At 41.2% G+C, this 57,671-nt stretch carries 49 protein-coding genes (1 of these 49 running past the window's edge); 11 read left to right on the forward strand and 38 right to left on the reverse strand.

All coding sequences use genetic code 11. The features are described from left to right. Positions 1-508 precede the first annotated feature (508 nt). The 11 genes from NH454_RS05630 to trmJ form a co-directional block, all read right to left on the reverse strand. Positions 509-1,936, reverse strand: coding sequence for an NAD-dependent succinate-semialdehyde dehydrogenase (locus NH454_RS05630; protein ID WP_253038462.1), 1,428 nt, complete (start codon positions 1,934-1,936; stop codon positions 509-511). A gap of 387 nt (positions 1,937-2,323) precedes the next feature. Next, a complete protein-coding gene (locus NH454_RS22325) occupies positions 2,324-2,455 on the reverse strand; it encodes a hypothetical protein (protein WP_290442523.1) in 132 nt (43 codons plus the stop codon). Between the two features lie 350 nt (positions 2,456-2,805). Further along, positions 2,806-3,309, reverse strand: coding sequence for a hypothetical protein (locus NH454_RS05635; RefSeq protein WP_253038464.1), 504 nt, complete (start codon positions 3,307-3,309; stop codon positions 2,806-2,808). Positions 3,310-4,253: 944 nt separating this feature from the next. Further along, complete coding sequence (gene fdx, locus NH454_RS05640; RefSeq protein ID WP_135923331.1) at positions 4,254-4,592, reverse strand: ISC system 2Fe-2S type ferredoxin; 339 nt, start codon at positions 4,590-4,592, stop codon at positions 4,254-4,256. Between the two features lie 11 nt (positions 4,593-4,603). After that, the gene (hscA, locus tag NH454_RS05645) at positions 4,604-6,466 is read right to left on the reverse strand and encodes a Fe-S protein assembly chaperone HscA (RefSeq protein WP_253038466.1); all 1,863 of its coding nucleotides are present in this window, start codon (positions 6,464-6,466) and stop codon (positions 4,604-4,606) included. Between the two features lie 46 nt (positions 6,467-6,512). Further along, positions 6,513-7,040 (reverse strand): co-chaperone HscB, encoded by a 528-nt coding sequence (hscB, locus tag NH454_RS05650; protein ID WP_135923329.1) that lies wholly within the window; start codon positions 7,038-7,040, stop codon positions 6,513-6,515. Positions 7,041-7,117: 77 nt separating this feature from the next. Next, entirely contained in the window at positions 7,118-7,441 is a 324-nt protein-coding gene (gene iscA, locus NH454_RS05655; protein WP_054552502.1) for an iron-sulfur cluster assembly protein IscA, read from the reverse strand. An 11-nt stretch (positions 7,442-7,452) separates the two neighbouring features. Continuing rightward, complete coding sequence (gene iscU, locus NH454_RS05660; protein ID WP_054552501.1) at positions 7,453-7,836, reverse strand: Fe-S cluster assembly scaffold IscU; 384 nt, start codon at positions 7,834-7,836, stop codon at positions 7,453-7,455. 41 nt (positions 7,837-7,877) lie between these two features. Beyond that, on the reverse strand, positions 7,878-9,095 hold the full coding sequence (locus tag NH454_RS05665; RefSeq protein ID WP_135923328.1) for an IscS subfamily cysteine desulfurase: 1,218 nt from the start codon (positions 9,093-9,095) through the stop codon (positions 7,878-7,880). Positions 9,096-9,117: 22 nt separating this feature from the next. Then, positions 9,118-9,609, reverse strand: a complete 492-nt coding sequence (iscR, locus tag NH454_RS05670) for a Fe-S cluster assembly transcriptional regulator IscR (protein WP_063701779.1) — start codon at positions 9,607-9,609, stop codon at positions 9,118-9,120. A gap of 192 nt (positions 9,610-9,801) precedes the next feature. Next, positions 9,802-10,524 carry a tRNA (cytosine(32)/uridine(32)-2'-O)-methyltransferase TrmJ gene (gene trmJ, locus NH454_RS05675; RefSeq protein ID WP_135923327.1) on the reverse strand — a complete coding sequence of 241 codons (723 nt, stop codon included), beginning with the start codon at positions 10,522-10,524 and terminating at the stop codon, positions 9,802-9,804. A gap of 867 nt (positions 10,525-11,391) precedes the next feature. On the opposite strand from trmJ, the gene suhB reads away from it, so the two are divergent. Continuing rightward, entirely contained in the window at positions 11,392-12,195 is an 804-nt protein-coding gene (gene suhB / locus NH454_RS05680; protein ID WP_135923326.1) for an inositol-1-monophosphatase, read from the forward strand. A 65-nt stretch (positions 12,196-12,260) separates the two neighbouring features. On the opposite strand, the gene NH454_RS05685 is transcribed toward suhB, so the two are convergent. From NH454_RS05685 to NH454_RS05705, 5 genes are all read right to left on the reverse strand, one after another. Continuing rightward, positions 12,261-13,091 (reverse strand): transporter substrate-binding domain-containing protein, encoded by an 831-nt coding sequence (locus tag NH454_RS05685; RefSeq protein ID WP_135923325.1) that lies wholly within the window; start codon positions 13,089-13,091, stop codon positions 12,261-12,263. Between the two features lie 82 nt (positions 13,092-13,173). Continuing rightward, on the reverse strand, positions 13,174-14,964 hold the full coding sequence (locus NH454_RS05690; protein WP_253038468.1) for a GGDEF domain-containing protein: 1,791 nt from the start codon (positions 14,962-14,964) through the stop codon (positions 13,174-13,176). An 87-nt stretch (positions 14,965-15,051) separates the two neighbouring features. Continuing rightward, positions 15,052-15,588, reverse strand: a complete 537-nt coding sequence (locus NH454_RS05695) for a hypothetical protein (protein WP_253038470.1) — start codon at positions 15,586-15,588, stop codon at positions 15,052-15,054. Positions 15,589-15,715: 127 nt separating this feature from the next. Continuing rightward, positions 15,716-16,672 (reverse strand): sugar-binding transcriptional regulator, encoded by a 957-nt coding sequence (locus tag NH454_RS05700; RefSeq protein WP_135923322.1) that lies wholly within the window; start codon positions 16,670-16,672, stop codon positions 15,716-15,718. Between the two features lie 468 nt (positions 16,673-17,140). Continuing rightward, entirely contained in the window at positions 17,141-18,496 is a 1,356-nt protein-coding gene (locus NH454_RS05705) for a carbohydrate porin (protein WP_253038472.1), read from the reverse strand. A gap of 499 nt (positions 18,497-18,995) precedes the next feature. On the opposite strand from NH454_RS05705, the gene NH454_RS05710 reads away from it, so the two are divergent. Both NH454_RS05710 and NH454_RS05715 read left to right on the forward strand, forming a co-directional pair. Further along, entirely contained in the window at positions 18,996-20,720 is a 1,725-nt protein-coding gene (locus tag NH454_RS05710) for a hypothetical protein (RefSeq protein ID WP_253038474.1), read from the forward strand. A gap of 3 nt (positions 20,721-20,723) precedes the next feature. Beyond that, positions 20,724-22,232 carry a mannitol dehydrogenase family protein gene (locus tag NH454_RS05715; protein ID WP_253038475.1) on the forward strand — a complete coding sequence of 503 codons (1,509 nt, stop codon included), beginning with the start codon at positions 20,724-20,726 and terminating at the stop codon, positions 22,230-22,232. Positions 22,233-22,350: 118 nt separating this feature from the next. On the opposite strand, the gene secF is transcribed toward NH454_RS05715, so the two are convergent. The 5 genes from secF to queA form a co-directional block, all read right to left on the reverse strand. Continuing rightward, positions 22,351-23,298 carry a protein translocase subunit SecF gene (gene secF / locus NH454_RS05720; protein WP_135923319.1) on the reverse strand — a complete coding sequence of 316 codons (948 nt, stop codon included), beginning with the start codon at positions 23,296-23,298 and terminating at the stop codon, positions 22,351-22,353. A gap of 8 nt (positions 23,299-23,306) precedes the next feature. After that, positions 23,307-25,166, reverse strand: coding sequence for a protein translocase subunit SecD (secD, locus tag NH454_RS05725; protein WP_135923318.1), 1,860 nt, complete (start codon positions 25,164-25,166; stop codon positions 23,307-23,309). Between the two features lie 22 nt (positions 25,167-25,188). Next, positions 25,189-25,527: a preprotein translocase subunit YajC gene (yajC, locus tag NH454_RS05730; RefSeq protein WP_036973302.1), complete on the reverse strand. Its 339-nt coding sequence runs from the start codon at positions 25,525-25,527 to the stop codon at positions 25,189-25,191. 29 nt (positions 25,528-25,556) lie between these two features. Next, positions 25,557-26,684 (reverse strand): tRNA guanosine(34) transglycosylase Tgt, encoded by a 1,128-nt coding sequence (gene tgt / locus NH454_RS05735; RefSeq protein WP_058583935.1) that lies wholly within the window; start codon positions 26,682-26,684, stop codon positions 25,557-25,559. 150 nt (positions 26,685-26,834) lie between these two features. Beyond that, on the reverse strand, positions 26,835-27,866 hold the full coding sequence (gene queA / locus NH454_RS05740) for a tRNA preQ1(34) S-adenosylmethionine ribosyltransferase-isomerase QueA (protein WP_135923317.1): 1,032 nt from the start codon (positions 27,864-27,866) through the stop codon (positions 26,835-26,837). Between the two features lie 169 nt (positions 27,867-28,035). Between queA and NH454_RS05745 the strand changes: the two genes are divergently transcribed. Further along, a complete protein-coding gene (locus tag NH454_RS05745; RefSeq protein WP_253038478.1) occupies positions 28,036-30,546 on the forward strand; it encodes an EAL domain-containing protein in 2,511 nt (836 codons plus the stop codon). Between the two features lie 233 nt (positions 30,547-30,779). After that, the gene (locus NH454_RS05750) at positions 30,780-30,983 is read left to right on the forward strand and encodes a hypothetical protein (RefSeq protein ID WP_135923315.1); all 204 of its coding nucleotides are present in this window, start codon (positions 30,780-30,782) and stop codon (positions 30,981-30,983) included. Between the two features lie 29 nt (positions 30,984-31,012). Here NH454_RS05750 and NH454_RS05755 read toward each other — a convergent pair whose 3' ends face one another. The 10 genes from NH454_RS05755 to NH454_RS05800 all read right to left on the reverse strand — a co-directional run bounded on the left by NH454_RS05755 (position 31,013) and on the right by NH454_RS05800 (position 41,991). Next, positions 31,013-31,921 (reverse strand): hypothetical protein, encoded by a 909-nt coding sequence (locus NH454_RS05755; protein ID WP_253038480.1) that lies wholly within the window; start codon positions 31,919-31,921, stop codon positions 31,013-31,015. A gap of 1 nt (position 31,922) precedes the next feature. Beyond that, positions 31,923-32,522 (reverse strand): hypothetical protein, encoded by a 600-nt coding sequence (locus NH454_RS05760; RefSeq protein WP_253038482.1) that lies wholly within the window; start codon positions 32,520-32,522, stop codon positions 31,923-31,925. Then, on the reverse strand, positions 32,515-33,057 hold the full coding sequence (locus NH454_RS05765; RefSeq protein ID WP_253038484.1) for an RNA polymerase sigma factor: 543 nt from the start codon (positions 33,055-33,057) through the stop codon (positions 32,515-32,517). The genes NH454_RS05760 and NH454_RS05765 overlap by 8 nt, the downstream gene beginning before the upstream one ends. Positions 33,058-33,175: 118 nt before the next feature. After that, entirely contained in the window at positions 33,176-34,102 is a 927-nt protein-coding gene (locus NH454_RS05770) for a hydrogen peroxide-inducible genes activator (protein WP_135923311.1), read from the reverse strand. A 248-nt stretch (positions 34,103-34,350) separates the two neighbouring features. Beyond that, positions 34,351-35,619 carry an inorganic phosphate transporter gene (locus NH454_RS05775; RefSeq protein ID WP_135923310.1) on the reverse strand — a complete coding sequence of 423 codons (1,269 nt, stop codon included), beginning with the start codon at positions 35,617-35,619 and terminating at the stop codon, positions 34,351-34,353. A gap of 41 nt (positions 35,620-35,660) precedes the next feature. Then, positions 35,661-36,338 carry a TIGR00153 family protein gene (locus NH454_RS05780; protein WP_135923309.1) on the reverse strand — a complete coding sequence of 226 codons (678 nt, stop codon included), beginning with the start codon at positions 36,336-36,338 and terminating at the stop codon, positions 35,661-35,663. Between the two features lie 150 nt (positions 36,339-36,488). Then, positions 36,489-37,190 carry a phosphate signaling complex protein PhoU gene (gene phoU / locus NH454_RS05785; RefSeq protein WP_054552476.1) on the reverse strand — a complete coding sequence of 234 codons (702 nt, stop codon included), beginning with the start codon at positions 37,188-37,190 and terminating at the stop codon, positions 36,489-36,491. 47 nt (positions 37,191-37,237) lie between these two features. Beyond that, positions 37,238-38,065, reverse strand: coding sequence for a phosphate ABC transporter ATP-binding protein PstB (gene pstB / locus NH454_RS05790; protein ID WP_135923308.1), 828 nt, complete (start codon positions 38,063-38,065; stop codon positions 37,238-37,240). Between the two features lie 26 nt (positions 38,066-38,091). Next, positions 38,092-39,741: a phosphate ABC transporter permease PstA gene (pstA, locus tag NH454_RS05795; RefSeq protein ID WP_135923307.1), complete on the reverse strand. Its 1,650-nt coding sequence runs from the start codon at positions 39,739-39,741 to the stop codon at positions 38,092-38,094. A gap of 15 nt (positions 39,742-39,756) precedes the next feature. Further along, positions 39,757-41,991 (reverse strand): ABC transporter permease subunit, encoded by a 2,235-nt coding sequence (locus NH454_RS05800; RefSeq protein WP_135923306.1) that lies wholly within the window; start codon positions 41,989-41,991, stop codon positions 39,757-39,759. Between the two features lie 344 nt (positions 41,992-42,335). On the opposite strand from NH454_RS05800, the gene NH454_RS05805 reads away from it, so the two are divergent. The 3 genes from NH454_RS05805 to ppx all read left to right on the forward strand — a co-directional run bounded on the left by NH454_RS05805 (position 42,336) and on the right by ppx (position 46,553). After that, positions 42,336-42,842 carry an ACT domain-containing protein gene (locus tag NH454_RS05805; protein WP_135923305.1) on the forward strand — a complete coding sequence of 169 codons (507 nt, stop codon included), beginning with the start codon at positions 42,336-42,338 and terminating at the stop codon, positions 42,840-42,842. A 149-nt stretch (positions 42,843-42,991) separates the two neighbouring features. Continuing rightward, a complete protein-coding gene (ppk1, locus tag NH454_RS05810) occupies positions 42,992-45,073 on the forward strand; it encodes a polyphosphate kinase 1 (protein WP_253038486.1) in 2,082 nt (693 codons plus the stop codon). Then, positions 45,066-46,553, forward strand: coding sequence for an exopolyphosphatase (ppx, locus tag NH454_RS05815; protein WP_253038488.1), 1,488 nt, complete (start codon positions 45,066-45,068; stop codon positions 46,551-46,553). Before ppk1 ends, ppx begins: the two co-directional genes overlap by 8 nt. 15 nt (positions 46,554-46,568) lie before the next feature. Here the strand turns inward: ppx and NH454_RS05820 are convergent, their stop codons facing one another. From NH454_RS05820 to NH454_RS05850, 7 genes are all read right to left on the reverse strand, one after another. After that, entirely contained in the window at positions 46,569-47,024 is a 456-nt protein-coding gene (locus NH454_RS05820) for a hypothetical protein (RefSeq protein WP_135923302.1), read from the reverse strand. A 142-nt stretch (positions 47,025-47,166) separates the two neighbouring features. Continuing rightward, a complete protein-coding gene (locus tag NH454_RS05825) occupies positions 47,167-50,271 on the reverse strand; it encodes an efflux RND transporter permease subunit (RefSeq protein ID WP_253038490.1) in 3,105 nt (1,034 codons plus the stop codon). Then, complete coding sequence (locus NH454_RS05830; protein ID WP_253038492.1) at positions 50,268-51,725, reverse strand: efflux RND transporter periplasmic adaptor subunit; 1,458 nt, start codon at positions 51,723-51,725, stop codon at positions 50,268-50,270. Before NH454_RS05830 ends, NH454_RS05825 begins: the two co-directional genes overlap by 4 nt. Beyond that, positions 51,718-53,040 (reverse strand): TolC family protein, encoded by a 1,323-nt coding sequence (locus tag NH454_RS05835; protein WP_253038494.1) that lies wholly within the window; start codon positions 53,038-53,040, stop codon positions 51,718-51,720. Before NH454_RS05835 ends, NH454_RS05830 begins: the two co-directional genes overlap by 8 nt. Positions 53,041-53,144: 104 nt before the next feature. Next, positions 53,145-53,498, reverse strand: coding sequence for a hypothetical protein (locus tag NH454_RS05840; protein WP_253038496.1), 354 nt, complete (start codon positions 53,496-53,498; stop codon positions 53,145-53,147). 43 nt (positions 53,499-53,541) lie between these two features. Beyond that, positions 53,542-54,156, reverse strand: coding sequence for a paraquat-inducible protein A (locus NH454_RS05845; RefSeq protein ID WP_135923297.1), 615 nt, complete (start codon positions 54,154-54,156; stop codon positions 53,542-53,544). 53 nt (positions 54,157-54,209) lie between these two features. Further along, complete coding sequence (locus NH454_RS05850) at positions 54,210-55,487, reverse strand: HDOD domain-containing protein (protein WP_235383126.1); 1,278 nt, start codon at positions 55,485-55,487, stop codon at positions 54,210-54,212. A gap of 112 nt (positions 55,488-55,599) precedes the next feature. Between NH454_RS05850 and NH454_RS05855 the strand changes: the two genes are divergently transcribed. The 3 genes from NH454_RS05855 to NH454_RS05865 all read left to right on the forward strand — a co-directional run. Beyond that, positions 55,600-56,355, forward strand: a complete 756-nt coding sequence (locus NH454_RS05855; protein WP_171040379.1) for a transporter substrate-binding domain-containing protein — start codon at positions 55,600-55,602, stop codon at positions 56,353-56,355. A gap of 80 nt (positions 56,356-56,435) precedes the next feature. Then, positions 56,436-57,002: an alkylphosphonate utilization protein gene (locus NH454_RS05860; RefSeq protein WP_135923295.1), complete on the forward strand. Its 567-nt coding sequence runs from the start codon at positions 56,436-56,438 to the stop codon at positions 57,000-57,002. A gap of 112 nt (positions 57,003-57,114) precedes the next feature. Further along, positions 57,115-57,671 carry the 5' portion of an META domain-containing protein gene (locus NH454_RS05865; RefSeq protein WP_235383129.1) on the forward strand. It continues 253 nt past the right edge of the window, so the window shows 557 of its 810 coding nt (coding positions 1-557); it begins with the start codon at positions 57,115-57,117; its stop codon lies off the right edge, out of view.

Raw genomic sequence — 57,671 nt, forward strand, 5'->3', positions numbered from 1 at the left:
AACTGAAGTAGTTTTTGTCTAGATACTTCTTTGTTGTATATAACTTGTCGCTCTTTACCTATTTTACAAACTTGATAATTATTTTTTGCTAAATCAATCGCAATAACGTTAAGATTCACCATGTATGGACTCCTTTTGTAAAAGTTTTGTCGCTTATTACGTTACCCCCCTGTGGGAGGGGAGTCCATACATCTCTGTGGTTCAATTTATTTTGCACAAAGAGAATTGAATGAGAAGAAAATGAGGAAACCAAAAGATCATTTTTTTTACTTCCTCTAAAGCGTAGCGCCTCTTAGCCTCTTTGTGCGATTAGTTCTCTTGAATGTAGGCGTGAAATTTATTTCGCGCGAAAGTAATTGCACAAAGAGGAGAGAATGAGGAAACCAAAAGATCATTGTTTACTTCCTCTAAAGCGCAGCGCCTCTTAGCCTCTTTGTGCGAATAGTTCTCTTTAATGTAGGCGTGAAATTTATTTCGCGCGCAAGGACTTAGTTATCAGTCTGATGGCTTAAATTTTAACACAAAGATACTTCTCTTCTAGGTACTCATCTAGACCTTGGTGACCGCCTTCTCGACCTAAGCCTGACTGTTTAACACCGCCAAACGGCGCTACTGGGTTTGAGATAAGACCTTCGTTAATACCTATCATGCCGTATTCAAGTGCTTCGCTTACGCGATAAACTTGCTTGATGTTTTCACTATAAAAATATGCAGCTAAACCGTAAGGTACGTCGTTCGCAAGCTGAAGAACTTCTTCTTCATCATCAAAAGCGATGATGCTAACTACAGGGCCAAACACTTCATCATGATAGATATCCATCTCTGGAGTAACATCAGTTAAAATTAATGGTGCTTGGAAGCTACCTTCAAGCTCGCTGTTATCACCGATTAACGACGCCCCTTTATCAACTGCATCTTGCACAAGTGTTTGCACTTTTTCTTTTGCTTTAGGGTAAATTAATGGGCCAATATCCACCCCGTCATCAAGACCATTGCCAACCTTTAACTCAGCTACTTTGTCAGTGAGTTTTTCAAGCACCGTTTCAAGCACTGAGCGCTGAACAAAAATTCGGTTAGCGGCAACACAAGTTTGCCCTGCGTTTCTGAATTTAGCCCCCATTAAGCCAGCAACCGCTTCATCTAAGTCAGCATTTTCGAAAATAATAAACGGAGCATTACCGCCAAGTTCCATAGACGTTTGTTTAATTGTTGAAGCGCACTGAGCTAGTAACTGCTTACCTACACCGGTTGACCCTGTGAATGTGAACTTACGCACACGCTCAGATTCAGTCATGATCTCACCCACCATTTTTGCGTTTTCAGAGACCACTACGTTCAGCGCTCCTTTTACAAAACCTGCTTTATCTGCAAGGTAGGCTAAGGCAATAGCGCATAATGGCGTATGCTCCGAAGGTTTAATCACAAAACTACAACCCGCGGCATAGGCAGGTGCCACTTTACGAGTGATCATAGCAATCGGGAAATTCCAAGGTGTAATACCAGCCACCACACCAATGGGTTGCTTTATCGTTGTTAAACGATGCTTGCTGTCAGTGGCAGGAATTGTGTCGCCATAACTGCGCTTTGCCTCTTCACTAAACCATTTAATAAAGCCTGCACCGTATTCAACTTCACCCAAGGATTCTTTTAAAGGCTTGCCTTGCTCTTTAGTCATCAATTCAGCAAGTTGTTGCTTGTGCTCAATGACTAAGTCGTACCAACGGCGCAACGTTTCACTGCGCTCGGTTGCTGTTGTTTGCTTTAGCTTACTAAATGCCTCGTCAGCACTTTTTATAGCCAGTTCAACCCCTGCTTCATCAATATTAGAGACCTGAGTAATCGCTTCTGCGGTTGCAGGGTTATCTACACTAAAACGCTGGCTCGTAGAATAAAAGTCACCGTCGATAAACGAATCAGAAAAAACTAAATCAGACATAGAACCTCCAAAATCAGCTTTAAGTCACAAGCTTTAAGCGATAAGTAAATTGAACGTACACCTGCTTTACAGGGAGTAAAAATAGCAACTTAAGGCATAAGACTTACAATTTAAAGCTCTAAAAAAAAACAAAAAACCGCTTTTAAGACCTAGTAACTACAGCGGTTTTACGAAATCAAAGCCATTAGAGTTAATCAACTTCATTAACAGTAATGATGATATGGTCACTTTGTGAAAATTAAACAACACAGGTAAAGTTTGATGTTCATGTAATTAACTACGTTTTAGACTTATCAACAAAAAACAGCAATAAGCCTCCATACACAAAACCCATATTATATAGATTAAAAAACCAATAAAAACAACATCATAAAACACAATACATACTTATGTTAATTTTAGCAATTTCCAAATTTTTTGTCCCTTATCATTGGCAATTGCCAGCGCTTTTAAAGCAATTACACAATGAGCTTGCTTGGTATCAGTAATAAGCATCTGCTCTGATACTAAATGTTCCATCGCTTAACTGATAACCTGAACATTTAATATAATTTATGCGCTTTTTATAATTATTATCTTGCTAGTTTCTATTATTGAATCATGGTCAACATTTATCACAAGATCAGAAAAATTTAGATTTCTTGGCAATCCAAACCAGTAGCTCGTTTGCAAATTCGTGTTAAACATGCCAAAACTCGGCATTCGATAAACGACTCCATATTACTTACACCCCCAATTTTAATCGTCGACATCTTAGCTCCTCCTGAGATAATAGACGCATAAAACATTGGCACAGCTGTCAGCGCTGGAGCAAACCCTATCCTCCCAATTCAGGTTGGTGTAGATAAGATTGGCAACTAAGTGAAATATCAACCTGAGCGCAAGTAAAAATAAATACTTATAACAAAGGTTATAGGTATTACTAAAATATTTGCAACCTCACTACTCATTAATGAAAATAAGCTATCTACGCTAATATCAATGTTTTTATCTTTTTTATAAAACTCGAACCATATCAACGGTAAAGAAAGGTAAAATAGCGAGTATAAAATTAACAACGGTACTTTACTGGAAAAAATAACATTCCCTTTAACAGATAATATCTTGTCAATATCCTTAAGTATTTGCAGTGAAGAAAGTGTTGAGCTAACTAATAAAAGCCAAAACAAATGCTCTAAATTAAATATGTCAATATCAAAGTAATCTTTAAAATTTGATATCATCCAAGCTAAGATAGTTAAAAATATAAGATTAAAGAAAAGCAAGTTAACATTCGTTAACCTTCCCTTTTGGTGTAAATATAATGTTGAAAAAGGAAAAAATAAGAAGCTTAATGCAATAAAAGCTATTTTCTCAATATTTGGCTGTTTCATTTGAGTATTCTCCTAACCAACATCATCAAATTTAGTTTAAAAAACCACTTTCAAGCAGCATAACTCACCTAACGAGTAAAGATAGTTATTATAGACACTCACTTTCATCAAGTGTTTTTCTAAGTCGGAAAACATGCAATCCAATAGCTATTAATATTAATAAATACACTTTCATATTAACCTACACACACAAGCCTTTTTTATTTTAAAATGCGCCCGCAATAGCTCTGCCAGCCAAAAAACCAATCTAAGTAGCCACGGCTATGGTCACTTTAGGAAAAAATTAATACGAAGGATTAAGCGCAAGCTATAACAGTTTAACCTTAGGGCCACCTGTCCAAATTAGAGATATACCTGTTACAACGAATATACTCGAAAATATAATCTCTGATATAGATTCAGGAATACTAGATAAAACATATAAAGGAGAAGATAGAACAGCCAAGCTAACAAAGCACTTCGTAACAATATGGCCTATTGGGATAATATCCAAGTTAAAAAAACCAACCAATACTGAAAATATTCAACTTTAAAATAGCAGATAAAGGTAACTGTATAGCTGAAGTAATATATAAACCAAGGCAAATAATAGCACTTAATAGCCAAATACGATGTTTGAGATTAACATAGCCAAAAATATAAACAAACACAGGGGGAAGCAGTGAAAAATAACTACCTTACACTCCGTCGACTGCTCTCGAAAGCACCTAAACATTTCTGATATATTCATTAACTACTTATTACCAGTAAATAACAACTCCCCCACTACTTCACTTGGTAATAGATTAGCTAATTGTGACTCATCAATTTCCAGCACTGCTTTACAGGGAGTAAAAATAGCAACTTAAGGCATAAGGCTTACAATTCAAAGCTCTAAAAAACAAAAAACCGCTGTAGAGACTAAGCAACTACAGCGGTTTTTACGAAATCAAAGCCGTTAAAAATTAATGCTCTTCATTAACGATATTGAGATTATACTTTGGAATTTCAACCACTAAATCTTCATCTTTAATGATTGCTTGGCAACCTAGGCGTGACTCAGGCTCAAGACCCCATGCTTTATCTAGCATATCGTCTTCAAGCTCATCGCTCTCATCTAAAGAGTCAAAGCCTTCACGGATGATTAAATGGCATGTTGTACACGCACATGACTTTTCACAAGCATGTGGAATGCTAATACCGTTTTTTAGTGCAACATCTAATACTGTTTCACCTGCAGGTGCTTCAATTGCTGCGCCTTCTGGGCATAATTCTGCATGGGGAAGAAAAATAATTTGTGGCATACCTTACCTCGTTAAACTTCGTCTACTGACTGCCCTTGCAGCGCTTTTTTGATTGATGCATCCATTCTGCGAGCAGCAAATTCGCTACTTGCATTGTCTACAGCTTCAATCGCTGCTTTAATTTCTGCAGGTGTTGTTGCGCTTTCACGTACGGCAACAAGTTTAGCAATTTCTGCTTTTAACGCACCTAATTCTTGTTCATCAAGTAATGCACTGTCGGTTGCGAGTGATGCTTCAAGCGCTTCAACAACGCGTAACGCTTCAACTTGCTGCTCTTTAAGCATACGCGCTTGCATGTCGTCTTTTGCGTTAGTCATTGACTCTTTAAGCATGTTTGCAACTTGATCATCCGATAAACCAAATGATGGTTTGACCTGAATTTCAGCTTGCACACCTGTTGACTTTTCCATTGCCGATACACTTAATAGGCCATCAGCATCTACTTTAAAGGTTACGCGAATATGCGCAGCACCGGCTGCCATGGCCGGAATACCTTTTAAGCTGAATTTTGCCAACGAACGACAATCGTCAACTAACTCACGCTCACCTTGTAATACATGGAGTGACATTGCAGTTTGACCATCTTTGAAAGTAGTAAACTCTTGTGCACGTGCAACAGGGATCGTGGTGTTACGTGGAATGATTTTCTCAACCAAGCCACCCATGGTTTCAAGACCTAGTGACAGTGGTAATACGTCTAATAGCAACATGTCTGAATCTGGCTTATTGCCAACCAGTACGTCTGCTTGTAATGCCGCACCGAGTGCAACTACGCGATCAGGGTCGATAGAAGTCAGTGGCTCTTTATCAAAAAATGCAGCAACTTGAGAGCGTACAATTGGCATACGAGTCGAGCCGCCAACCATTACAACTTGCAGCACTTCTTCGTTTTCGATACCCGCATCTTTAACCGCACGGCGACAAGAACGCAGTGTTTTCTTCACAAGGCCAAGAGCTAACTCATCAAACGTTTCGCGAGTAACTTCAACTTTGTGGCTTTGGCCATCAAACTCTAAGCCTACATTCACAGTTTGGTATTGGCTTAGTGCTTCTTTACACGCTTTTGCTTTATTGATGAATAAACGCAATACCGATGCAGAAAGCTCGCTCACACCTGTTTGCTTTTTGAAGTAATCAACTAATAGCGAGTCAAAATCATCACCGCCAAGGCTTGAGTCACCGCCAGTCGCAAGTACTTCAAATACACCTTGGTGTAAGCGTAAAATAGAAATATCGAAGGTACCGCCACCTAAATCGTATACGGCGATAATGCCTTCTTGGCCTGAGTCAAGGCCATAAGCTACAGCCGCAGCCGTTGGCTCGTTTAATAAACGTAAAACCTTGATACCAGCAAGCTCTGCGGCGTCTTTGGTGCTTTGACGCTGTGCATCATCAAAATAGGCTGGCACAGTAATAACTGCACCCATAATGTCTTGGCCTGCAAAGCTATCTTCTGCACGCAGTTTTAATGCTTTTAAAATTTCACTCGATGCAGTTACAGGGCTAATCGCACCTGCAACCGTGCTGATTGCTAACGAGCCATCATGCTCACAGAATTCATACGGTAGTTGACCATAGCTTTTTTCGATTTCGGCCTGAGTTTTACCTAAAAAACGTTTCACCGAAATTAAGGTGTTAGCAGGGTCTTGAGTGGCAGCTGCTGCCGCTCGTTCACCGACCACTATGCTATCAGCTTGGTATTGTACAACCGATGGTAGTATCGCATTACCTGCTAAATCAGTCAGTGTGCGTGCTTCGCCGCTTTGCACTGTTGCAACTAACGAGTTAGTTGTACCAAGGTCAATACCGACTGCTAATTTGTGCTCATGTGGTGCCGCGCTCTGCCCCGGCTCAGCAATTTGCAATAATGCCATAATGCTCTTTTAAACTCTTAAATAGCTGCTTTAAAACAACTAACGATTAATCATCAAATAAACTGTCTTCAATACGCTCTAGTTCATCGCGTAACTTATAAACAAACTTCAATTTACGAATATTGTCAGCGGCAGCTTGCCATTGTTGCTCATCATTACTTGCGAGCTGTTCGGCTAATTCGCTGCTGTATTGCTTATCGAGTTGTTTAATTTGCGCTTCAAACTGGGCAATTGCTGCATCAGGATCTGCGGCATTTTCAAGTTCTTCTAATTCTTCACGCAGTTCCATTTGCTGCATTAAGAATAGCGGGTCTTGTAATGTTTGTTGCTCGGCGCGAATATCAACACCAAGCTCGCTTAGCATGTACTCAGCGCGTTTTACCGGATGTTTTAAGGTTTGTAATGCATCATTGATTTCTGCTGCATTTTGCACAGCAAGTAATTTATCACGACTGCTAGAGCTTGCGTGGCGATCTGGATGAACTGCGCGTTGTAGCTCAAGGTAGTGTTTATTAATAGTCGCTAAATCAATGTTGTAATCTACTGGAATTGCAAATAACTCAAAGTAACGCATTACATAATCCAACTCGGTAAACAGGAAAGAACAAAGCCCTACATAGGCAGGGCTTCAAGCAAAGAAATTTTTTAAGCTTAAACGGTGAAGCTTTCGCCGCAACCACACTCATCGGCTTGGTTCGGGTTATTAAACTTAAACCCTTCATTCAAACCTTCTTTGGTGTAATCAAGCTCAGTACCATCAATGTAGACTAAGCTTTTGGCATCAACGATCACTTTCACACCACGGCTTTCAAAAATTTCGTCGCCGTCAGCTAACTCATCAACAAATTCAAGAACATAAGCAAGACCTGAACAGCCCGTCGTTTTAATGCCAACGCGTAGGCCAATGCCTTTCCCGCGATTTGCTAAAAATGATTCTACGCGGTTTGCTGCCGCATCTGTCAATGTCACTGCCATGAATTTATCTCTTACTTCGCTTGTTTGCTTTTGTAATCAGCAATTGCTGCTTGAATCGCGTCTTCTGCTAAAATTGAACAGTGAATTTTCACTGGCGGTAACTCAAGCTCAGCACTGATATCAGTATTTTTGATTGTTGCAGCTTCGTCTAATGTTTTGCCTTTTACCCACTCAGTTACAAGTGAAGAAGAAGCGATTGCGCTACCACAACCATATGTTTTGAATTTTGCATCTTCAATTACACCTTCTGGTGATACTTTGATTTGCAATTTCATTACGTCACCACACGCTGGTGCACCCACCATACCTGTTGCAACCGACGGATCATTTTTGTCTAAAGCACCCACGTTACGTGGATTTTCAACATGATCGATTACTTTATCACTATAAGCCATAATACTATCCTCACTACCTGCTAGCGGCGGCGATCACTAAATTAGTGATGCGCCCACTCAACTGAATCTAAATCAATACCTTCTTGATGCATTTCCCATAGAGGAGACATCTCACGTAAACGGCCGATCGAGTTTTTGATTAGTTCAACGGTGTAATCAATCTCTTCTTCAGTCGTAAAGCGGCCAATGCTGAAACGAATTGAGCTGTGTGCCAACTCGTCATTACGGCCTAATGCACGTAGTACATAAGAAGGCTCTAAGCTTGCTGAGGTACAGGCTGAACCTGATGAAACAGCAATGTCTTTAACAGCCATTAATAACGACTCACCTTCAACAAAGTTGAAGCTGATATTTACAATACCTGGAACTGACTGGCTTGGTTCACCATTAAAGTAAACTTCTTCCATATCAGCCATGATGCCATCAACCAAACGCTTACGAAGTGCGCTGATGTGTGCATGGTCTTTTTCGAAATCTTCTTTAGCGATTCTAAATGCCGCGCCCATACCAACTAACTGGTGAGTAGCCAATGTGCCTGAACGCATACCACGCTCATGACCACCACCGTGCATTTGTGCTTCTAAGCGAGCACGTGGCTTACGACGAACATAAAGTGCGCCTACACCTTTCGGGCCATATACTTTGTGGCCTGAGAACGACATAAAATCTACTTTTAACTGTTGCACGTCGATAAGTACTTTACCTGCGCTTTGTGCAGCATCTACGTGGAACATAATTTTGCGCTCACGGCACATTTCGCCGATTGTCGCGATATCTTGGATAACACCTAGCTCGTTATTTACGTGCATTACGCTCACAAGTACTGTGTCGTCACGCATTGCAGCTTCAAGCTTTTTAAGGTCAAGTAAACCGTTTTCTTCAACGTCCATATAGGTTACTTCGAAACCTTGACGCTCTAGTTCACGACACGTATCAAGTACTGCTTTGTGCTCTGTTTTAACAGTGATAACGTGCTTGCCTTTCTTTTTATAGAACTGCGCAGCACCTTTAATTGCTAGGTTATTTGATTCTGTAGCACCTGAAGTGAAAACAATTTCACGCGGGTCAGCGTTGATCAGATCAGCGATATCTGTACGTGCTTGATCAACCGCTTCTTCTGCTTGCCAACCAAAACGGTGTGAGCGTGATGCAGGGTTACCAAAATTACCGTCCATAGTCAGGCATTGCATCATTTCTTTTGCCACACGTTCATCAACAGGCGTGGTTGCTGCGTAATCTAAATAAATCGGTAACTTCATTTCTCTCTCCGCTTTCGTCAAGCTACAGTTGACAGCTTACTTGAATGTTTTCCAGTTGCTTAATTGCAGTGTTGATGCTGTTATCTTGGCGTGATGCGACTTCTTTCACATCTGACTTTTCAACCAATTCAGCAAGGGTAATACTATTTAAAAACTCTTCGATACGTGCGCTTAAGTCCGACCATAAGGTATGAGTCAAACAACGCATGCCGCTTTGGCAGCCACCCGTTGCGTTGTGGCAACGTGTTGCATCAACAGACTCATCAACGGCATTAATCACATCGCCGACAGAAATTTCGTTTGCTTCTCTACCTAATAAATATCCGCCACCTGGGCCACGCACAGAGGTCACAAGGCCATTTTTACGTAAACGGGCGAATAATTGCTCAAGGTAAGATAACGAAATCTCTTGGCGTTCAGAAATATCGGCAAGAGGCACTGCACCCACATTTGTATGTAGTGCAACATCCAACATGGCGGTTACTGCGTATCTGCCTTTTGATGTTAACTTCATGGAGCCCCCGATGTTACTGCACGCTAAGGTGTGCAAATTTTAATTACCAGACCAAAATAGTCAAGTATTATCACTTGATAAAAATTGATACTTGCCATTGATAAAACCGAATACTTGACAAAATTAGTCAAGTACTGGGTATATTGTAATTACCTGAGTAATTTAGTCAAGTATTATACTTATAACCTGTGATTATTTTATAGACTTATTAATGGAGGTAAGAATACCGCGTAAGATGTTCATCTCAGCTTCTTCTGGACGCGCGCGGTTAAATAAACGACGTAATTTAGTCATTACCATGCCAGGGTGTTGTTTGATAATAAACCCCGTGTCGTTTAGCGTTTGCTCTAAGTGCTCGTAGAACAGCTCAGTTTGCTTCGCATTTGGATAGGTTGCTTCGTCTTCTTCTTGTACTTTTGGCTGTTTATTTAAATAAGCCATACGTGTTTCATAACACAATGTTTGCACCGCCATCGCTAGATTTAGCGAGCTATATTCAGGGTTGGCAGGAATACATACGTGGTAATTACATTGTTGTAGTTCTTCGTTTGTTAAACCACTATTTTCACGACCAAATACCAGTGCAACAGGACCGTGCTCAGCTTCAGCTACTAATTTTTCACCACATTCACGCGGCTCAACCATAGGCCAAGATAATGTACGTGAGCGTGCACTGGTACCAATTGTTAAACTACAGTCAGCAATTGCATCTGCCAGCGTATCTACAACCACTGTTTTACCTAAAACATCAGTTGCACCGGCTGCAAGCGCACTGGCATGACTATCAATTTCACAAGCAGGATCAACAAGATATAAATTTGATAAGCCCATCGTTTTCATAGCACGTGCCGCTGAGCCAATATTACCAGAATGTGATGTGTTAACTAATACGATACGAATATCATCAAGTGTCATTGCGTTGTTACTTACTGAAAGTCAAAAATTGCGGGGATTATAACATGGCTGCAAGCGCTAGGCGATATGCTTTGAACGGTAAGCGGTAAGGCGCGATTTTACATCGCGCAATAATCCTATGACTCACAAAGAGGGTAAGAGGCGCTGCGCTTTAGAGGAACAAAAAAATCTGTGGTTTCCTCTTTATCTTCTCGTTCACTTCTCTTTGTGCATATTGTACAAAAACATTTGAACCACAGAGAACACAGAGGCGCTTCGCGCTACACAGAGAAATCCAAATGTTCACAAAGAGTGATAAGAGACGCTGCGCTTTAGAGGAAGAAAAAAATCTGTGGTTTTCTCTTTGTCTTCTCATTCACTTCTCTTTGTGAAGATTTTTTTCGCGCGAAAGAAATAAATTTCACGCCTACATCAAAGGCACCTAATCGCACAAAGAGGATAAGAGACACTGCGCTTTAGAGAAAACAAAAACATGATTATCGCTTCCTCTTTATCTTCTCATTCACTTCTCTTTGTGCATATTTTACAAAAACATATTTGAACCACAGAGAGCACAGAGGCGCTTCGCGCTACACAGAGAAAACAAAAACGTAATTACCACTTCCTCATTCTTTTCTCTTTGTGCACATATATTTGGTATTAACGTACTTCTTACGAGTTAGGCCTTGGGCAAAATGCTCAACCCGCAACACCATTCGACATCAAACTAATAGCTTACCGCTTGTAGTGCAATAGGATCCCCTTGCATTTCAACCCTGTACAAAAAACAACCTAATTTATTCGAGTTTATTGTTTACTTTACGCTAGAAATCGCTAGAATACGCCGGCTTAAAAATATTCGTTCTTTTACAACCCAAAGGTAATGCTATGCATCCAATGTTAAACATTGCGGTTCGCGCTGCGCGTAACGCAGGCAAAATTTTACTTCGCGCAAGTGAAGATTTATCAAAAGTTGATGTACAACAAAAAGGCACTAACGACTTAGTGACTAACATCGACAAAGAAGCTGAAGCCGCAATTCGTGACACTATTTTAAAATCTTACCCTGATCATTGTATCGTTGGTGAAGAGCTTGGTGAGCACAAAGGTAAAGATGCAGATTACCAATGGATTGTTGACCCACTTGATGGCACAACTAACTTCATCAAGGGTATCCCTCATTTCGCAGTATCTATTGCACTTAAAGTTAAAGGTCGTTTAGACCAAGCTGTTATCTATGATCCAATTCGCGGTGAATTATTCACAGCATCACGTGGTCAAGGCGCACAGCTTAACAGCAAACGTTTACGCGTAACTAAAACTAACGAGTTAGCAGGTTCTGTACTTGCAACTGGTTTCCCATTCAAACAAAAGCACCACTTAGACGCATACTCTGAAGCGTTTAAAGCGCTTTTCGTACATACTGCTGATATCCGCCGTGCAGGTTCTGCGGCATTAGATATGGCTTATGTTGCAGCAGGTCGTGTTGATGGTTTCTTTGAAATTGGCCTTAAGCCATGGGACACAGCAGCAGGCGAGCTTTTAGTTAAAGAAGCGGGCGGTATGGTTGTTGATTTCGCAGGTGGTATTAACTACAACCAAAGCGGCAACATCATTTGTGGTGCACCTAAGTTAACTCAAGCGATCATTCGTGAAATTCGCCCAGTGTTAACTGAGTCACTACTTCGCTAATAGCGGTTGTAATTATACCAAGCCGCAATATTACTCAATTAAGCGAATTGGTATCTAAAAAGGAGCTAAGGCTCCTTTTTTTGTGGCTGAAAATAATCGTTATCGAGTTTTATTTCTATGGCTTCACTTTCTTTAAACGGCAATTTAGCTAAGTCTTCAGCGAAGTAGCTAGCAAATAACTGTTCAAACTCGCCCGTGCTTTTCATCGTTGTCAGTCCTTTCATTAACACTTCAGCTAGTTCAGGCCTATGATTACTAACAAAAAAGTAAAATGCTGTTGGATAACTGATATATAAGTTTGGCACTATAACCAGCTCATCACTTTTCACTTGCTCTAGTTCAGAGATCACTTCAATGAACGAACGCGGAAAATAATCAACTCGTCCTCTGATCACTAAACTAAACATCGCTTGATAATTTGCCAGCGGCCTGACTGTTAGGCCATTTTGCGCAAGAATTTTTGTATCCGGCCAATCATGCCCTTGAATTGCCGTTAAAGGCGCTAAGTCTTGTTTAGTTTTTACTGATTCGAAAAGTGGTAAAAATGCACGTTTCGTTAGTAGAGCTCGCTTACCAATATAACCCTTGAACAAAGGCACAGGTACTGCAATGGCAAGGTGTTCTCGCTCAGGGCTTGTCATGCTCCAAAATATATCTGCTTGCTTTGCATCAAGCATCAGTAAGGTACGTTGTTGATGAGGGTGTACTAATACCTCATTAATTTCTGCTTGGTAATTACCAGCACGTAAAGCCGCTGCCAGTAATTCATGAAGATAATAATCACGCTTGTAGAGCGGGCGCTGTTCAATCGCTAAATTCACCACATTTTTTGCTTCTGTGGTAAGGCTGTATCCTAGGCTAAGCAATACTAAAATTGCGCTACATAGTCGCTTCATTGTTATTTTTTGATAGTGTTTTTTTTAAGCTACACCTACTCAAATGTAGACACAAGCAAAACTTACTAAACTTAAATTTTCTTCATAGTCCGACAGATGCACTGTCATCTTTCGCACAACTAAGGCGCACAACAGCTGGTGCTGGTCGCCTTCTTTGGCAAACAAATAAATGGCTACTTTGATAACGCTTAGCTTCTTTTTTTGCATCTGTCGCCAGCGCAGCTACCTGATGACTATTAATACATAGCTCTAAATCTGGCTTAACTAACCCTATCGATAGTGTAAGTAAAGGCACAAACTGCTTTTTACCTTCTCGATTACTTGCCCAATAACCCCCTTGCTCAATATGTTCTGGGGTGAAAAAGGCGCGAGATTGGTGCTCAAATTTATTAATGATGTCATGGCATACTTGCTCTGCATCATTTTTATCAAACACGACCATAAAATCATCCCCGCCAATGTGTCCCACAAAGCCTTTACTCGTGCTGCACGCCTCGACAATAACCTCAGCAAGCAGCTTTATTACGCTATCACCACTGGCGTATCCGTACAGATCATTGAATTGTTTAAAGTGGTTTAAATCAACATAGGCTAGCGAGAACGGATAATTATTGCGAAGCCTTAGCTCAATTGCTTCGTTAATCGCGACATTACCCGGCAGCATTGTAAGCGGGTTAGCATGTTGTGCATGGCGGATTTTTTCTTCAGTAATGTGCTTTAAAATATTACGTAGGGGTGCCAATCCTAAGTATTCACCACTTCGGGTGATCACAATGTGGCGTCGAATATCAAACTCAAATTCGGTAATTTGCTGACTCACCGTATCGAGTAACTCGTTTTCGTCTACCACTAACGGCTGTTTATCCATTAAAGAAGTAACGGGTTGCTTATCATAAAGCGCATGCCCATATGGGGCAGCAAATACTTCGGTAAGTTGATCTCGGTGTAATAAACCAACAGGAATATTATGCTCTAGTACCGCAAGGCTCGTTAAGGTTTTATCTTGCTCAAAAATTTTATGAGCATCTTTACAGCGGGTTGTTGATTCAATACTTGCATGTTCAACGGCTAACCAGCCAATCGCCATAGACTGTTCAAAATTACTTTCAGTATCTGATGATTCTAAATGCTTTAGGCAGTGAATATTGATTTCGTAACTGGGCTGTAAACTTGGCCTTTCTAACAAAAAGCCTTGTGCATGCTGTACCCCTAAACTTTCGAGTAAGCGAAGCTCCTCTACACGCTCAATGCCTTCTGCTATTACTTGCGTATTGGTTGCTTTAGCAAGCTCAATAATAGACTTTAAAAATTCTTTTTTAACCACACTCTGGTCGCAATGATCAATAAAGTAGCGGTCTATTTTTACAAATTCAGGACATAACTCAGACCATTGTTTTAAGCCCGAATAGCCGGCGCCTAAATCATCAATTGCAATCGAAAAACCTAGCTCACGATAATGTGCAATAGTCTTTAACAATAAAAAGCCATCATCGACTTTTTCTTGCTCTGTAACCTCGATAACCACACGATTAGCAGCTAAACCGAAGTGCTCAACAAGGTGCAAAGTTTCACCTTTTGGATGACACGGATCGAGTAAAGTTTTAGGGCTTACATTTAAGAATAACTTACCTTGTAGGTTAAGCTTAACAAAGTTCTCAATCGCTTTACTGCGGCAAAGTAACTCTAACTCAGAGATTTTATGACAAGCAATGGCTTCGCTGAACAATGCACTAGGCATTTCTAACTCAGAATCTTTAGGCCCACGACTTAACGCCTCATAGCCCAAAATATGTTGATTAGAAATATCAAAGATAGGTTGAAACAAGGTTTCAATTGCACTGTTATCTAAGATCTGCTGTAGTTGTGCGCTCACCTTACACCTAGCATCAGTAATACAAATAGGCGACTAAATTAGCAACCTTGTATGACAATTTTATGGCAAGGCTATGACTAGCAATGACTACTCAGCAGCAATCATTTCTATCTGCTTGATGCGTGCAAAACTATCAATCATTTTTAACTTTGCGTGTTGGTAATCACTCTGTGCTAAATCTGCTTGTTGAGTTAGTGTATAGACCGCAAGTGGATTAAGTAATAACTTTTGTGCGTGGTAGCAACTCGGCGCTGAGAATTCAGGTAGTTTGGGGAGCTCTTCTTGAGACCCGCCATTTTCTATCTCTATATGTTGCTGTTTAATCATGGCAATTTGCGCCATAACGTTTAGACTTTCTTCGCATTCTGGCAGTTGCTCTTTAAGATTTACAAACAACTGCTTTGATGAGCCGATTAAAGTTGTTACTGAGTCACTTATCTGCGTTGGCGTAGATTGGCTTTGTAATAAACTGACTACATGCCAAGCTAGGTTTTGATACATATCTAATTGCTGTCGCACATCACCACTTGTATTGCTGCTGCTTTCAGGCTGCTGGGGTGATGGTTCTTCTGTACATGCAACAAGCAAACAAAGTGAACACGCGCTCAGCATTAGCTTTTTCATAAGTTTTCTCATAAATAACAGTATATTACCGCCTCGTCATTTAATTTATCTTTGCAAGTGAGTGAATGAGATGCCTTCAAGTAAAAGCAACGCAAACTAACTAAGCAAGGCCTCTCGCTAATAGCATTTATAAATGCAATAACGCTTCAGCAGTAGACTCATTTGTAATGAGGGAATTGATCATACCAGACTCTATTGCCCCGGCAATGGCTGGAACCTTGTTCTGCCCTGCAGCAATTCCTATTACATGTTTGTCTCGACGAGTAGACAAAGCAACGCTCGTTACACGCTGGTTTATGTCAGATTGAACGAGTTTACCATTACTATCAAATATCCAACTTATTACTTCACCTGTGGCACCCATAGCCTCAAGTGCCGCAAGCTCATGTTGTGTAATAAACCCATCTAAATGTAAAGGGGAGTTTATCCCCAAGTCACCAACCCCGACAAAATATACATCTGCTTGTAGGGCGAGCTCATGAACATTTTTTACATGCGTCAGCTGTTGCCATTGAGCTTTATCTGCTTGCGTACTAGCAATAACAGGAACAGGCATAGGAAAATGTCTTGCCCCTAAACGCTCTGCAACATGAATAGCAACATCATAACGACTAGCAGAACCATCCTGCGCTATGTTTCCAACCAACGAGACAATACGGTGCTGAGGGCACTGCATATTTGTAAGTTCATTAGTGCAAGCACGTAAGGCTCGTCCGGTCCCAAAAGCAATCGTCTTAGCTTGTCGGCTTTTTGCGTACCGTTCAATTTCAGCTGCACCGGCTTGTGAAAGACCCACTACAGAATCAGCATCACCCGGCACACTTGGAACCACCTCACACTTGAGTAAGCCGAAGCGTTGTTGAAGTAAATCAGCCAGTTCCATGCAACGTTTAATTGGGTGTTCAAGTCGGACTTTTATTAACCCTTTTGATACGGCCATTGCCACTAATCTTTGCGCAGATTGTCGAGATGTATTGAGCTGTTTAGCGATCTCGTCTTGTGTTTTTCCTGCAACATAATAAAGCCAACCAGCTCTGGCTGCTTCCTCTAATTTTTGGTTTTCAGTAATAGGGGGCAAAGCCATTATTTATACCTGTTTTGGCCATTAATGAAAAAATTAACAGTAAAATGATTCACTGCACCAATCTATTCGTTTTTGCTATTTTTGCAGATTAACATACAGAATCAGGCTTATTGGTATCAAACCCAACTATGCGCCAGCTATTATTGAGTTCTGGCTACTGATTTAAAAGATACCATAAATTTTAATAACATAGCCTGTTTTAAACTTAATAGTATTACTACTCTAAAACAAAATTCAGGGTTCAAGGAAGTATTAGACATGATTTCTAACCTATTTTTTACAGAGTAACCACCAAGCAACGATTAAATAAAGCCTTACTGAACAACAAACACAGTGCGGTAAAACTTAAAAAAACAGCACGTTAACTTATAAATCGTGCTGAATTTTATTGGTTTTGCAAAAAACTAGCGGGATATTTCTTAACTATTTTTTACAGCCATCTATTGGCACGCAATATAAAGCTAGAGATTAGAAGTTAAAACTCAGCTGTAAACCCGCAATGATGGCATTCTCTTCTTCGCGATCACCATTTGGATGAATAATGAATTGAACACTTGGCATCAACTCAATCGCAGGCGTAATTGCATAATTGTAGTTAAGCTCAATCGGGTATTCATGACTACGCACATTAAAATCACTATTTATATGATTTACATTATATTTATGCTGTGCATCAGTTAACTCTTTACTGACGCTGTTTCGCCCAATAGCTAATCCAATACGGTCATTAGGGCGACTAGCATATGGCGCTGTAATAAACCCTCCTATCGCGATCACTTCACCCACTGCGCTAATACTACTATCTGCATGAATCATACTCGCAAATACCCGTAATCCACCACCTGATGGGTTGCGTGTTATTTGCTGTTCAAGGTTAAAATAAAATGCGTTATCCGTATCTTCAATCGCAACAGCATCAATAGTCGAACCGGCCGGAAAGCCTGCTTCATTTACAAGCTTGGCTTTATCTAAGCTGCTACGCACGACACCAACTCGGTAATCCCCTTGCAAGCCATGCCCATAGTTCACTTTATATTCTAACTCTCCCACCACGGTGGTGCCGTCAATACCACCTGATGTATGCAGCTTCAACCCTTGGTTCAACGACATTACTTGTGGGTTTGCATCGTAGCTACCTATTTTAAATAATAAGTTATCCGATAACTTATACGTTAATTGCGCCCCTAAAGTACTCAATGGATCACCATACCAACTACTACTCAAATAATTAGATGAACCACCACTGCAAAATGTTAAATGTTGAAAAGCGCAGCTCATAGCAAAAAAATCAGCGCTTGGATAAATTCGACCAACTTTAATACTGAGCTGATCATCGAACAGCTGTTGAGTTAATGAAAATTGTGTGAGACGAGTTACATTTCCTCGACCATAAATTTGCTGTGATTGAAGTAATGATGGAATACCTGCCTTGTTGTTTATTAGCTCACCATTTCGATTTGTAATTTCTACTTTAAACTCAGCCCCAGACCAACCAAAAAGCTTTTCAAGATCAATATATCCACCAACAAAAAATTGGTCAGCATAAGCCACCTCATTATCAAGACCGCCTTTCAAATTATGAGCAACCTGATTGAAATAGCCTAAACGAAAATCCATACCTCGCTGCGACAATTCAGATCGTGCCCCGCTCCAGTCACCTGTTATATATTTTTGTGCATCAAATGTTTCAGCCCCATGACTTGTAAAAGAACTTAAAACCAAAATCGCTGACATTGAAGGAATTAAACGTCGCTTTTTCACTGAACAACGAAAAAATAACATTTTTGATTTCTGTGTTACTGCAATCGATTGATTGTTATCCATGTATGTGTTCTCCATTTTAATTACGCTCGAGTGCTCTAAACTCATCGCCAAATTGTTACTACCACCTTTCACTTTGAGCAAACAAACACTAATTGAGCATATTCCCAACACATATAATATTTGTCAATAAAAACAGCAAGAGCTTGCCAAACATCGAAATGACTAATAACAGTATAAAATCACTAAAAAACAACATTAAGTCAGTTAAATATCACTAGAGTTATGATGAATGATGAACCTCCCTCTTTATCCACTCATTAACTTATTATTGACAAAACAATACACCAGTAGGATTATGCCCAAAGGCAACAACAATGCCCAAACAAATTATTTACCATGGAGTAGGTAATTTATTACAGTTGAATTAGACGCGTTGATCCATAACACACACCTTGTTTGAGTCGAGGTTTTCATATTTTTAGGAAGTTTTAATAAAAAAGAATCCCTTTAAAGAACATTAAAGAGCAGCACGTCATATGACTAACAGGGACAAGTACTTATGAAAAGTAATCAGGTCGATTTAAAAGGATTAGAAGAGGAACAATTACCGATTGCACAACACAAACTCAAAGGATGGAAGCACTTTTTAGGTCTATATGCAGGTGAACACGTAGCTGCAACGGAGTTTGTATTTGGTGCAACATTTGTCGCACTTGGCGCAACCATGACAGATATCCTCCTTGGATTACTGATCGGTAATATTCTTGCTGTATTGAGTTGGACGCTCATAACAACCCCCATAGCTGTAGAAACACGTTTAAGTTTATATACCTACCTACAAAAAATTGCTGGTGACTCGATGACCCGGCTATACAACTGGGCGAATGTAATTATATTTACTGTTATTTCTGCAGCCATGATTACAGTTTCTGCGACCGCAGTCCGCTTTGCTTTAAATATTCCGGCTCAACTTAACTGGTATCCAACTAACTCTTTATTTGTCATGGTTGTACTGGCTGTAGGGATCATTGTTGTACTTGTTGCCATGTATGGTTTTAACGCCGTATCACGCTTTTCAGGTATTTGCGCTCCTTGGTTATTCGTGATGTTTATAAGTGGTCCATTAGTGCTTATGCCAGAGCTTGCAAATGCTGTTATTGGCCAAACAGTCGTCTCTAGCTGGGGAGACTTTATGCATATTGGCAGCATCTCTGTTTGGACGGGTCTTGATGCCAATGGTGAACCCGGAATTGGTTTACTCGAAGTTATAGGCTTTTCTTGGGCTGCAAATACAATTACCCATTTTGGCTTAATAGACATGGCTCTTCTGCGCTATGCAAAGAAAAAAAGTTATGGGCTATGTACCTCTGCAGGCATGTTATTTGGGCACTATATAGCTTGGATCTCTGCAGGTATTATGGGCGCGGGAACTGCAGTTCTAGTGAAAAAGTCTATTGTTGAATTGGATCCGGGCGATGTTGCATTTCACGCACTAGGCTTATCTGGGTTAGTGATCGTTATTGTCGCAGGATGGACAACTGCAAATGCCAACTTATATCGTGCAGGCCTTGCTGCTCAAGCTATTTTTAGTAATCAATCTCGAACTAGAACCACATTTTTAGTAGGTATAGTTACAGTCATCATTGCATGTTTTCCGTTTGTATTTACCAAACTATTGCCATTATTAACCTATGCAGGTCTCTTAGTTGTACCTGTGGGCGCTATTGTATTTGCTGAGCACTTCTTATTTCCAAAACTTGGGTTAACTCGCTATTGGGTAACATACAAACAGCTTCAGCACAGCTCTGCGGCTGTTTTATCATGGGCTCTGGGACTCGTCTTTGGCTTTACGTTGAATGCGATAGACATTATGCCTTTTTACTACTTATTCATCCCAACATGGATATTTAGCATCATCGTTTATATCCAGTTAGCTAAAAGATACGGAGCTGCTGATTCATACCCAGAACAAGAAGCTGAACTTGCTGCGTTTGATACACGTGTAAAAGAATTTCATGCAGAGCAAGCAGCTAAAGAGCCTCATTTCGCCATTGATCAGCGTGGATTTACCAAACTATTGTCAACACTTGCGTGGTTAAGCTTAGGTGTAACGATAGCACTGGCTACTAAAACCATGTTCTTTTCACCTGATATCAGTTCATACGAGGCTAACCGAACATTATTTTTTAACATTGGATTTGCCTGCACAATTATCTATTTTGCTACAGCTTACTGGGCGATGCATCGTAGAAACCATTTTCAGCCAGCAAGTTTAAGGAGCTAAGATATGGACGTAATTTCACTACAGCAATCTACGTTGAGCTCATTACCGACCACAGTGGCAGTCCCAGAATATGACCGCCAAGCATTGCAATCAGGTATCGTTCACGTAGGGGTGGGTGGATTTCATCGCTCACACCAAGCTTTCTACACTGATAACTATATTAACCGTAGTGATGATTTACGCTGGGGTATATGTGGTGTTGGTTTACGTGAAGCAGACCGCTTAGTAAAACAACATCTAGAATCACAAGACTACCTTTACTCAATTTTGACGAAGCACCCTGATGGACATACGCAAGTGCAAGTTATTGGCTGCATGACGGATTTTCTAATGGCCCCTGACGACCCTGAAGCAGTCATTAGTAAAATGGCTGCTGACGAAACGTATATTGTATCATTAACTATTACCGAGGGAGGATATAACTACGATCCATCTAGCGGTGAATTTGACTTTACTAACCCTGATATTCAGCATGATTTAGCTAACCCAGATAAACCTAAGCTTATCTTTGGTTATTTGGCTGCAGCATTAGCACGTCGACGAAAAACCGATAGGCCGCCATTTACCATTCAGTCATGCGACAATATCCAACACAATGGCGACATTACTCGAAAAATGCTTGTTACTTATATTCGAGCATTCGATCACGAACTTGCCGATTGGGTCGAAAGCCATGTTTGTTTCCCCAATGCCATGGTAGATAGAATAACTCCAGCAACGGATCAAAGCGACTTAGCACTTGCTAAGAATTTGGGCATTATTGATAAATGGCCTGTTACTTGTGAACCATTTCATCAATGGGTGATTGAAGACAAGTTTAGTCAACAACGCCCAGCATGGGAACTTGTTGGTGCCCAGATTGTAGATGATGTAACACCTTACGAAACGATGAAGATTCGCCTACTTAATGCTAGCCATTCAGTGCTTGGCATTTTAGGTTCTTTACGCGGCTATCAAACTATTGAACAAGCAATCTGCGATCCTTTGTTCACTAAGCTTATAACCGAGTTTATGGATAGCGAAGTCACACCTATTTTAGATGCCGTACCGGGTATTGACCTTAGTGACTATAAAAAAACACTAATTGCCCGTTTTGCAAATCCAAACATCAAAGATAGCCTTACAAGAATTTGCTCACAAAGCGCAGCCAAAGTATCTACTTTTTTGGTACCAACAATTATGGAAAACCTCAAAAACAACGGTAATACTGCTATTGCGAGTTTAGTTATTGCTGGATGGTGTTTATATAGTGATACGCATTTAACCCAACAAGGAGAGCCTTTAGAGATCATCGATGATATGGCTGAAACATTACAACAGGCTGCTCATGCATCGCGAATTTCCCCGCTCGCTTTTCTGGAGCAACCGAGCATTTTTGGCGCACTTGTTGAAAACACGTCATTTTGTAATGAATATAAATCTTACATTAGTAAGCTCTATGCAGGTGTGGCTATTGAGCACATTATAGTATCACTACTAGATCAGGCTCAGGCGAAGCAAGTTTATAATTAGGCGATAAAACGCAATTAGTGACTAGTTTTGTCACTTGAATGATTAAATATCATTGCCAGTGTATATAAAAACAAAAAACCGCCCTAAATTTAGGGCGGTTTTTCTTTTTAACACTCAGTTAAGGCATAGGATCGAGATCCGCACCTTCTTTTTCAATTACTTCTGGAATTAAGTCTTCTTTACTTACACCCATTGCAATTGCTACAGCTGAAGCAACATACACAGATGAATAAGTACCGATGAATACACCAAATAGTAATGCAGTTGCGAAACCGTGGATCGTTTGACCACCCCAGCCAAATAACGCAATCAATACTAAGATAGTTGTGATTGATGTTACTAAGGTACGGTTTAACGTTTGCGTTAATGAAATATCGATAATTTCAATGGTGTCATCAATACGCACTTTACGGAAGTTTTCACGGATACGGTCAGAAACAACGATGGTATCGTTAAGTGAGTAACCTATTACCGCCAAGATTGCCGCAAGAATCGTTAAGTCAAACTCAAGACCTAGTATTGAGAATAAGCCTAATGTAATGATAACGTCGTGTAATAGTGCTGATACCGCACCTACCGCAAAACGCCATTCAAAACGAAACGCAACGTAAATTAAGATACAGATAAGTGCAGTTAACATGGCAAGGCCACCCTGCTCTTTTAGATCTTCACCAACACTTGGGCCAACAAACTCGATACGACGCATTTCTACTGTCGGCTCAACTTTTTGTAATGCCGTAATGATTTGGTTACCAATCACTTCTGCTTTTACGCCAGCACCTTGTGGAGCAAGACGAACTAGAATCTCTTTACTTGAGCCAAACAGCTGCACCGAGAAATCTTCAAAGCCGCTTTCTGTGATTGCATCACGTACTTCTTTAAGATCAGGTGCTTGAGTAAAGCCCACTTCAACAGCAGTACCGCCTGTGAAGTCGAGGCCGAAATTTAAGCCTTTAGTAAAAAAAGATACGAAAGAAGCCAAAATCAACAAAGTTGATAATGTCATGGCAAACTTTCTTAACTTCATAAACGGGAGTGTTTTACCACCGAGTTTTAAAATTTGCATGCTGACTCCTAAATCGACAACTTATCAATACGCTTACCGCCAATGAATAAGTTGATTACCGCACGGGTACCAACAATGGCTGTAAACATAGAGGTGATAATACCAATCGCAAGTGTTACTGCGAAACCAGCAATAGGACCAGTGCCCACTGCAAATAGGATCACTGCTGCGATAAGCGTTGTGATATTAGCATCGAAAATTGTGCTAAATGCGCTGTCGTAACCAAAATGAACCGCTTGTTGAGGACTACGACCATCTTCAAGCTCTTCACGGATACGTTCAAAGATAAGTACGTTAGCATCAACCGCCATACCTACAGTTAATACGATACCTGCGATACCTGGTAGCGTTAAAGCAGCACCCGGAATAAGCGACATTACACCGACAATCAATACTAAGTTGGCACCCAGAGCGATGTTCGCCACCATGCCGAAACCTTTGTAATAAAAAAGCATAAATACAAGCACAAACACGAAACCTAGCACAACCGCAGTCATACCCGCTTCAATGTTCTCTTGACCTAAGCTTGGACCTACCGTGCGTTCTTCAACAATTTGAATCGGCGCAACAAGTGCACCGGCACGAAGTAATAAGCTCAGGTTATGTGCTTCAGCTGGATTATCGATACCAGTAATACGGAATGAACGGTCAAGGCGGGCTTGAATCGTCGCCACGTTAATCACTTCTTCAACTTTAATAGGTGGAAGTGCTTTACCGTTTTCATCTGTTTTACCTGATGGCTTATATTCAATAAATACTGTGGCCATGCGTTTGCCGATAGCACGTTTAGTGAACGCATTCATTTTTGCGCCACCTTTGCTGTCTAGCGTAATACTAACCTGTGGACGCTGATACTCATCCATACCAGATTGCGCACCAGTAATGTGGCTACCTTCAAGGATGATGCGTTGCTTAAGTACCACTGGGTATCCATCACGTGCCATGATCACTTCAGTACCTGGCGGTACACGACCTTGTAAAGCGGCACCTGCATCGGCATTTTCGTCAACTTCACGGAATTCAAGCGTTGCTGTTGCACCTAAGATTTCTTTAGCGCGTGCAGTATCTTGTACACCCGGAAGTTGCACAATAATACGCTCAGCACCTTGGCGCTGTACGTTAGGCTCTGCAACACCGATTTGGTTAATACGGTTACGAATAATCGTTTCGTTTTGTTTGATAGCATAATCGCGAATTTCTTTTAGCTTTTGCTCGCTCATGCTGGCAAAAAAAGCGTTATCACTGCTGCTATCATCAATGTATACGTTTAACGGGTAACGAGTAGATAAGAAGCGCTCTGCGGCATCTTTGTCTTCTTCGTTACGCATCTCAACACGTAGACGCTCACTACCTGCTACTCTACGAATAGTGCGATAACGTAGCTTTTCTTCACGTAAGTCACTTTTGAAATCTTGTTCCATTTGCTCAAGCTGAGTATCAACCGCCGTCGCCATGTCGATTTCCATAGTAAAGTGAACACCACCGCTTAAATCTAGGCCTAGCTTCATCGGGTTACCACCCAATGCTTTTAACCACTCAGGTTGAGCCGGAGCCATATTGATTGCAGAGATGTAATCTTCACTAAGGGAATCACGCAGTATATCTTGCGCTTTTAGTTGCTCTTCAACATTCTTAAAACGAACCAGGATTTGTCCGTCTTCAAGTTTGCTTGATTTAACAGTAACGTTATGTTCTTTGAGGGTCGCATTTACTTTATCGAGTACGCTGAGGTCAGCATCAGTACCTTTAGTGCCTGATACTTGTATGGCCGGGTCGCGGCCATACAAGTTAGGTGAGGCATACAGAATACCAACGACTAACACAACAAGAACAAGTAAATACTTCCATAATGGAAACTTGTTTAACACGTGTGAGTCCTTATTTTTATTGTTATAGCGACTTCATAGTGCCTTTTGGCAATACTGCAGAAACAGCTGATTTTTGTACTGTTACTTCTGCTTGGTCGTTTAATGAAATCACGATGAAGTCTTTGTCATCAGCGATTTTAGCGATCTTACCTACTAAACCACCTTGCGTTAGTACTTCGTCGCCTTTTGCCATTGCACTCATCAGGGCTTTATGCTCTTTTACACGTTTAGCTTGAGGGCGGTAAATTAAGAAATAAAATACCAAACCGAAAATACCCAACATGATTAGCATTTCCATGCCACCACCTGCTGGTGCTGCACCTGCCGCACTTGCGTGGGCGTTTGAGATGAATAAACTCATTTCACTTCCTCTTTAATTTTTCTAAAAATTTAATCTGATGTATCTGCAAGCTCTGGCACTTCTTGGCCGCGGCGTGCATAAAAATCTGCAACAAATTCGTCTAGTTTGCCATTACTGATGGCATTACGTAAGCCTTCCATCACGCGTTGATAATAACGTAAGTTATGAATCGTGTTTAGACGTGCGCCTAAGATTTCATTACATTTATCAAGATGATGCAAGTATGCACGTGAATAGTTTTTACACGTATGACAATCACACTCAGGATCCAGTGGGCCCGTGTCTGTTTTATGTACTGCATTACGGATTTTAACAATGCCACCCGTTACAAATAAGTGACCATTACGGGCATTACGTGTAGGCATTACACAGTCAAACATATCGATACCACGGCGAACCGCTTCAACTAAGTCTTCTGGTTTACCAACCCCCATTAAGTAACGAGGCTTATCTTCCGGCATTTTGTAAGCACAGTGATCAAGGATATTGATCATCTCGTTTTTCGGCTCACCCACCGATAAACCACCTAATGCATAACCATCAAAGCCAATTTCTTCTAGGCCTTTTTGTGATTGTGCACGAAGCTCAGGGTACATGCCACCTTGGATAATACCAAATAGCGCTGCAGGGTTATCGCCATGACCTTCTTTTGAGCGTTTAGCCCAACGAAGTGATAACTCCATAGAATCTTTAGCTTCTTTTTCAGTCGCTGGGTATGGCGTACACTCGTCAAAGATCATCACAATATCAGAGCCTAAATCGCGCTGAACTTGCATCGCTTTTTCTGGTGAAAGCATGATCTTTTCACCATTAACTGGTGAGCTGAACATCACGCCTTCTTCAGTGATTTTACGCATTGCGCCTAAGCTGAATACTTGGAAACCGCCTGAGTCAGTAAGAATTGGGCGATCCCAATTCATAAAGTCGTGTAAGTCACCGTGTTGCTTAATGATTTCTGTACCAGGGCGCAGCATTAAGTGAAAAGTATTACCTAGGCAAATTTGCGCGCCAGTGTCTTTCACTTCGTCCGGCGTCATACCCTTAACGGTGCCGTATGTGCCTACAGGCATAAATGCTGGCGTTTCTACAACACCACGTTCAAAAATCAAGCGGCCGCGGCGCGCTTTACCGTCAGTGCGGTCTAATTCAAATTTCATATTATCCTCAGTGTCGGAAAAACAGTCCAACAAGCTATAATTTAACCGCTCGATTCTACCCTGTTTGCAGCTTTATTACTATTAATTGGGCTAAATTCGAAAATAAAAAGCCCAGTAAAAAAACTGGGCTTTTTAAAATCTAAACTGTCGTTATTTTCGCGTTAAGAACATGGCATCGCCATAACTAAAGAAACGATATTTTTGCTCTATTGCGGTATGGTAGGCACCCATGATGTTTTCTTGGCCAGCAAACGCACTGACTAACATGATCAAGGTTGATTCTGGTAAGTGGAAATTTGTCACCATAGCATCAACCACGTTGAACTGATAACCCGGGTAGATGAAGATATCGGTATCACCAAAGTAAGTATCAAGTTTGCCGCCGTGCACTTTAGCAGCAGATTCTAACGAGCGAACTGAGGTAGTCCCAACGGCTATTACGCGACCACCTTTTGCTTTCGTTTCGGCTACCGCTTTAACCACATCATCAGGTACTTCGATGTATTCTGAGTGCATGACATGCTCATCAACTGAGTCAACACGCACAGGCTGAAATGTCCCCGCACCTACATGCAAAGTCACAAACGCCATGTTTATACCTTTGTCTTTTAGTGCCGTCATTAACTTGTCATCAAAGTGCAGGCCTGCCGTTGGTGCTGCAACAGCACCTGGCTTTTCACCATAAACAGTTTGGTAGCGCTCGCGGTCTGATTCGTTATCAGGACGATCAATGTAAGGTGGCAAAGGCATGTGACCAATGTCATTTAAGATATCTAATACATTTTCGTCTTTGGCAAATTCAAGCTCAAAAAGCTCGCCATGACGTGCAACCATGATAGCTTCGGCTTTACCTTCAAGAATAATTTTTGAGCCAGGTTTTGGTGATTTACTTGCTCGAACATGGGCAAGTACCCGATGTTCGTCAAGCACACGCTCAACTAATACTTCAAGTTTGCCACCCGACTCTTTTTGCCCGAACATACGTGCAGGAATTACTTTAGTATTGTTGAAAACGAGTAAATCATTTTCATTAACAAGTGATAAAATATCACTAAACACTTTATGTTCCACTTTCCCTGATGGGCCATCAAGGGTCAGCAAACGGCTGCTAGTTCGATCTGCTTTAGGAAAACGAGCAATTAATTCATCTGGAAGGTCAAAGCTAAAATCAGCTACGCGCATGGAGCATATCTCTCATTAATAAAAACGCGCCAAGTTTACTCTGATACGCCCACTACCTCAAGCAAAGGCCAAATAACCGCTTTTAGGTAAAGTTTGCTTGTAGATTAGGCAAAATGTCATTATTCTAGCTTATTCACTAAACATGGGTTCGTTAAGAGGTAGTAGCGCCATGGCAAAGCAGTTAAAACTGCTAATTTTGAACGCTAGCGTTGCAGAACGTGAGACGATAAAGTCTACGCTCAATAAACTAAATGTATTTCAGTTTATCGAAGCAAGCGACTCTCAGGACGCGTTAAAAATACTCAAAAGCCACCCGGTGGACATTATTATTACTGGCCTTGAGGTTGGTAAAATTGATGGTTGGCGCTTTTCACGTATGATCCGCTCTGGATTGTTAAAAACACCTAAAAACACGCCTATCCTATTAACACCTCCTATATACTGCGAGCGCATTGCCGAAACCACTGCGCGAAGCTACGGTATTGATGCCGTATTGCCATTCGAACGCCAAGATATGTTACCGCAAGTACTTGCCAATGTACTTTCAACCCATTTAGAAAAAAGCAGTCGCCTAAACTTACTGCTACTCGAAACAGACAGCCGCAAAGCACAAGATATAAGCAAACAACTAAAACTTAGCTTTGCGGTAACGCATACCACCTCAACTAAAGCGACGCTTGCAACATACTTACAGCATAAGTTTGCGATTGTTTTGATTGATGCCACTGAGTCACATTCTGATACTGCAGCTGGACTCATCAGCGAAATTTTGCAACATAATCCAAAACAAGCAATCGTAACCATTATTGATAATAATGATGCTGACTACGCTGAACAGTTATTATTATCGGGTGTGACCGACTTTATCCGTGCACCTTATGATCAATCACTGTTAAGTAAGGTGTGCGATCATGCTGCCCGACGCGAAGATTTTATGGTCAGCTATGCTGAGTTTGCGCAAAAGGTCGAACAGCTAAGCCAAAGCCAAAGTCGCTACAAAGAACTGTTTTCAGCGCACCAACGAATTTTATTGCATCTTAATACGGTCGTTCTTGAATTTGATCAGCACGGTAATATTCGCTTCATTAATCCTGCTTGGGAAAGCCTTACTGGTTATGGCATAAAATCAAGCTTATCAAAGTCACTCACAGATTTCTGTCTTCCAGAGTGTCAAACCAAGTTACAAAATACAATTCAAAGTATTTTGCATGGTGGCGAGCAACAACAACAAGTTGAAATACAACTTAAACACAAAAATGGCAATGCAATTTGGGTCGAGTGCCGCTTACAACTGATTAAAAATAGCCAAAACTCGGCTACGATCACTGCAACCATTGATAATATTCATGAACGAAAACAAGCTGAACTTCAGCTTCGCCATTTAGCTTTACACGATACACTCACAGAGCTGCACAATCGTTATTACTTTGACCAACAATTACAGCGTATTTGCCAAGAGAAATACACTAATGACGATATTGAGCACGCACTTATTTATATCGATTTAGACCACTTTAAGATTATTAACGACAGTAAAGGCCATCAACAAGGCGATATTGTCTTAAAAGAGGTTGCCCAGCTATTTACCGCTAACATTAGCGAAGAGCATTTGATTTGTCGTATTGGCGGTGATGAATTTGCTGTTATCTTAAAAAATACCAACTTACTTGATGCACACTTAGTTGCTGAGAGCATTTGCGTTGCTATTGAAAAACACCAATTTCACTCTGAAGGGCAAATATACTCAATTAGCTGCTCTATTGGTTTGACACAAATTACAGCACAGAATAATGATCCCAGCGAATGCTTAAAACAAGCAGATATCGCGCTTTATGTGGCAAAAAGTTTGGGCCGAAACTTAGTCCACTGTTATTCCAAAGAAGACAGTAACCACAACAGCCTACAAGTTGGTTTAGAGTGGGGGCACAGTATTCGTCAGGCTCTTCAACAAAATGCCATCGAGCTTCATTATCAGCCAATCTGGGATTTTAAACGTAATCATGTTGCTTACTTTGAAACATTACTGCGCTTGAAATTAAATGATGAGCTAATTTACCCGAACCAGTTTATCCCTGCATTAGAGTTATTAAATGACACATTTTTGATGGACCAATGTGTTATTAGAAATGCTATTCAAAGTGTTGCAAAGCATCCAGAGCTTAATCAAATTGCTATCAATTTATCGGCGCAATCATTCTTAGATGAGCGTTTGCTTCCGCATATTGAATCAAGCTTAGAAGAGTATGAAGTGGCACCGAGCCGCATAATTTTTGAAATAACTGAGTCGGCAAGCATCAAAAACCTGACAGCAACCCGTGCGATGATAGAGCGTTTAAACGGCTTGGGCTGTCACTTTTCGATTGATGATTTTGGCACTGGATTTAGCACGTTCAATTATCTAAAACAATTACCAGCACAACATGTGAAGATCGATGGTTCATTCGTTCGCGACATGCTAAATGATCCTATCGATCTTGCTTTAGTTAAAGCCATTAACGATATTAGTCGTTCGCTTGATAAGCGTTCTGTTGCTGAGTATGTTGAAAATAAAGAAATATTTTTAGCATTAAAAGAAATTGGAATTGATTACGGTCAAGGCTTCTTTATCGCCCGCCCAGTACCGGTTGAAAAAATTTCTGCTGAACTAAAAAAAATATCTGAAAATAATTTATTTAACTAACAATTAGCTAGCATTATAAAGTGAAAAAAAACGGCATTTTCGCTACTTTTTACCTATTTTTAGTACTTCCAAAGTCACGATACTCATCTATACTTAAATCCACAGCAAGAACTAATGTCGTATTTTTATAGTGATTACTTAAAAAATACATGACATTACCAATTACATTATACATACTGAAAATAACTTAATATTAATAAGTTCATGTATTAACGGTATAAAGGAGAAAAGTGATGACACAACTAATCGTTTTGTTGCTGTTCGTAAATTTAGGGATAGCGTATCAATGTTACCGTAATGCAACCTTCAAGGGGTATCCGGTAAAGATATTTACAGGCTTAGGTCTAGTGCCGTATTTTAATTTAGTCGTATGGGTTTACTTATTGTTTTTACCCGACTTGAAACCTTTTTCAATGAATGAAAAGCAGCCTCTCTAGGCTGCTTTTTAGTTGGGGAGCTAGCCAAGCTAAAAATTATAGCTTGATGCCTTTTCAAGCAGTTGCGTGGCTTTTATATCACCTTGCACACACTTTTTAATATCTGACTTTTTAAACACTTTAACCTGTTCACTTTTATCTTCGCTAATACCACGAATGACAAAACTAACATGCTCATCGTTTGGTAAGTTTCTTAAGCCACTACCATAATCACATAAGGTAAGCGATAAGCTGTTATTTACCTTTTGTACAAGCTCAGCTAATTGTTGCTGCTGCTCTTTCACCCGTGCTTGTTTTTTTTCTGCTAACTCTTTACGCATTACTTGCTGTTTTTGCGATAATTTTTGCTGCTGCTTTTCAAGTTCTTTGATTGCTGCTTGTAGCTCTTTTTTACGTTGTTCGAGCTCTTGATCTTTGGCGTCTTTGTCGTGACGACGGTCAAACTCCAAATCACGTTTTTCACGTTCAAGATCACGAATTTCACGGCTTATATCTCGCTCTTGTTCAGCAACATCACGCACTCGCTCAGCACTTTCACGCATCACTTCCATTGCTTGCTGGTAGGCTTCTTGCGTTTTCACTACCACGGCATCGCTTATTACTTGCACATGATCACCTAACACCTCAATTTCAGCCAGTTCTTCAAAGTCGATATCTGGCAATGGTGGAAGAGGCGCGTCAGGTACAGACGCAAACACCGAAGACCACCGTGAACTGCCTCGTACATCAAAGCTAAATACTACGCCTTGGTGTTGTAGATAGCTTGAAGATACATTTCTTACCTTGTTATCGGTATCTTGTTTTAAAGCTGCGGTGAGGATTTTTTCCATGATCCCGACTTCTCGCTGAATTTTATCTAATTCATCGTTTGCTTGTGCTTGCATGCTTACGGCTGAGCAAAGCAATAAGGCAGCTGAGGTTAATGTGTATTTTGACATCTTAATACTCCAAGTTGTTGGCAACGGTTGGCATAGATCGGCCGTCCACTTGCTCTGCTAAATCATTTAACTGCATACGTAAGTACGCTTGGTCTTGAGCGCGCTGCGTTTTGATATAGGCAAGCACGCTGGCAATATCTTCTTGGCGCTCTACTCGCCCAGTTTTAATCGCTTCTTTAGCCAGCTGGTACATCTGCTGCTGTTGCACTTCATTTTGTGCTGTAAGAATGTTTTGCAGCTGATCAATTTGCTTTTGTTGTGACTCTAATAAGTTGGTTTGTTTAGCGACTTGCTCAAGTAATTGCTGGTTTTGTTGCTGCGGATTAGTAACAAAAAGCCACGCACAAAACGCAATTGATGCCGCCATTGCCCACATACCAGAGCCAAAAAATACGTTAGCTTTTTGCACTTTCGGCATACTTGATTCTCTGTCCCAGTTTGGTACTGGCACCGTTTCATAGTCTTTACTTTGTTGTTGCCACTGCATCGCATTGTTCATCATTAATGCATACTCAGCATTAGCTTGCAGCAAGGCTATTTGCTCATCAGTTAAGCTCTCACCTTCTAACCATGCGGTAAATAATGAATCTAAATTAGCCATCTACGGCCTCCAAATGCACTTTTAATTTGCCAAGCGCACTGTATAGTCTTGATTTAGCTGTATTGGTCGAAATGCCTAATTGCTCAGCTATCTCTTCAAATGTACAGTGCTGAAAAAACTTTAACTCCACCACTAAACGCTGCTCCCAGGGTAAATTATTCATCATTTCTTTTAGTTCATGATGCTGCTCGGATTGCAGTTGATTCATTTCTAACTCGCTACGCTCACAGCTTTCTTCTGGCGCAGAATCCAAACTTTGATGCAATTTACGGCGACGATAATATTCGACACTACGCCGATGCACTATTTGATAGAGCCAAGTATTAAAGCTCGATTCACCACGAAAGCTCGGTAAGCTTTTATACACAGAAATAAACACTTCTTGCATCAAATCCATTGCATCATCGGGATGGCTTAACATCCTTAGGCAATAGTTATATACCTGTGTTTCGTGCTGCTTGACTAATTTCAACCACGCCCGTTTATTGCCCTGTTGCGCTTTGGCAATTAATGTTTCAAGTGATTGAAAAAACACGCTAGCCTCGTCATCTGATCTGCCTTTAATGGTTTTGTTATTATGTTAGTCGAGGGAAGGAAAAAAATAGTTTGTTTTAATAACAAAAAACCCCAAATTTTTTATTTGGGGTTTTTTATTATTCGTTACACTGACCATCTAAGCTACATTGCCTATTAAGAAACAGCTCTAACTGCTGGCTAAACAGCCTAAAGTCTCTGATCCGGCCTGTGGTTTTACGCCATACAATACCAATATCACGGTACGCATCGCTCTGGGATGGCGTAGCAACCATTTCTTTCTTGTCTAAAATGCCGGCATTAATAGCCATTTGCGGTAAGAAAGTCACACCTAGCTGGTGCTCAACCATACTTAACAAAGTATGTAAGCTTGCCGCTTCAAATGGATTAATACAACTTGAACGATTCAAGTGGCAGGCACTTAGCGCATGGCCAGTCATACAATGCTCACGCTCGAGTAAAAACACGCTGGCATCCGGTAGTAGATTAAAATCTTCCACCCCAGCTGCAGGCGTATAGTCTTTGTGATGCACCAAACTAAAGTGATCTTTTGCAAGCACTTGAGTATGAAATTTGTCAGTATCATACGGCAATGCAAGCAATGCCATATCAATTTGGCCATGCTCTAATTTATCGAGTAGCTTATCACTGGTATCTTCAACCAAGACTAACTCTAACTCAGTAAAAGTTTGTTTGCAGAAATGATATAAAGGCGCGGCAATAAAGCTGGCAATCGTTGGGATCACGCCAAGGGTGAGCGTGCCGCTTAACGGTGTCAAAAAGCTTTTTGTTAGCTCTTTTAGGCTTAAGGTATCGTCTATAATTTTACGAGCTTTCTCTACTACTTCTTCACCGATAGCAGTAAACATTAAACTGCGATTTTCACGCTCAATAAGCTGACAACCTAACGTTTCTTCTAAGTTTTGAATTGCACTACTTAATGTAGATTGGCCAATAAAACAGGCGCTGGCTGCGCGGCCAAAGTGTTGATGCTGATGGACTGCTAATAAATACTGTAGCTGTTTTATACTTGGTAAGTTATTCATATTCTGTTTTTATACCAAATCGCTTAATTAAGTGATCTATTTTGAGGCAATAAAACCTCGTTAATAACAAGGCAAAAATTTCGCTATTAAGTTGCTCTTAATGAGAAATCTTTAACGCAGATAGCGACAGGTTTATCCTTCAAAATGATTAAATATTATTGCGGATTGATATTACTACCTGCAAATAAAAAGACCCCAATACCTAAGGCATTGAGATCTTTTCAAGCTAAAAGTCTGTTAGTACTTTTTTAAACCCCGAAGGCAGTTCTCAGTACGTAGAAAATAACAATAGCAAGGGCTGCGCCAACTGGCAATGTAATTACCCAAGAAACTACAATGTTTCTTACTACACCCATGTTAAGTGCCGCAATACCACGTGCCATACCTACACCTAATACTGCACCCACAAGTGTTTGTGTAGTAGAGATAGGTAAGCCAGTACCTGATGCGATAACAACAGTAGAAGCAGCTGCAAGCTCAGCAGCAAAACCGCGGCTTGGTGTTAAGTGTGTGATACCTTCACCGATTGTTTTGATTACTTTCTTACCTAAAATAGCAAGACCAGCAACAATACCGAAACCACCCAGTGGTAAAATCCACCATGCGATAGCCGCTTTCTTAGCGATTTCACCGTTGTGCTCAACAATGTTTACAACAGCAGCTAGTGGACCAATTGCGTTAGCAACGTCGTTTGAACCATGTGCGAATGCCATACAACATGCCGTTAGTACCATCAGTACTGCGAACACTTTCTCAACGTTGTTGAATTGCATTTTTTTGTCAGCTTTAGGGTCAATTTTAAGGCGTGAAATTGCGAATTTACCAATGATTGCAACAACCACTGCAATTGCGATAGAAAGCGCATAACCTTCAACAGCACCTAAGTTAATACCAATGTGCTTCAAGCCTTTCTTGATGGTTACAAGCGACATGATGAAGCCAGCTAGACCCATGTATACAGGTACGAAACGCTTAGCATTTTTAAGTGGTGCATCAGTGTCAAAAATTAGCTTTTGCGCACTCATGAAAATCAAATAAGCAATAAAACCAGAAATAGCAGGGGTAACAATCCAGCTACCTACAATGCCCATTACCTTGTTCCATTGAATTGCTTCGCTACCTACTGCAACCAATGCGAAACCAATGATAGCACCGATGATTGAGTGAGTCGTAGATACTGGCCAGCCCAAGAAAGAGGCAATTAATAACCAGCTACCAGCAGCGAATAGCGCGGCAATCATACCAAGTATCATAAGTTCTGGTATGTCCGTAAATGGCGCGGCATCTATAATCCCTTTACGAATTGTAGATGTAACCTCACCACCGGCAAGGTATGCACCAGCGAATTCAAACACCATCGCAATGATGATTGCTTGTTTAATTGTAAGTGCTTTTGAGCCTACAGATGTACCCATCGCATTGGCAACGTCATTTGCACCAATACCATAAGCCATGAAGAAACCGACTGCGGCGGCAGTTAAAACGAGTAACGTGCCGTAATTTGCAATGATATCCATTGTGTGAACCTTTAATTTTTCGAATTTGAACTGATTTTTAATTAACGAGCTAACATCAGCTCAAGACGAGAACCTACGCGCTCAGCAATATCAGCCAGCTCGCCAACCCATTCAATGATCTTGTATAAGAACATTACGTCGATTGGGTTAAGTTCATTTTCTATAGCGCGCAATTGACGGCGTATTTTGATTTGCATGTCATCCGTGTCTTGCTCAATTGCGTCCAATTCAACGAGCATCTTTTCAACTAAAGTCACTTCGCGACCTTTGAAGCCCGTTTCAAGAAGCTCATCTAGCTCGTTGATTGCTTTTGATGCTTGTTTAGTTGCATCAACACAACGAGTTACATAAGCAAGGAAATCTTCTTGAATTTCTGCAGGAATAGTCATCTCACGACCAACTACACGACCTGCAATATCTTTTGCTTTGTTAGCAATCTTGTCTTGTTGAGTAACAAGTTCAAGCAAATCGGTACGCTCAACAGGCATGAATAAGCCACGAGGTAGTTGAAGGCGGATGTTACGTTTCATTTCATCAGCTTCACGCTCTAAATTACGAATGTTTAGGCGGATTTCTTCCGCTTCTTGCCATTCTTCTTTAAACACGTGATTAAAGAAAGGGATCAACGCTTTACTTGCTTGATGTGCTTTCTTGATGTGATCTTCCATAGGCTTAATAGGTGATTTAGCAAAAACCCCTAAAAATGCATTTGTAGGCATAACTGACCCTTTATAAATTAGTATGCTTTGGCAGCTGCGAATTTTACAGCATTGTGTTCGATTGTGAACGCTTTTTCTGCCTTACATCACCAATAATAGACAAAGCGGCCAAAGGCCGCTCGGTTTAATAATGAAAAGTAGCGGTTAAAATTACAGCGACTTTTCTATATCTGCTTGAGATGTATGACGAATATCTTTACCGTTTACAAAGTAGATAATGTATTCAGCAATATTTTGGCAACGGTCGCCAATACGCTCTAATGAGCGTACTGACCACACTAAATCCATAATTTTCGGGATTGAGCGTGGATCTTCCATCATATAAGTCATGATTTGACGTGTAATTGCTTCGTATTCACGATCAACTTTGGCATCTTCTTTGTGCACTTCAAACGCACATTGCACGTCCATACGTGCAAAAGCGTCGAGTACATCATGAAGCATTTTCGATACTTGACGACCCATGTTTTCAATGTTCACCAATAGGTCTTGCTGATCTTTAGTGAATGAGTCCAGCGCAACTTTAGCAATGCGCTCAGCTTCATCACCAATACGCTCTAAATCGGCAATTGTTTTAGCGATTGCAATCACAAGGCGTAAGTCACTGGCAGCTGGCTGACGACGAGCAATAATGCGTGTGCACTCTTCGTCGATATTTACTTCCATTGCATTTACTTTATAGTCGTTTTCACGAACTTTTTGTGCAAGATCCGCATCACCATTGCTAACAGCATCCAGTGCACTGTTTAGTTGTTGCTCAACTAAGCCACCCATGTTTAATACATGGTTACGCACATTTTCAAGCTCTTCATTAAAGCGGCCCGAAATGTGTTTATTGATATTATGTTCCATTGTCTACCTCTATAAATTTCGTTTACGGTACCAAGTGACTTTATTGACTAACCGTAACGGCCTGTAATGTAGTCTTCTGTTTTCTTCTTGCTTGGTGTTGTAAATAACGTATTGGTATCTGAATACTCAATCAACTCACCCATGTACATGAACGCAGTTTGGTCTGATACACGAGCAGCTTGTTGCATGTTGTGAGTAACGATTACCACGGTAAACTTGTTCTTTAAGTCGTTAATTAGCTCTTCGATAACTAAAGTAGAAATTGGATCAAGTGCCGATGTTGGCTCATCCAGAAGCAATACTTCAGGCTCGATAGCAATTGAGCGAGCAATAACAAGACGCTGTTGCTGACCACCCGATAGGCCAAATGCACTATCGTGTAAACGGTCTTTAACCTCATCCCATAACGCTGCGCCACGTAAAGATTGTTCAACCACTTCGTCTAGTTTACGCTTTTCTTTAATACCTTGTAAGCGTAGGCCATAAACGACATTTTCGTAGATTGATTTTGGAAATGGATTAGGACGCTGAAACACCATCCCAACATTTCTTCGTAATGCTGCAACATCTACGCTCTTATCATAGATGTTGTGACCATGAAGTAAGATCTCACCATCGATACGACAGCTATCAACTAGGTCATTCATACGGTTGATACAACGTAAAAGCGTTGATTTACCACAACCAGATGGACCGATAAACGCCGTTACCTGTCCTTTCGGGATGTTCATATTTACGCCGCTAAGCGCTTGTTTATCACCGTAGTATAGATCTAAGTTTTTAATCTCTAACGCTGTTTGTTCTGCTGTTAGATTTTCTAAATCTAGCTTTGCCGCGCTTTTCGCTTGGTTTACTTGTGGTGCAACTGTAATCATCTCTGTCTACCTATAAAAATTCTGTATTAATGCTCAAGAGCTCTAAACTTTTCGCGTAAGTGGTTACGAATACCAATCGCGGTGATATTCAGGGCGATAATTACTGATACCAGTAAGAATGCCGTGGCATATACCAGCGGACGCGCCGCTTCTACGTTAGGGCTTTGGAAACCAACATCATAAATGTGGAAACCTAAGTGCATAAATTTTCTATCTAAATGTACGTATGGGAAGTTACCGTCAAGTGGCAGTGTTGGTGCCATCTTAACAACACCAACAAGCATTAGTGGTGCTACTTCACCGGCTGCACGCGCAACCGCTAAGATTAAACCAGTCATAATCGCAGGGCTTGCCATCGGAATGATGATGCGCCATAGCGTTTCTGCTTTTGTTGCACCAAGCGCCAGTGAACCATGACGAACAGTACTTGGAATACGTGACAAACCTTCTTCCGTTGAAACAATTACAACCGGTAAGGTTAAAATTGCTAAGGTTAATGCTGACCAAATCACACCAGGTGTACCAAATACTGGGCTTGGCGACGACTCTGGGTAGAACAATTGGTCGATACTGCCACCTAGCATATATACAAAGAAGCCTAGACCAAATACACCGTATACAATTGAAGGTACACCCGCAAGGTTGATTACCGCGATACGGATCATCTTCGTAATCGCATTTTTTGCTGCGTATTCATGTAAGTAAATCGCTGCAACAACACCAAACGGAGTCACAATCACTGCCATCAGTAATACCATGAATACAGTACCAAAAATTGCAGGGAATACACCCCCTTCAGTATTGGCTTCACGCGGGTCGTCCGCTACAAACTTACCTAGCTGTACAAAGTAATGACCAAGCTTTGCAAAGAAGCCCATGTCATTTGGGAACCATACATCAAGAACTTGATACAGAGGTAAAGTAACCACTTCACCACGCATGTCTTTAACCGTTACTTGGTCACGCTTTGCTTCTTTACGAAGTGCAAATAACTGTTTTTCTAGCACGGCATATTCAGCACGTAGCTCAGCGCGTGTTTGTGCTAGCTCAGCAACACGCTCATCCGTCAACTCGTTATCAAGCTGATACGCTTTTTCTTTTAAGCGCAAGCGCTCAAGTTCATAGTTGATATGACCAATATCACCATTTTGTAAATCGAGTGCTTGGTCGTTTAGGTCAACAGCACGGTCAACAAGATCATAAAGTACCTCGATCTTGTTATCTGTAATAACTTCACCGTCTTTAATAACCTGCTCAACATAACCATAAAAGTTACCGTTTTTGCTACGCTCGAATACCGCAAGTTCAGCGGGTGCAGTACGCGATGTGATGTCTGTCTCTAATACCCAACGGAAATCGAGATCTACGTACTCACGGTTACCTGTTTTGATTAGTAAGCGCTCTAGCTGCTCTTTGTCGTAATGAGATAAATCAACGCCCGTCGCCTCAATACGTGATTTCGCAACTAGTTCACGGTCATAAACTTCACCGATCACTGTTTGTTTAGCAACTGAGCCCTGCAGCTCAAGTTGCACTACTTCTGATGGCCAGAAAAAGCTTAAACCTTTCCAAGCGATCATGGCTAATAAGCCAAGAACCGAGATTAAACTGATGCTTACTGCACCGCCGGTCATCCAAATCCAAGGAGAACCAGACTTAAACCACTGCTTTACCATGTCGTGTCTCTCCACCTACATTGAACTGTATTTTTCACGCAGTTGCTGACGAACAAACTCAGCCACTGTGTTGAAAACGAATGTGAATATGAATAGTACAAATGCTGCTAAGAATAGAATGCGATAATGCGAGCTGCCTACCTCAGACTCTGGCATTTCTACCGCGATATTCGCTGCAAGCGTTCTCATACCCTGGAAGATACTCCAGTCCATAATAGGTGTATTACCTGTTGCCATTAGTACAATCATTGTTTCACCCACAGCACGGCCTAGACCCATCATCACAGCTGAGAAGATACCCGGGCTTGCTGTTAGTAATACTACACGCACCAATGTTTGCCACTGCGTAGCACCGAGTGCTAATGAACCATTTGATAAGTGCTTAGGAACACTAAATACCGCATCTTCCGCAATTGAGAAGATAGTTGGAATAACTGCAAAGCCCATTGCAATACCAACAACTAACGAGTTACGTTGGTCGAATGTCATTCCTAATTCATTAGTTAGGTACTGACGAACGTTACCATCGAACATCCAAAGCTCAATTGAGTTACTCATCGCAAATGATAACCAACCAATAAAGATAACCACTGGAATAAGTAAGATTGAATGCGAACCTTCAGGAACACGGTGACGAATTGACGCCGGTAGCTTGTTCCAGCCAAATGCGGTTAATAAGATACCTATTGGCAGCAACACCAGTAATCCGACGATGGCTGGTAAATGCTCTTCAATCAATGGCGCTAACCAAAGACCTGCCAAGAAACCTAGGATTACCGTTGGTAATGCTTCCATGATTTCAACCGTCGGCTTAACCACTTTACGTAGTTCACTCGACATAAAATAAGCTGTGTAAATAGCCGCAGAAAGTGCAATCGGTACTGCAAATAACATCGCATACATAGCAGCTTTAATCGTACCGAATGAAATTGGTACTAGTGAGAATTTAGATTCAAAGTCATCACTCGCAGACGTTGACTGCCAGATATAAGCCGGCTCTGGGTAGCCCTCGTACCATACTTCTTGCCATAACGCAGACCAGGTTACTTCAGGGTGCTCGTTATGAATTTCGATTACTTTTAATGCATCATCAGCAAGAATAAGTGCCGCATTAGAACGTGGTGCAATTGCAAAATTTTGAATTGGACCTTCGCTTACTTTGCCTTGCCATAGTTTTGCTTCACTGGTTGTGTAATAAATACCTAGCTCACCATTTGCACCAGCGGTAAAGAAAGTTCGACGATAAAACTCTGTAAAGATATTTAATTTAGATTGTTTAGTCGTTTCGAATGCACGGATTTTTTGAAACTCACGACCATCTTCCGTGTTTACTTCGAACCACTGCGATACTTCGCCGTTATCGTTAGCAAGCATTAGTGAGTTAGCACCGGCTAACAGCTGCGTTGAAACAAGGTTAGCGTTTTCTTCGTTTGCTGCAAGCAATTGAATTAGCTCAACCTCAGAAGGATAACGCGTATCGTAAACATAAATCTGATTTGCAGAACGAATAAAAGTACGCGTTGTGTCAGGTGAGATTAATAGCTCATCAACGCGGCCTTCAATATCAAGCTCAGTGCGCTCAACAACCCATTCAACTTCGCCGGTGAACATATTTTCTTCACCCACAAAGCTACTAAATAAAACACGCTTATCAGCGGTTAAAGCAACAACGGCTGTTTTATCTTCGTAGTGGCTAAATGCGAACTTAGTAATCGCCGCACCTTGATCGTCTACTTCAAGCGCCAAATCACCTAACGGATAATCTAAGCGAGGGGTTAGCTTGCGTTCATTATTAGGGAAAGTAACTAAAAACTTTGGTGACACGATAACCACAGAGCCATTTTCTAGGCCATAGCCATATTGGTTCTGAAATGGTGCAGAGCGTGCAAAGCTGCTCACGTCACTTGGTAATTCAGTATTAAGAGTGGTGATCTTTTTACCAAACTGCGCTTTCTCGACATTATAAAAGTCGACATTGCCTTTTTCACCTAGTAAAAAAGCCACTTCAGTTTGCTCTTCAATACCTAGACCAACAATTTCTGAGGCATTATCTAGTTTTACACTGTTACGTGTTTCAACTTTTGCTGACTCAAAAATAGGTTGAACAACATATAGAAGGTAAAAGAATATCAGTAGCAGTGCGATAAGCACCATTACACCGCCTGCGGAAATACCCCACTCGGCAAACCGGTCTTTAAATAGACGGCTTCTATCCGTATGAAAGGTCGGTTTATTCGGATTGGAAGTCATCAAAACACCCTTAAATCTTAACGTTGCGCGGATTATATTTCACGAAGATGACAGTAATGTTACAACCGTCATATTTCAGTGTAATAAACTGCATGCTTGGGTGTTGTTTTTAGCCTGTAAATATAAGCGAAATGAATATTGTTTTAGAGTTATGAGTCACTAACATACAATGGGCTAACGATTTGTTATAACTAATTTTTTATTACTATATGGAAAATATTGGACAAACAATAAATCTGCAACAATACTGAATAAGTGTTATTTTTCCCAAAATAAAAATTATCATCAACCAACGCCTCCTCTTTTCATTGCATTTTACAGAGGCTTTTTTAAGAGACTTAAGTATGAAGCAGTTAGTAATTACTATTTTAGGGCCAGATAAGCCTGGCCTAGTTGAAGATCTATCAGCAACAATTTTAAACCATAATGGCAATTGGTTAGGGAGTAACTTAAGCCACCTAGCCGGTCATTTTGCGGGCATTATAGAAGCTGCTGTTCCTGAAGAACACTTACAAGAATTGCAAGATGCTCTACATAGCCTTCCTCATCTGGAGGTGAGAATTGAGCGTGGTTCTGAAACACTCGAAGAGGTTAAATCTGAACAAATTAACTTTGTGATCACCGGTAATGATAGACCCGGCATTGTCCAAGAGCTTGCCAGTGTTATTCGTCACAAAGGAGCAAATATCACTCACCTTAATTCAAAACAACAAAGCGCACCTAACTGGGGAGTACCTATATTCAGTGCCGTTGCAACCGTTGCCCTGCCCGTTGGTATGAGCAAAGACGAAGTGATCAGTGCGCTTGAATCTATTACCACAGACTTAATTGTTGATATTGAGGACGCATAACAAGCAAGTATTTAAGCTTAAACTATGCTTTAAATTAACGACATACATGTCACAAAACTGACATGTATGTCATAAAAGTGATAAGAACGTCACATAAACGTCATCTGCATCCTCTATATTCTAACTAGCTATAAACGTTGGAAAACCAGATGAACGCATCACATTCTTCTTCTCAAGCCATCAATTACTTTGCCAAAGAGCTAAGTTGGCTGTCATTTAATGAACGCGTGCTGCAAGAAGCTAAAGATAAATCTAACCCGATTATTGAGCGCATGCGCTTTTTAGGTATTTACTCAAACAACATGGATGAGTTTTTCCGTGTCCGTGTTGCCGATGTTAAACGCCGAATATTACTTAATAAAATTCCTGATGCGAACTTTGAAGAAGACGAAATACTACTTCATCAGATCCAAAGTAAGGTGCTGCAGCTTGGTAAAAAGTTTAACCAAATTCATAAAGACATTTTAAATGACTTAAACGAGCACAATATTCACGTTGAGTTACCTGAGGAGCTATCTGAATTTCACTTGAGTTGGCTGAAAAAATTCTTCCACGACAATGTGCTGCAACACATATTGCCGATTTTACTCTCTGAAAAGAAAGACTACTCAGATCAAATCAACGACACCATGACCTATTTGTTTGTCGAGATGACCAACCAAAAAAGTCATTATGCCATGATGGAAGTACCAACCGACCGCGTATCTCGTTTTGTTATTTTACCACCAGAGAAAACGCGCCGTCACAAAACCATTGTGATGCTTGATGACATTATCGCCTACTTTATTCGCGATGTGTTTAGCAGCTTTTTTAGCTTTGATGATATTCAATGTTATGCCATCAAATTGACCCGTGATGCCGAATACAACTTAGATGACGAGCTTGAAGAAGGCTTGCTCGATAAAATGTCAAAAGGTCTAAAACAACGTATTTCTGCAGAGCCTGTGCGCCTTGTTTATGACGAGAGCATGCCTGCTGAAATGCTTAAAGTGATGAAAAAGCGCCTTAATATAAGCCAACATGATGCGTTGATCCCCGGCGGCCGTTACCGTAATTTCCGCGATTTCATTGCGTTTCCGAATGTTGGCCGTCAGTATTTAGAAAACAAACCACTGCCTGCATTACAAAGCACAGCCTTTAACAATCACTCAAGTGTGTTTGATGCCATTTCAGAGCAAGATATTTTACTGTATTACCCCTACCACACCTTTAACCACTTACTTGAGTTTGTACGCCAAGCGGCGTTTGACCCAGATGTAACCCAAATTAAGGTCAATATTTATCGCGTTGCGAGTCAGTCTCGCTTGGTTTCTACGCTTATTAATGCCGCCAAAAATGGCAAACACGTAACTGTAATGGTTGAGCTGAAAGCGCGCTTTGATGAACAAAACAATATTGAATGGGCAAAAACCCTGAGTAATGCGGGTGTTAAAGTTATTTTTGGTATTCCTGCACTAAAAGTGCACAGCAAACTATGCGTTATTCACCGTAAAGAAAAAAACAACATAGTGAAGTACGCCCATATTGGCACGGGTAACTTCCATGAAAAAACCGCCAAAATCTACACTGACTTTAGTTTATTTACTAGGCATGAAGGTATTAGTGAAGAGTGCGATAGTGTGTTTAAGTTTATCGAAAGCAGCTATAAGCCATTTCAATTTGATCACTTAATGATTTCACCAGTCAACGCAAGACAAACTATTACCTCCTTGATAGATAATGAGATTACCAACGTAGAATACGGAAAAGCTGGTCGAATTACGCTAAAAATAAATAATCTTGTTGATAAAGAGCTGGTTGACCATCTCTATTTTGCAGCAAGACGCGGTGTAAAAATTCGTATTATTGTGCGTGGCATGTGTTCGTTAGTGCCCTCTGTCGTTAACGATAATATTCGTATTATTAGTATTGTTGACCGCTTTTTAGAGCACCCTCGGGTTATGGTGTTTCACAATAATGGTGACGAAAAAGTGTATATTTCATCAGCAGACTGGATGACCCGGAATCTAGATCACCGTGTAGAAGTAGCTACACCCATTTATGATGAAAAATTAAAGCAGCTCATAATTGATATTCTTGAGCTACAGTTTAAAGATAGAACAAAAGCGCGCATAATCGATAGCGAACAAAAAAACAGCTATGTACGCCGTGGCAATCGTAAGAAAATTCGTTCGCAAATTGCCATTTATGACCACCTTAAAAAATGGGAAAGTAACTATAATAATGAATGATTATCCCTCAATTGCTGCCGTTGACTTAGGCTCAAACAGTTTTCATTTAGTGGTGGCAAGAGAGGTCGATGGCTCTTTGCAAATCTTACACAAAGAAAAGCAGCGCGTTTATTTAGCTGATGGTTTAGATGATAAAAATCACTTAAGCCAAGAAGCTATCGAGCGCGCACTGGCTATTCTCAAACAATTTGCCACTACCTTGCAGGACTTCCCTTTAGAGAATGTCAAAGTAGCTGCCACTTACACATTACGCCGCGCGAAAAACATTCATTCATTCTTAACTCAAGCAAGTAAGATGTTTCCTTACCCGATTGAAGTGATTTCAGGGCAAGAAGAAGCCCGTTTAATTTACCAAGGCGTTGCCCATTACATTCATCACGATGAAAACCGCTTAGTTATTGATATCGGTGGCGGCAGTACCGAGCTCATCATTGGTAAACACTTTAAACACAAACTCCTTGCTAGTCGCAACATGGGCTGTGTTAGCTATACCAAGCAGTTTTTTGCAGATGGACAAATCACAGCTAAGCGCTTTGCCAAAGCGGAGGTTCGCGCTGAACAAGAACTCGAAGTGATCTTTGCCAATTACTTATCGGCTGGCTGGCAATCTGTAGTGGGAACATCAGGCACAATAAAATCTATCCTTGCCATGATTAATGCCAATGATGCCGAGCAAGAGCTGATCACATTAGAGCGATTATTAGAACTAAAAACCCAGTTTATTGCTGCTAAACAAATAGCTGCGCTGCAAATTGAAGGTCTTACACCTGAGCGACAAGTGAGTATTTGTGGTGGTTTGGCTATTTTAATCGCGGTATTTAGACTATTTAAAATCGACGCGATGCAATACAGCGATTACTCATTACGTGAAGGTTTACTTCATGAAATGCAGCAAAAGCTCGCCCATAAAGATATTCGCACTAATACTATAGCGAACCTATCTGAGCGTAATGCCATAGATAAAGAGCATGCTAATCGCGTCTCGACAACTGCAAAGTGGCTGTTTGAACAGGTAAAAGGGGCATGGCAACTTACCGACCCTGACTATATCAACTTACTGGATTGGGCCGCGCAGCTGCATGAAATTGGCTTAGGGGTTAATTCATCAGGAATACATAAACACAGTGCGTATATCGTAGCAAACAGTCAATTACCGGGCTTCACACAGCAACAACAAACACTCCTTAGCTGTATGATCCGCTTTTATCGTAAAAAGATCCGTTTAGAAGATTTTCCAGCTCTGCATACCATGCAGCATTACGAAATATTGCAGTTAATTGTTATTTTGCGCTTAGCAGTATTGCTAAATCAAAAGCGCATTACTGACCAAGGTTTTGAACTTGAGGTCACAGCCAAGCAAAATAGTATGTTCTTAAAGTTTCACAATAAGTGGCTTAAAGAACATACCTTGCTTTTGGCGGATTTACAGCAAGAGCAAAAATACCTTAAAAAGGTCGGCTTCTTACTCGATTTTCATTAAGCTGTCTTTTTTATACTACATATCCATATGACGGTTTGAGCTTTGCATCATTTGCTTAAGACCTTGATGTTCAAGCTCTAGTAAACGCTCGAGCTTTTCAATCGTGGCAGCAGTTTCGGCACGCGATACAAGGTATTCATATAAATCAATAACCTTTTGATGCTGTGTCGTTAAATATACTTGAATGGCCTTTTCATCAATTTTTTGATCAGTACTAATATCATCAAACGTGATCAAATCTGGGTTGTCTGAAAAGTACTCGTAGCAATAAGTATCCAGTGTGTTCAGTTCTGTAATGGCTTTAAAGCCAACCAGATCTTCTGCCAATTTTTTCTCGTATTGCAGATAATACTCCACCAGCATTTGATTGTGCTCGTCCAGTAAGTCTTTAACATTATGGAAGTTGGCCGCCATTTGGGTATGAAATAACACGGTCCAATCATAAACTTGCTGTATTGTTTTAACTTGCATGTGCATTCCTTATCAAAATCAATTTAGTAAGACATTGCATAAATCACACCAGTAAAAAACACCTTAATTATCATAACTTTAAAAATAAAATGTGTAACTTGTAGCAAGTAAAAGCGTACAAGTTACACACTGACTGTAAAATTTATAGATCTCGTTTACGCCAAATAAAATAAAGCGCAGGTAACACAAGTAGCGTTAAAACAATGGCACTAAGCATCCCGCCAACCATAGGCGCTGCTATTCGGCTCATCACTTCACTACCCGTTCCAGTGCCATAAAGCACAGGCAGTAAACCGATAATAATGGTGGCAACTGTCATCATTACAGGTCTCACCCGAAGGCCCGCACCATTGATGATTGCTTGGCGCAGCTCTGTAACCGTAAATTGTGCTGATTGCGCTTTAGCATCTTGATAAGCTTGGTTGAGATAAACCAGCATGATCACGCCAATTTCTACAGCAACCCCAGCTAAGGCTATAAAGCCGACTCCAACGGCTACCGAGAAGTTAAATCCTTCAAGGTACATCAACCAAATCCCCCCTATCATTGCAAGCGGTAAGGTCAACATGATCATTGCCACCTCAGTAAAGCTTCTAAAATTGAGGTATAACAGCACCACAATAATTGCCAAGGTTAATGGCAATACGTAGCTAAGCTTAGCTTTAGCACGCTCCATATACTCATATTGCCCCGCCCACGTAATTGAGTAACCAGCTGGTAGCTCGAGTTGCTCATGCAGCGCTTGTTGCGCACGCTCAACATAACTGCCGATATCACTGCCTTCAATGTCGATTAAGCTCCAGCCATTAATACGCGCATTTTCACTTTTAATACCCGGCGGGCCATCTTCAATAAAGACATGAGCTACATCGGCCAATGCGATGCGCTGTCCATTTGGCGTCACGATCGGTAGCAACTTAAGCTCTTCTGGCGAGTCGCGATAATCTTGTGGGTAACGCAAGTTAACTGGATAACGCTCTTGCCCTTCAACGGTTTCGGTCACATTCATACCGCCGATAGCAGTAGCAACAACCTGTTGTACATCAGCAATATTCAAACCATAACGCGCTGCTTTTTCACGGTTGATATCGACTTTGATGTAGCGACCGCCGGCTACGCGCTCAGAATAAACCGAAGCTGTGCCCGGTAAGTCTTTTAAGATGACTTCAATTTGCTCACCGATTTTTTGAATTTCACTCAGCTTTGGACCAGCAACTTTGATCCCCACAGGCGTTTTAATACCAGTGGCAAGCATGTCGATTCGCGTTTTGATTGGCATAACCCACGCATTGGTAAGCCCTGGGAACTTAACCAGATTATCGAGCTCTTTTTTCAGTTTCTCGGTTGTCATGCCCTCGCGCCACTGTGACTTTGGCTTTAACTGAATAAAGGTTTCGATCATGGTGAGTGGCGCCGGATCTGTTGCAGTATCTGCACGACCTACCTTACCGAATACCGACTCGACCTCTGGCACACTGGCAATTAACTTATCGGTCTGCTGTAAGATTTCACGGGCCTTACCTATTGAAATACCCGGGTAAGTAGTTGGCATGTACATTAAGTCGCCCTCATCAAGGGGAGGAATAAACTCACTACCAATTTTATTAACTGGGTAAAAACCAATAGCAGCCAAAACTACAGCGAGTAACAGAGTTGTTTTCGGCGCTTTTAATACCGCATTTAATAAGGGTTTATACGCTGCCACCAATAACCGGTTAACAGGGTTTTTCTGCTCCGATATAACCTTACCGCGAATAAAGTAGCCCATTAACACCGGCACCAATGTAATGGCTAAACCAGCGGAGGCCGCCATTGCATAGGTTTTTGTATAAGCCAGTGGCGAGAACATACGGCCTTCTTGAGCTTCAAGAATAAACACTGGCATAAAGCTGACGGTAATTATTAATAAACTAAAGAATAACGCGGGCCCGACCTCTGCGGCTGAGTCCATCACTACTTGCCAACGGTTTTCATCGGTCAGTGGGGTTTTCTCCATATGCTTGTGCATATTTTCTATCATCACGATAGCACCATCTGTCATTGCACCAATGGCAATCGCTATCCCACCAAGCGACATGATATTAGCGTTTATACCTTGCCAATACATCACCACAAAAGCCGTTAAAATACCCATTGGCAACGTGATAATGGCTACGATCGATGAGCGTATATGGAATAAAAACACCACACACACTAAGGCCACGACGATTAACTCTTCAATTAACTTTGAGCTTAAGTTATCAAGTGCTTGGGTAATAAGGTTTGAACGGTCGTACACTGGAATGATTTCAACACCCTCTGGCAGGCCTTTTTTGAGCGACTCTAGCTTTTCTTTTACGAGTTTAATGGTTGCTTCGGCGTTTTCTCCAAAGCGCATCACTACCACACCACCAGTTACTTCGCCTTCGCCGTTTAATTCAGCAATTCCACGGCGCATTTGTGGCCCAAGTTTTATATCGGCTACATCGCGTAATTGCAGTGGCGTACCATTGGCATTAGTACCCAGCGGAATGGCTTCTAAATCTGCGACACTTTTGATGTAACCTGTGCTCGATACCATGTATTCGGCTTCTGCCATTTCGACCACTGAGGCACCACGCTCTTGGTTACCTTGCTTAATTGCTGTTTGAATTAAACTTAGCGGAATACCATAAGCACGCAATTTATCCGGGTCGACATTCACCTGATACTGCTTAACCATACCACCAACAGACGCTACCTCTGATACGCCCGGCACAGTTTGCAGCTCAAACTTTAAAAACCAATCTTGCAGGCTTCGTAGCTGGCTAATATCGTGTTTACCGGTTTTATCCACCAGCGCATACAGGTAAATCCAACCCACCCCTGTTGCATCAGGGCCAAGTTCAGGCCTTGCTGAATCAGGTAAGCGAGCACTTACTTGACTCAAATACTCTTGCACCCGACTCCGAGCCCAGTAAAGATCGGTGTCTTCGTTAAAAATAACGTATACGTAAGAGTCACCAAAAAACGAAAAGCCCCTGACCGTTTCAGCACCCGGCACCGACAACATGGCTGTGGTGATCGGAAACGTTACTTGATCTTGCACCACTTGTGGCGCTTGTCCTGGGTAAGACGTTTTTACAATAACCTGTATATCAGATAAGTCAGGCAAGGCATCAACTGGGGTATTCTTTAAAGAAAAAATCCCAAAGCCCGCCAACATTAAAGACAGCAGTAATACAAAGAAGCGATTACCGACTGACCAATGGATCACGGCTGCTATCATTGCATTTCTCCTTGCATAGGGTGGCTCATGGTCATAATGTCAAAAATCACAAACTCACCATCAACCAGCTTAAAGGTAAAATGCACTTCATCATCGCTTTGCAAACTAGACATATCGATGCGTGGCGAAAAATGAAACTCCATGGTTGCTGCATCTCGCCCCCACTTAGGGATGGCTTCGCGACTGATCACGGCAGTTCGGGCTTTGCGGTCAATGCTGTTGATCACGCCATTGACCATTGCACTATCAGTATCCGGCTCTTGCATACGCATAAAGTCAGAGCTTTTGCTTGATTCTGAGTCTATTAAGAACTGCGCTGACACCACTACGTTATCGTCTTTCAGTAAGCCAGATAAAATTTCGACATCATGATTATCACTACGACCTAGCGTCACGGCGACTGACTTAAAGCGCCCTTCACCTAAATCGATTACAACACGGTCTTGGCTACCGGTACGGATCACCGCTTCTTTTGCGATGACTAATTGCGGCTCAGTCGGCTTGGTAGTAATGCTCACTTCAGCAAACATATTTGGTTTTAGTAAGCCATCTTGGTTGGCAAAACGTAAGCGCACGCGAAGGGTACGGTTTTTCTCATCAAGGGTTGGGTAAATATAATCGACCTTGCCTTGCCAGCGTTTGCCCGGTAAGTAATCTAAGCTCATCGTCACTGGCAAGCCTTTATGAATAAGCCCTGCTTGGCGCTCAAAAACTTCAGCCTCAACCCACACCTCTTCTAAGTGAGCAATACTCATCATGGTTGTGCCAGGTTTTACGAAGAAACCTTCGCGGATATTTAGCTCATCCAGTACGCCACTTTGCTTGGCATAAAAGGTAATGTTTTGCCTAACCTTTTGGCTTTGCTCTAATCGCGCAATAAAATCGTCAGAAACATTCAGTGAGGCTAAGCGTGCTTTTGCCGCACGTATAAGCACTGCATTGTTACGTTTAAGGGCAAGCAGTAGCTCTTCTTGCGCATTTACTAGCTGTGGAGAATACAAGGTATAAAGTGGTTCGCCTTGCTTAACTTGGTCACCAGCGGCTTTTACATATAAGGTTTCTATCCACCCTTCGACACGAGGGTGAATATGCACGAGTTGGTCTTGGTCGTATTGCACATAGCCAACCGTATCAACCGTCGTTTGTAATGATTTAAACCTTACGGGTGCTGTTCTTACCCCTAAGTTATTAACGACTGCTGGTGAGATTCTCACAGTACCTGGGCTGTCTTCAGCGCTACTTTGCTCCTCATAAACGGGGACTAATTCCATACCCATTGGCGATAAACCCGGTTCATCACGGCGGTAATTACTGTCCATAGGTGCTACCCAATATAGCGGCTTTTTCTCAGCGCTTGGCATAGCTTCATGATCTGGCTCAGCCAATTTATTTACAGCCGTTGCCAATGCCGCACCTACCGCCAAAGCGATAACTAATTTCACTGTGTTATTCATTGCTAGCTCCTTGGCTTTGTGCTGCATTTATTTGGTTATCTTTTGCTGCTGCGTAATAGTTAAGGCGAGCGAGTGTGATTTGTTTGTCTATTTCGATATTCAACGCATCAATTTTTGCGTTAAGTTCGCTGATGCGTGCACGCATCACTTCTGAAAAGTCACCATCATCGTTGGTGTAAGCATTTAAAGTCGCCTCAGCCTGCTCTGCCATTTGCGGTAATAGCTGCTGTTGATACAACGCTTTGCGCTGAGCAAGTCGGCTCAACTGGCTAAGCTCTTTAAAATACTGACCTTGCAGTTTTTGTAGAGTAATAAGTTTGTTGGTCTTTACCGCCTCGGCATTAGCTATTGCCGCATTAACTTGTTGGTCTTGACGGTTATCAGTGAACAGCGGTAAATCAACACTCACCCCTATAGAGAACAAGTCAGCGCGAGAGTCACCCATAGGTGTGTCGTCACGATAGCCATAGCCTAGGTTCATACCAAATTGCGGCTTATACGCTTCTTTAGCCACTTGCACTTGGGTGTTTTTAGCACGCATTGCATGATCAATAGCAATAATTGCCGGGTGACTCATCAACACTTCAGTCACCCCAGACGGTTCAAGCTCTTGATAAGGCATTAGTGCAGCCACCTTAGTATTGTCATCGCTCACTGCACCGTTTAGCATTTCAATAGGTAGCCATTGTGCTAGTCGCTTTTTGGCACTATCAAACTGTTGCTCTAACATCACCAGCTTATCTTCAAGCCGAGTCAGCTCTAGCTGAGCGCGAATAATATCCTGCTGGCGAGTTGCGCCAAGTGTATTGGCATAGCTTGCTTCTGTAATATCAATAAGTTGATTAAATAAGGCTTTATCTTGGTTGATCAGTTGAATGCTTTTTTGCGCGCGATAGGCATTTAGCCATGCTTCGCTAACAATGGCTTTAACCTGCGCTTGGCGGTCTGCACGCAGCCAAGGGTATTGCTCAGCTGATTGTTTCAATGCTTGCTGCTGTAGGGCAAGGCTATTACCTCGGCTAAATTGTTGTGACAAGCCCACTTTGAATTGCGTCATACCTTCTTGATCAAAGGCAAAACCATCGGTTGGTAAATTCATTAGCCCAACGGTTAATACTGGATCTGGCAAGGTACCGGCCGCAATGCTTTGCGCTTCTATCGCCTGTTGCTGGTATTTATTTGCCTGTAACCAAGGCTCGTGAGTCAATGCATAATCAATCACCTGATTGAGTGCCAACGGCTCTGCTTTCACTAAACTTGAGGTTACCAATACTGCGCCAAGAGAAAGCGCCTTAATCAATTTGCTGTGAATCATCACATGCTCCAAAAATCTTAAAAATGGTTAAAAAACAATAGATTTTGGTTGCAGGGTGAGGTGTATTTCAGCGTTTTTCTGAATTTTAGACAGACCTATCCTGCTTAAGCAGTAATAGGTGGACGATATAAAGAACTTATACGGAAACTAAGCTGGCTGGCGCCTAACACTGTGACTTTTTCTGATTGCTTAATTGATTTAACAACTAAATCATTTAGCGGCAGGAGTGAGTGAGCTGTACAGGCATTGAACGGACACGCACAATCGCTGGTATCCATTACGTCTTCATGGCAACAGTCCATATCACTCATGTCGCTGTCAGCGCTCATAGTAGCATGATGGTCCATTTGCATGCTGGCATGTGGCATATCACATACCATAGCAACAGACGCAACTGACTGACCCACAAAAGTGAGCAGCATCATAGCTATCAATAAGTAGCTTGAAAGTCGCGTCATCATCATACCTTAAAAATTAGTTGCCCAAATTGTAGCCCGAAATTTACGCGCTCGACAAGGGTTTATCTGTTTTAATGCTACTGCTGGCAGCAATAGCAAACAGGCAATAACCAGTAAAATACCAAAATCCATCGCCTAATTCGGCATGCATTTTTATCAGTTCGCCCATTTGCCCATCGGCGTTACCAGCCAAATAAGACACGATCAATGCAATCACAAACACATCAACCATGCTCCATTTACTTAAGCCTTGTATGAGTTGACCGAGCAAATGCTTAAATCTATTCATCGGTAAGAAACAATAAAGCAATTGCATCAGGAGTTTTAAAGTGGGAATAACAATCGAGAACACGGCAACCAGCGCGGCAACAAGGTAGTTTTTGTTATTGGCAAGCTCATTTACTGTGCCCCAAATGCTGCGTGTTTTTTTGTAGGCATCGATTTCGCCTTCAAGCTTATCAAGCCCCAACATGCTTGATGCCATCATTAGTACACTACGCGTATTGCGATCGCCTTCATCGGCAATCATTTCAATACCTGTTTTAGCAAGCTTCGATTTATCTATTTTACCTTCTAAGGTTAAAACTGGCCTCGTCACGCCCGGTATAAGTAAAGCTAACGCCGCAATAATCATTACAATGGGGAAAAAAACACGCATATTGATAACCCTTACCTGTAAACATTGCGGGCATCATAGCTAACTTAACGAGATTAGTCTGCAACCGATGCTAAAGTGTCAAACACATTGTCAGCATAGGCACGAGCGTCATACATTGCACGATACACAATATCCATATTCGCTGCTGGACGAATTATCTTTAGTAACTTAGTTGCTGTTTGCCACTGTTCTTTTTCCATGGCTATAACAAGCTGCAAACTGGCTCCTTGCATTCCATCAAACTTAACCAGTGCACTTGTAAGTTCTGCTCCAAGCGAGAACTCTTTAACAACCGCATCAAGCTTTACATCTAAAATAGCGTCCAATACAGACAAAAGACCCACTAAATAACCTTGCTCCGAAAGCTCTTTACCCGCAGGTTCAAGCATCAGTGATATAAATTTAGCACGAGTTAAACCAAGCTTAGTTAACTCTTGCGGTTTATCGTTCCCTAACTCGCTTAGTGCTAATACACGAACAAATTGCCTAATTGCATCTTCACCTAAATAAATAACCGCCTGCGAAATTGAGCGAATTGTCTGTTGTGTACTGCTGGTTCGTGCGTTTACCAGCCTTAAGATTCTAGCTGTTAAGGCAATATCTTTGGCTACACGTTGCTGGATTTGGTCAAAATTTAAAGCCGTTTGAGCAGTGCAGCTGAGTAACTCTAGAACAGCCACTTTTGAAGGCTCCACATTGCCAAACCTTAGCAATTCTGGCTTCGCAAAAAAATACCCTTGAAATAAATCACAACCAGCCGCTTTTAATTGTTGAAAATCTTCGTAGCTTTCTACTCTCTCAACAATAACTTTTGCTTTTGGGTAGCTGCGTTTAAGCTTTTTAACCGTCATATTGGTTTTAATGATTGGGTCAGCAGCCTCTATTTTTATGAAGTCCATTAATGGCAATACATCTTGCCACTTATCATCACCGTCGTAGTCGTCTAAAGCAAAAAGGTAACCATCTTGCTTTAATTGTTTAACTCGACCAATAATTTGCGGGATACTTGTCGCACGCTCGACAATTTCTATCACAGCACTGGTTGGCTGCAACAACTTTGGAAAGTCATCTAAAATAGCGTCAGTTGATAAGTTGATAAATGCTGGTTGAAAACCTGTAAGCTTCTCTAAACCCATCAACATCAAGGCATTGAAAAACAATCGACCTGTAGCTTGACCATCACTGGTCCCCACCGGAAAGACATTATCATTTGATTCCCTGTACAATAACTCATAGGCATACAGGCTTCTGTCAGCATTAAATATTGGCTGCCGGGCTATATACTGCGTCATGCTCTGACTTTTGTTACCTTCCATACTTAATTCTGACATTATACATCTCGCTCAGATACTGTCCCCCCACTTTACTCCTGTTCTTAGTATAGTGAAAGCTGAACACCTTGCTAAAAAATAAAAACCCGACCACACTAGGCACATGAAAACGATGTCAAATAATCCATTGCCCCTAATTTACTCGGCTTTCTTAGTTTTATTACTTCTTTCACGGTCTGTACAAGCGGAACAACCACCCGTACTTAAATACAATGTCACGGGGTCTGGAAACTATTTCCCATATTACACAAACGATAAACGTGAACCGGGGATATTGCCTGAAATTATCATGCGAGTTATGCAGCTCGCTGACATACAAGCAAAACATGTAGAGCTGCCAGCCAAACGTACCGTTAAATATCTTCATCTTGGGCACATCGACTTTGATGTAATTAGCCTTGAATGGTTAAGCCAAACCGAAAAGCAAAACCCACAATTTATTTATTCAGATAGCTTATTTACCATTGAAGAGTACCTAGTAAGTTTGAAAAATAATGTGACCAATTGGCAACAGCTTGAGGCCATAAAAAACCAACCTGTTGGTACTATACTTGGCTATTATTACTACGATGACAACCACTTTAAACGGGTCGATTTTAGTTCTGAAAAGCAACTTATTGAAGCTCTAAAACTAAAACGTATTGAGGTAGTCATTCTAGATAAACTGCCTGCGCTGTATTGGGCTCAGCAATTTAATGCTGATATCGACTTTGGCGCGCTACACTCGCTTGGTAACCTAAAAATTCGCCTACGTGCTGAACACCAAGCATTGCTACCAAAGATAAATATGGCTATCGATGAGTTAAAACAATCCGGCCGCCTTGATGCCATCATCAACAAATATACGAAAAACATACCCCCACAATAACTAAGGATATTCCGCTTTGGACCTACTTTTGCTATACTGCGCGCTGTTTTTCTTACCTTGTTAACTTAAAAGAGCCTCCTATGAGCATTGAACAAGCCCTTATCGAACGCAGTAATAACCAATGTGAACTTTGTACTAATACAGATAACCTATCTGTCTACGAAGTCCCCCCTGTTACAGAGGCTCATTCAGACAAGTGCATTTATGTGTGCCAAACCTGTAAAGACCAAATTGACAATAGCGCAGAGCTAACAGCAAACCATTGGCACTGCCTAAACGATAGCATGTGGAGTCAAACACCCGCTGTGCAAGTTGTGGCTTATCGCATGTTAAAACGCTTAGCTGCGGATAATGGTTGGGCACAAGACGCGCTAGACATGATTTACCTTGAAGAAGATACCCTTAAATGGGCGCAAATGGCCCTTGCCGAAGAAGATGACATTAAACATATCGATAGCAATGGTGTGGTTCTTCAAGCTGGTGACACCGTTACACTGATAAAAGATCTTGACGTAAAAGGCAGTAGCCTAGTTGCAAAACGAGGCACAGCTGTTAGAAATATCGGCCTGACTAGCAACCCTGAACACATCGAAGGGCGCGTAGAAGGTCAGCGTATTGTTATTCTCACTAAGTACGTGAAAAAATAATACATGAAATAAATGGGCCTTGTGCCCATTTTCAATTAATTAAGCTATGATTAAGTCAGCGAACTTTATGCTTTTCTAATTATTTACATAGTGTAACGCAAGGAAAATAATCATGGCTTCGGATACCTTCTCATCTTTAAAAAACGCCTCTATTTGTAGTCTTATGCTGTTAGGTAGCAGCGTTGTATTAACGGGTTGTGGGGACAATTCTAGTACCCAAAAAGCAGAGCAATCTACAATGAAAACTCTTACTACTGAGGTTACTTACTTAGATCGCAGCATGTTACCACCAGGCTCAGTACTAAAGGTGCAACTTGCTGATGTTTCAAAAATGGACGCAAAAGCTGATGTAATCAGCGAGCAAGAGATTGAACTAAATGGTGCACCACCTTACACTGTGGCTCTTGAATATGATGATAGTAAAATCGTTGATCGTCACCGTTACAGCGTAAGTGCTCGCATCGAAAACCAAGGTAAATTGCTTTATATCAGCACTACTCATAACAATCCATTTGTCGAAGATGAAACTGCTGAGGTTTATAAAGTAACCGTTTCTAAAGTATCTGCTAAAAAGCCAGATGTTACTTTGGTTAACACTTACTGGAAAGCTATCACCATTAATGATGAAGCAGTGACGGTCGAAACCAAAGAGCCTTTTATTCAATTCAA

It is taken from the genome of Pseudoalteromonas sp. Ps84H-4 (assembly GCF_024124645.1).
Classification (GTDB): Bacteria; Pseudomonadota; Gammaproteobacteria; order Enterobacterales; family Alteromonadaceae; genus Pseudoalteromonas; species Pseudoalteromonas lipolytica_C.

Bases quoted from the DNA above. Each gene is read 5' to 3' on its own strand.
- NH454_RS05630 (WP_253038462.1), bottom strand. From the start codon at position 1,936: ATGTCTGATTTAGTTTTTTCTGATTCGTTTATCGACGGTGACTTTTAT.
- NH454_RS22325 (WP_290442523.1), bottom strand. From the start codon at position 2,455: ATGGAACATTTAGTATCAGAGCAGATGCTTATTACTGATACCAAGCAA.
- NH454_RS05635 (WP_253038464.1), bottom strand. From the start codon at position 3,309: ATGAAACAGCCAAATATTGAGAAAATAGCTTTTATTGCATTAAGCTTC.
- fdx (WP_135923331.1), bottom strand. From the start codon at position 4,592: ATGCCACAAATTATTTTTCTTCCCCATGCAGAATTATGCCCAGAAGGC.
- hscA (WP_253038466.1), bottom strand. From the start codon at position 6,466: ATGGCATTATTGCAAATTGCTGAGCCGGGGCAGAGCGCGGCACCACAT.
- hscB (WP_135923329.1), bottom strand. From the start codon at position 7,040: ATGCGTTACTTTGAGTTATTTGCAATTCCAGTAGATTACAACATTGAT.
- iscA (WP_054552502.1), bottom strand. From the start codon at position 7,441: ATGGCAGTGACATTGACAGATGCGGCAGCAAACCGCGTAGAATCATTT.
- iscU (WP_054552501.1), bottom strand. From the start codon at position 7,836: ATGGCTTATAGTGATAAAGTAATCGATCATGTTGAAAATCCACGTAAC.
- NH454_RS05665 (WP_135923328.1), bottom strand. From the start codon at position 9,095: ATGAAGTTACCGATTTATTTAGATTACGCAGCAACCACGCCTGTTGAT.
- iscR (WP_063701779.1), bottom strand. From the start codon at position 9,609: ATGAAGTTAACATCAAAAGGCAGATACGCAGTAACCGCCATGTTGGAT.
- trmJ (WP_135923327.1), bottom strand. From the start codon at position 10,524: ATGACACTTGATGATATTCGTATCGTATTAGTTAACACATCACATTCT.
- suhB (WP_135923326.1), top strand. From the start codon at position 11,392: ATGCATCCAATGTTAAACATTGCGGTTCGCGCTGCGCGTAACGCAGGC.
- NH454_RS05685 (WP_135923325.1), bottom strand. From the start codon at position 13,091: ATGAAGCGACTATGTAGCGCAATTTTAGTATTGCTTAGCCTAGGATAC.
- NH454_RS05695 (WP_253038470.1), bottom strand. From the start codon at position 15,588: ATGAAAAAGCTAATGCTGAGCGCGTGTTCACTTTGTTTGCTTGTTGCA.
- NH454_RS05700 (WP_135923322.1), bottom strand. From the start codon at position 16,672: ATGGCTTTGCCCCCTATTACTGAAAACCAAAAATTAGAGGAAGCAGCC.
- NH454_RS05705 (WP_253038472.1), bottom strand. From the start codon at position 18,496: ATGGATAACAATCAATCGATTGCAGTAACACAGAAATCAAAAATGTTA.
- NH454_RS05710 (WP_253038474.1), top strand. From the start codon at position 18,996: ATGAAAAGTAATCAGGTCGATTTAAAAGGATTAGAAGAGGAACAATTA.
- NH454_RS05715 (WP_253038475.1), top strand. From the start codon at position 20,724: ATGGACGTAATTTCACTACAGCAATCTACGTTGAGCTCATTACCGACC.
- secF (WP_135923319.1), bottom strand. From the start codon at position 23,298: ATGCAAATTTTAAAACTCGGTGGTAAAACACTCCCGTTTATGAAGTTA.
- yajC (WP_036973302.1), bottom strand. From the start codon at position 25,527: ATGAGTTTATTCATCTCAAACGCCCACGCAAGTGCGGCAGGTGCAGCA.
- tgt (WP_058583935.1), bottom strand. From the start codon at position 26,684: ATGAAATTTGAATTAGACCGCACTGACGGTAAAGCGCGCCGCGGCCGC.
- queA (WP_135923317.1), bottom strand. From the start codon at position 27,866: ATGCGCGTAGCTGATTTTAGCTTTGACCTTCCAGATGAATTAATTGCT.
- NH454_RS05745 (WP_253038478.1), top strand. From the start codon at position 28,036: ATGGCAAAGCAGTTAAAACTGCTAATTTTGAACGCTAGCGTTGCAGAA.
- NH454_RS05750 (WP_135923315.1), top strand. From the start codon at position 30,780: ATGACACAACTAATCGTTTTGTTGCTGTTCGTAAATTTAGGGATAGCG.
- NH454_RS05755 (WP_253038480.1), bottom strand. From the start codon at position 31,921: ATGTCAAAATACACATTAACCTCAGCTGCCTTATTGCTTTGCTCAGCC.
- NH454_RS05760 (WP_253038482.1), bottom strand. From the start codon at position 32,522: ATGGCTAATTTAGATTCATTATTTACCGCATGGTTAGAAGGTGAGAGC.
- NH454_RS05770 (WP_135923311.1), bottom strand. From the start codon at position 34,102: ATGAATAACTTACCAAGTATAAAACAGCTACAGTATTTATTAGCAGTC.
- NH454_RS05775 (WP_135923310.1), bottom strand. From the start codon at position 35,619: ATGGATATCATTGCAAATTACGGCACGTTACTCGTTTTAACTGCCGCC.
- NH454_RS05780 (WP_135923309.1), bottom strand. From the start codon at position 36,338: ATGCCTACAAATGCATTTTTAGGGGTTTTTGCTAAATCACCTATTAAG.
- phoU (WP_054552476.1), bottom strand. From the start codon at position 37,190: ATGGAACATAATATCAATAAACACATTTCGGGCCGCTTTAATGAAGAG.
- pstB (WP_135923308.1), bottom strand. From the start codon at position 38,065: ATGATTACAGTTGCACCACAAGTAAACCAAGCGAAAAGCGCGGCAAAG.
- pstA (WP_135923307.1), bottom strand. From the start codon at position 39,741: ATGGTAAAGCAGTGGTTTAAGTCTGGTTCTCCTTGGATTTGGATGACC.
- NH454_RS05800 (WP_135923306.1), bottom strand. From the start codon at position 41,991: ATGACTTCCAATCCGAATAAACCGACCTTTCATACGGATAGAAGCCGT.
- NH454_RS05805 (WP_135923305.1), top strand. From the start codon at position 42,336: ATGAAGCAGTTAGTAATTACTATTTTAGGGCCAGATAAGCCTGGCCTA.
- ppk1 (WP_253038486.1), top strand. From the start codon at position 42,992: ATGAACGCATCACATTCTTCTTCTCAAGCCATCAATTACTTTGCCAAA.
- ppx (WP_253038488.1), top strand. From the start codon at position 45,066: ATGAATGATTATCCCTCAATTGCTGCCGTTGACTTAGGCTCAAACAGT.
- NH454_RS05820 (WP_135923302.1), bottom strand. From the start codon at position 47,024: ATGCAAGTTAAAACAATACAGCAAGTTTATGATTGGACCGTGTTATTT.
- NH454_RS05825 (WP_253038490.1), bottom strand. From the start codon at position 50,271: ATGATAGCAGCCGTGATCCATTGGTCAGTCGGTAATCGCTTCTTTGTA.
- NH454_RS05830 (WP_253038492.1), bottom strand. From the start codon at position 51,725: ATGAATAACACAGTGAAATTAGTTATCGCTTTGGCGGTAGGTGCGGCA.
- NH454_RS05835 (WP_253038494.1), bottom strand. From the start codon at position 53,040: ATGATTCACAGCAAATTGATTAAGGCGCTTTCTCTTGGCGCAGTATTG.
- NH454_RS05840 (WP_253038496.1), bottom strand. From the start codon at position 53,498: ATGACGCGACTTTCAAGCTACTTATTGATAGCTATGATGCTGCTCACT.
- NH454_RS05845 (WP_135923297.1), bottom strand. From the start codon at position 54,156: ATGCGTGTTTTTTTCCCCATTGTAATGATTATTGCGGCGTTAGCTTTA.
- NH454_RS05850 (WP_235383126.1), bottom strand. From the start codon at position 55,487: ATGTCAGAATTAAGTATGGAAGGTAACAAAAGTCAGAGCATGACGCAG.
- NH454_RS05855 (WP_171040379.1), top strand. From the start codon at position 55,600: ATGTCAAATAATCCATTGCCCCTAATTTACTCGGCTTTCTTAGTTTTA.
- NH454_RS05860 (WP_135923295.1), top strand. From the start codon at position 56,436: ATGAGCATTGAACAAGCCCTTATCGAACGCAGTAATAACCAATGTGAA.